The 57,671-nt window shown below is 36.1% G+C and carries 54 protein-coding genes and 1 tRNA gene (2 of these 55 running past the window's edge); 23 read left to right on the forward strand and 32 right to left on the reverse strand.

Annotation, left to right across the window (positions count from 1 at the left end; translation table 11 throughout):
* The 4 genes from BMY50_RS11175 to BMY50_RS11190 all read right to left on the reverse strand — a co-directional run.
* On the reverse strand, positions 1–323 hold the 5' portion of the coding sequence (locus tag BMY50_RS11175) for a response regulator transcription factor (protein ID WP_093324095.1). Its footprint begins 364 nt before the window's first position; only the first 323 of its 687 coding nucleotides appear in the window; its start codon is at positions 321–323; its stop codon lies beyond the left edge, outside the window.
* A gap of 103 nt (positions 324–426) precedes the next feature.
* Positions 427–1,515, reverse strand: a complete 1,089-nt coding sequence (locus BMY50_RS11180; protein WP_093324098.1) for a TlpA disulfide reductase family protein — start codon at positions 1,513–1,515, stop codon at positions 427–429.
* Positions 1,516–1,584: 69 nt separating this feature from the next.
* The gene (gene alaS / locus BMY50_RS11185; protein WP_093324101.1) at positions 1,585–4,200 is read right to left on the reverse strand and encodes an alanine--tRNA ligase; all 2,616 of its coding nucleotides are present in this window, start codon (positions 4,198–4,200) and stop codon (positions 1,585–1,587) included.
* Positions 4,201–4,331: 131 nt separating this feature from the next.
* Positions 4,332–5,705, reverse strand: coding sequence for a dipeptidase (locus BMY50_RS11190; protein WP_093324104.1), 1,374 nt, complete (start codon positions 5,703–5,705; stop codon positions 4,332–4,334).
* Between the two features lie 212 nt (positions 5,706–5,917).
* On the opposite strand from BMY50_RS11190, the gene BMY50_RS11195 reads away from it, so the two are divergent.
* Complete coding sequence (locus tag BMY50_RS11195) at positions 5,918–7,135, forward strand: MFS transporter (protein ID WP_093324108.1); 1,218 nt, start codon at positions 5,918–5,920, stop codon at positions 7,133–7,135.
* Between the two features lie 44 nt (positions 7,136–7,179).
* Here the strand turns inward: BMY50_RS11195 and trpA are convergent, their stop codons facing one another.
* The 6 genes from trpA to recR all read right to left on the reverse strand — a co-directional run bounded on the left by trpA (position 7,180) and on the right by recR (position 12,522).
* Positions 7,180–7,965, reverse strand: a complete 786-nt coding sequence (gene trpA, locus BMY50_RS11200) for a tryptophan synthase subunit alpha (protein ID WP_093324112.1) — start codon at positions 7,963–7,965, stop codon at positions 7,180–7,182.
* Positions 7,966–8,006: 41 nt separating this feature from the next.
* Positions 8,007–9,191 (reverse strand): tryptophan synthase subunit beta, encoded by a 1,185-nt coding sequence (trpB, locus tag BMY50_RS11205; RefSeq protein ID WP_093324115.1) that lies wholly within the window; start codon positions 9,189–9,191, stop codon positions 8,007–8,009.
* Positions 9,192–9,213: 22 nt separating this feature from the next.
* Positions 9,214–9,828, reverse strand: coding sequence for a phosphoribosylanthranilate isomerase (locus BMY50_RS11210; RefSeq protein WP_093324119.1), 615 nt, complete (start codon positions 9,826–9,828; stop codon positions 9,214–9,216).
* On the reverse strand, positions 9,829–10,833 hold the full coding sequence (trpD, locus tag BMY50_RS11215) for an anthranilate phosphoribosyltransferase (protein WP_093324122.1): 1,005 nt from the start codon (positions 10,831–10,833) through the stop codon (positions 9,829–9,831).
* 251 nt (positions 10,834–11,084) lie between these two features.
* A complete protein-coding gene (locus BMY50_RS11220; RefSeq protein WP_238383733.1) occupies positions 11,085–11,927 on the reverse strand; it encodes an SDR family oxidoreductase in 843 nt (280 codons plus the stop codon).
* Entirely contained in the window at positions 11,908–12,522 is a 615-nt protein-coding gene (recR, locus tag BMY50_RS11225) for a recombination mediator RecR (RefSeq protein WP_093324125.1), read from the reverse strand. The genes BMY50_RS11220 and recR overlap by 20 nt, the downstream gene beginning before the upstream one ends.
* Before the next feature lie 101 nt (positions 12,523–12,623).
* Here recR and BMY50_RS11230 point away from each other — a divergent pair, with 101 nt between their 5' ends.
* Positions 12,624–13,328, forward strand: coding sequence for an LOG family protein (locus BMY50_RS11230; protein ID WP_093325719.1), 705 nt, complete (start codon positions 12,624–12,626; stop codon positions 13,326–13,328).
* A 134-nt stretch (positions 13,329–13,462) separates the two neighbouring features.
* On the opposite strand, the gene BMY50_RS11235 is transcribed toward BMY50_RS11230, so the two are convergent.
* On the reverse strand, positions 13,463–14,689 hold the full coding sequence (locus BMY50_RS11235) for a Glu/Leu/Phe/Val dehydrogenase dimerization domain-containing protein (RefSeq protein ID WP_093324128.1): 1,227 nt from the start codon (positions 14,687–14,689) through the stop codon (positions 13,463–13,465).
* 207 nt (positions 14,690–14,896) lie between these two features.
* Between BMY50_RS11235 and lgt the strand changes: the two genes are divergently transcribed.
* The 4 genes from lgt (at position 14,897) to BMY50_RS11255 (ending at position 19,486) form a co-directional block, all read left to right on the forward strand.
* Entirely contained in the window at positions 14,897–15,733 is an 837-nt protein-coding gene (lgt, locus tag BMY50_RS11240; RefSeq protein WP_093324131.1) for a prolipoprotein diacylglyceryl transferase, read from the forward strand.
* Between the two features lie 24 nt (positions 15,734–15,757).
* Entirely contained in the window at positions 15,758–16,210 is a 453-nt protein-coding gene (locus BMY50_RS11245) for a Fur family transcriptional regulator (RefSeq protein WP_093324134.1), read from the forward strand.
* Between the two features lie 121 nt (positions 16,211–16,331).
* The gene (gene rnr, locus BMY50_RS11250; protein ID WP_093324137.1) at positions 16,332–18,467 is read left to right on the forward strand and encodes a ribonuclease R; all 2,136 of its coding nucleotides are present in this window, start codon (positions 16,332–16,334) and stop codon (positions 18,465–18,467) included.
* A gap of 38 nt (positions 18,468–18,505) precedes the next feature.
* The gene (locus BMY50_RS11255) at positions 18,506–19,486 is read left to right on the forward strand and encodes a polyprenyl synthetase family protein (protein WP_093324140.1); all 981 of its coding nucleotides are present in this window, start codon (positions 18,506–18,508) and stop codon (positions 19,484–19,486) included.
* 30 nt (positions 19,487–19,516) lie between these two features.
* Here the strand turns inward: BMY50_RS11255 and BMY50_RS11260 are convergent, their stop codons facing one another.
* Positions 19,517–20,041, reverse strand: coding sequence for a cupin domain-containing protein (locus tag BMY50_RS11260; RefSeq protein WP_093324143.1), 525 nt, complete (start codon positions 20,039–20,041; stop codon positions 19,517–19,519).
* A gap of 364 nt (positions 20,042–20,405) precedes the next feature.
* On the opposite strand from BMY50_RS11260, the gene BMY50_RS11265 reads away from it, so the two are divergent.
* Complete coding sequence (locus BMY50_RS11265) at positions 20,406–21,671, forward strand: condensation domain-containing protein (RefSeq protein WP_093324146.1); 1,266 nt, start codon at positions 20,406–20,408, stop codon at positions 21,669–21,671.
* Between the two features lie 242 nt (positions 21,672–21,913).
* Here the strand turns inward: BMY50_RS11265 and BMY50_RS11270 are convergent.
* From BMY50_RS11270 to BMY50_RS11300, 7 genes are all read right to left on the reverse strand, one after another.
* Positions 21,914–22,001 (reverse strand) — tRNA-Ser (locus tag BMY50_RS11270).
* A 438-nt stretch (positions 22,002–22,439) separates the two neighbouring features.
* Complete coding sequence (locus BMY50_RS11275) at positions 22,440–23,387, reverse strand: D-2-hydroxyacid dehydrogenase (RefSeq protein ID WP_093324148.1); 948 nt, start codon at positions 23,385–23,387, stop codon at positions 22,440–22,442.
* Positions 23,388–23,433: 46 nt separating this feature from the next.
* Entirely contained in the window at positions 23,434–24,501 is a 1,068-nt protein-coding gene (gene serC / locus BMY50_RS11280; RefSeq protein ID WP_093324151.1) for a 3-phosphoserine/phosphohydroxythreonine transaminase, read from the reverse strand.
* Positions 24,502–24,771: 270 nt separating this feature from the next.
* Positions 24,772–25,443 carry a ribulose-phosphate 3-epimerase gene (gene rpe / locus BMY50_RS11285; protein ID WP_093324154.1) on the reverse strand — a complete coding sequence of 224 codons (672 nt, stop codon included), beginning with the start codon at positions 25,441–25,443 and terminating at the stop codon, positions 24,772–24,774.
* A gap of 149 nt (positions 25,444–25,592) precedes the next feature.
* The gene (pnp, locus tag BMY50_RS11290; RefSeq protein ID WP_093325722.1) at positions 25,593–27,737 is read right to left on the reverse strand and encodes a polyribonucleotide nucleotidyltransferase; all 2,145 of its coding nucleotides are present in this window, start codon (positions 27,735–27,737) and stop codon (positions 25,593–25,595) included.
* Between the two features lie 133 nt (positions 27,738–27,870).
* Entirely contained in the window at positions 27,871–28,149 is a 279-nt protein-coding gene (gene rpsO, locus BMY50_RS11295) for a 30S ribosomal protein S15 (RefSeq protein WP_093324157.1), read from the reverse strand.
* An 80-nt stretch (positions 28,150–28,229) separates the two neighbouring features.
* Positions 28,230–29,234 carry a D-alanine--D-alanine ligase gene (locus BMY50_RS11300; RefSeq protein ID WP_093324159.1) on the reverse strand — a complete coding sequence of 335 codons (1,005 nt, stop codon included), beginning with the start codon at positions 29,232–29,234 and terminating at the stop codon, positions 28,230–28,232.
* A 124-nt stretch (positions 29,235–29,358) separates the two neighbouring features.
* On the opposite strand from BMY50_RS11300, the gene BMY50_RS11305 reads away from it, so the two are divergent.
* The 4 genes from BMY50_RS11305 to BMY50_RS11320 are packed head-to-tail and all read left to right on the forward strand — an operon-like array spanning position 29,359 to position 32,632.
* Positions 29,359–30,123 (forward strand): PASTA domain-containing protein, encoded by a 765-nt coding sequence (locus BMY50_RS11305; protein ID WP_093324162.1) that lies wholly within the window; start codon positions 29,359–29,361, stop codon positions 30,121–30,123.
* A gap of 31 nt (positions 30,124–30,154) precedes the next feature.
* Positions 30,155–31,210: an endolytic transglycosylase MltG gene (gene mltG, locus BMY50_RS11310; protein WP_093324165.1), complete on the forward strand. Its 1,056-nt coding sequence runs from the start codon at positions 30,155–30,157 to the stop codon at positions 31,208–31,210.
* 1 nt (position 31,211) lies between these two features.
* Entirely contained in the window at positions 31,212–31,628 is a 417-nt protein-coding gene (locus BMY50_RS11315; protein ID WP_093324168.1) for an acyl-CoA thioesterase, read from the forward strand.
* A complete protein-coding gene (locus tag BMY50_RS11320) occupies positions 31,625–32,632 on the forward strand; it encodes a YihY/virulence factor BrkB family protein (RefSeq protein WP_093324171.1) in 1,008 nt (335 codons plus the stop codon). Before BMY50_RS11315 ends, BMY50_RS11320 begins: the two co-directional genes overlap by 4 nt.
* A gap of 27 nt (positions 32,633–32,659) precedes the next feature.
* Here BMY50_RS11320 and BMY50_RS11325 read toward each other — a convergent pair whose 3' ends face one another.
* The 3 genes from BMY50_RS11325 to BMY50_RS11335 are packed head-to-tail and all read right to left on the reverse strand — an operon-like array spanning position 32,660 to position 35,231.
* Positions 32,660–33,685, reverse strand: coding sequence for an MlaD family protein (locus BMY50_RS11325; RefSeq protein ID WP_093324174.1), 1,026 nt, complete (start codon positions 33,683–33,685; stop codon positions 32,660–32,662).
* Between the two features lie 5 nt (positions 33,686–33,690).
* Positions 33,691–34,464 carry an ABC transporter ATP-binding protein gene (locus BMY50_RS11330; RefSeq protein WP_093324177.1) on the reverse strand — a complete coding sequence of 258 codons (774 nt, stop codon included), beginning with the start codon at positions 34,462–34,464 and terminating at the stop codon, positions 33,691–33,693.
* Positions 34,465–34,466: 2 nt separating this feature from the next.
* Positions 34,467–35,231 (reverse strand): MlaE family ABC transporter permease, encoded by a 765-nt coding sequence (locus tag BMY50_RS11335; RefSeq protein WP_093324180.1) that lies wholly within the window; start codon positions 35,229–35,231, stop codon positions 34,467–34,469.
* 343 nt (positions 35,232–35,574) lie between these two features.
* Between BMY50_RS11335 and BMY50_RS11340 the strand changes: the two genes are divergently transcribed.
* From BMY50_RS11340 to BMY50_RS11350, 3 genes are all read left to right on the forward strand, one after another.
* Positions 35,575–36,330: an SGNH/GDSL hydrolase family protein gene (locus BMY50_RS11340; protein WP_093324182.1), complete on the forward strand. Its 756-nt coding sequence runs from the start codon at positions 35,575–35,577 to the stop codon at positions 36,328–36,330.
* A 104-nt stretch (positions 36,331–36,434) separates the two neighbouring features.
* A complete protein-coding gene (gene pncB, locus BMY50_RS11345; RefSeq protein ID WP_093324185.1) occupies positions 36,435–37,619 on the forward strand; it encodes a nicotinate phosphoribosyltransferase in 1,185 nt (394 codons plus the stop codon).
* A gap of 26 nt (positions 37,620–37,645) precedes the next feature.
* Complete coding sequence (locus BMY50_RS11350) at positions 37,646–38,344, forward strand: class I SAM-dependent methyltransferase (protein WP_317040835.1); 699 nt, start codon at positions 37,646–37,648, stop codon at positions 38,342–38,344.
* On the opposite strand, the gene mutS is transcribed toward BMY50_RS11350, so the two are convergent.
* Positions 38,341–40,950: a DNA mismatch repair protein MutS gene (mutS, locus tag BMY50_RS11355; protein WP_093324190.1), complete on the reverse strand. Its 2,610-nt coding sequence runs from the start codon at positions 40,948–40,950 to the stop codon at positions 38,341–38,343. The two genes, BMY50_RS11350 and mutS, sit on opposite strands and share 4 nt — an antisense overlap.
* Positions 40,951–41,083: 133 nt before the next feature.
* Positions 41,084–41,425 (reverse strand): tetratricopeptide repeat protein, encoded by a 342-nt coding sequence (locus BMY50_RS11360; RefSeq protein WP_093324193.1) that lies wholly within the window; start codon positions 41,423–41,425, stop codon positions 41,084–41,086.
* A gap of 157 nt (positions 41,426–41,582) precedes the next feature.
* Between BMY50_RS11360 and BMY50_RS11365 the strand changes: the two genes are divergently transcribed.
* The 4 genes from BMY50_RS11365 to BMY50_RS11380 all read left to right on the forward strand — a co-directional run bounded on the left by BMY50_RS11365 (position 41,583) and on the right by BMY50_RS11380 (position 45,364).
* Positions 41,583–42,320 (forward strand): electron transfer flavoprotein subunit beta/FixA family protein, encoded by a 738-nt coding sequence (locus BMY50_RS11365; protein ID WP_093324196.1) that lies wholly within the window; start codon positions 41,583–41,585, stop codon positions 42,318–42,320.
* A 52-nt stretch (positions 42,321–42,372) separates the two neighbouring features.
* Positions 42,373–43,347: an electron transfer flavoprotein subunit alpha/FixB family protein gene (locus tag BMY50_RS11370; protein WP_093324199.1), complete on the forward strand. Its 975-nt coding sequence runs from the start codon at positions 42,373–42,375 to the stop codon at positions 43,345–43,347.
* A gap of 104 nt (positions 43,348–43,451) precedes the next feature.
* Positions 43,452–44,057 (forward strand): bifunctional nuclease family protein, encoded by a 606-nt coding sequence (locus BMY50_RS11375; protein ID WP_093324202.1) that lies wholly within the window; start codon positions 43,452–43,454, stop codon positions 44,055–44,057.
* 41 nt (positions 44,058–44,098) lie between these two features.
* Positions 44,099–45,364 carry a nucleoside permease gene (locus BMY50_RS11380; protein WP_093324205.1) on the forward strand — a complete coding sequence of 422 codons (1,266 nt, stop codon included), beginning with the start codon at positions 44,099–44,101 and terminating at the stop codon, positions 45,362–45,364.
* A 9-nt stretch (positions 45,365–45,373) separates the two neighbouring features.
* Here BMY50_RS11380 and rlmB read toward each other — a convergent pair whose 3' ends face one another.
* A complete protein-coding gene (gene rlmB / locus BMY50_RS11385; RefSeq protein ID WP_377533429.1) occupies positions 45,374–46,117 on the reverse strand; it encodes a 23S rRNA (guanosine(2251)-2'-O)-methyltransferase RlmB in 744 nt (247 codons plus the stop codon).
* A gap of 278 nt (positions 46,118–46,395) precedes the next feature.
* On the opposite strand from rlmB, the gene dnaB reads away from it, so the two are divergent.
* Complete coding sequence (gene dnaB / locus BMY50_RS11390; RefSeq protein ID WP_093324211.1) at positions 46,396–47,988, forward strand: replicative DNA helicase; 1,593 nt, start codon at positions 46,396–46,398, stop codon at positions 47,986–47,988.
* 63 nt (positions 47,989–48,051) lie between these two features.
* Here dnaB and BMY50_RS11395 read toward each other — a convergent pair whose 3' ends face one another.
* From BMY50_RS11395 to mtaB, 3 genes are all read right to left on the reverse strand, one after another.
* Complete coding sequence (locus BMY50_RS11395; protein WP_093324213.1) at positions 48,052–49,032, reverse strand: 3'-5' exonuclease; 981 nt, start codon at positions 49,030–49,032, stop codon at positions 48,052–48,054.
* 180 nt (positions 49,033–49,212) lie between these two features.
* Positions 49,213–49,821: a C40 family peptidase gene (locus tag BMY50_RS11400; RefSeq protein WP_093324216.1), complete on the reverse strand. Its 609-nt coding sequence runs from the start codon at positions 49,819–49,821 to the stop codon at positions 49,213–49,215.
* Positions 49,805–51,127 carry a tRNA (N(6)-L-threonylcarbamoyladenosine(37)-C(2))-methylthiotransferase MtaB gene (mtaB, locus tag BMY50_RS11405; protein WP_093324219.1) on the reverse strand — a complete coding sequence of 441 codons (1,323 nt, stop codon included), beginning with the start codon at positions 51,125–51,127 and terminating at the stop codon, positions 49,805–49,807. Before mtaB ends, BMY50_RS11400 begins: the two co-directional genes overlap by 17 nt.
* 337 nt (positions 51,128–51,464) lie before the next feature.
* Between mtaB and mqnC the strand changes: the two genes are divergently transcribed.
* From mqnC to BMY50_RS11425, 4 genes are all read left to right on the forward strand, one after another.
* Positions 51,465–52,589: a cyclic dehypoxanthinyl futalosine synthase gene (gene mqnC, locus BMY50_RS11410; RefSeq protein WP_093324223.1), complete on the forward strand. Its 1,125-nt coding sequence runs from the start codon at positions 51,465–51,467 to the stop codon at positions 52,587–52,589.
* Positions 52,590–52,614: 25 nt separating this feature from the next.
* Entirely contained in the window at positions 52,615–53,175 is a 561-nt protein-coding gene (gene scpB, locus BMY50_RS11415; RefSeq protein ID WP_093325725.1) for an SMC-Scp complex subunit ScpB, read from the forward strand.
* A gap of 115 nt (positions 53,176–53,290) precedes the next feature.
* Positions 53,291–53,485, forward strand: coding sequence for a hypothetical protein (locus BMY50_RS11420; protein WP_093324226.1), 195 nt, complete (start codon positions 53,291–53,293; stop codon positions 53,483–53,485).
* A gap of 80 nt (positions 53,486–53,565) precedes the next feature.
* Positions 53,566–54,678 carry an N-acetyltransferase gene (locus BMY50_RS11425; RefSeq protein WP_093324230.1) on the forward strand — a complete coding sequence of 371 codons (1,113 nt, stop codon included), beginning with the start codon at positions 53,566–53,568 and terminating at the stop codon, positions 54,676–54,678.
* Positions 54,679–54,699: 21 nt separating this feature from the next.
* Here the strand turns inward: BMY50_RS11425 and BMY50_RS11430 are convergent, their stop codons facing one another.
* The 4 genes from BMY50_RS11430 to tpiA all read right to left on the reverse strand — a co-directional run.
* On the reverse strand, positions 54,700–55,044 hold the full coding sequence (locus BMY50_RS11430) for a helix-turn-helix domain-containing protein (RefSeq protein ID WP_093324233.1): 345 nt from the start codon (positions 55,042–55,044) through the stop codon (positions 54,700–54,702).
* 80 nt (positions 55,045–55,124) lie between these two features.
* Positions 55,125–56,486, reverse strand: coding sequence for a UDP-N-acetylmuramate--L-alanine ligase (locus tag BMY50_RS11435; RefSeq protein ID WP_093324236.1), 1,362 nt, complete (start codon positions 56,484–56,486; stop codon positions 55,125–55,127).
* 3 nt (positions 56,487–56,489) lie between these two features.
* Positions 56,490–57,341, reverse strand: a complete 852-nt coding sequence (gene prmA, locus BMY50_RS11440; protein WP_093325729.1) for a 50S ribosomal protein L11 methyltransferase — start codon at positions 57,339–57,341, stop codon at positions 56,490–56,492.
* Between the two features lie 57 nt (positions 57,342–57,398).
* Positions 57,399–57,671: the 3' portion of a triose-phosphate isomerase gene (gene tpiA, locus BMY50_RS11445; protein ID WP_093324239.1), read on the reverse strand. The gene runs 492 nt beyond the window's last position; 273 of the gene's 765 nt are visible here — the last part of the coding sequence; its start codon lies off the right edge, out of view — the gene reads right to left on this strand; the stop codon is at positions 57,399–57,401.

A 57,671-nucleotide genomic window follows, 5' to 3' on the forward strand; every position in this document is an offset into this window, starting at 1 on the left:
TTAGCAATATAATCGTCGGCCCCAACATTAAAACCTGCTATTTCAGAATACTCCTCACTTCTTGCAGTCAAAAATACCATAAATGTGTTTTTAAACTCCGGCATAGCTCTCATAATCCTACATGCTTCTATACCATCCATTTTTGGCATCATAATATCCAGAATAATTAAATCTGGATTTATTTTTCGAGCTGTAGAAACAGCTTCCTGTCCATTAGAAGCCGTAAACACAGAATATCCTTCACGTTTCAAGTTATACTCTATGAGTTCTAATATATCCGGTTCATCATCAACAACTAATATCTTGTATTTTGCACTACTCATAATCAATAATTTTAGGCTAAATTATGTACTTAATTGCAAATAAAAGTTAAGCTATTATTAATAAATTGTTAATGATTGCAATTTAGTTGATAACAATTTAAAGTTATAAGTTTTTTTCCAAAAAATCCGCTAATTTATTCCCGCGGAGGTTCTTTGCGACAATAACCCCTTCGGGGCTAAGCAAGAATGATGCGGGAATACTTGAAACCTTGTATAATTCCGCTGCTTTACTATTCCAAGCCTGTAAATCAGAAACGTGGGTCCAAGTCAAATGATCATCCTTTATTGCTTTCAACCACGCTGCTTGATTATTATCTAACGATACACCAAGTACTGCAAAATTTTTGTCTTTATACTCATTATACTGCTTTACAATATTTGGATTTTCCTCTCTACACGGGACACACCATGATGCCCAAAAGTCTAACAATATGTACTTACCGCGGAAATCTGAAAGCTTTACTGTCTTTCCTTTGGTATCTAACAATTCAAAGTCCGGTGCTTTCTGTCCAATACTCAAAGGTTTAAGTTCGGCCATGTGCGTAACAAAATCTCTTACTGCTTCGTTTTTTGGAAACTTATTTTTAATTGCATCCGCATATTCCATCATCTCCCGCTCGTATTCCACTGGATCCAGCGACCCTATTGCATAAAAGCCCGCTAAATTACCTGTATTTTTACGTGCAAAAACCAACACATCTTTTGAGAATGCATCCAGGTTTGCTTTGTACTTTATAAATAACTCATCGCGTATTTCCTTTTCTCTACCAGGTTCTTTACTTAATCTCATTTGAAATTCACCTTCGATTTCTTTCGAAATATTTGAATAGTGATTATTTATTTCACTAAACTCCTTTATCTTACTCGATATTTCAGATCCTTCAAGCTCATATTTTCCAGTTGGATCCTTAAGATTCGCTTTGAATGTAACTTCCTCCCCATTCATTAAAACGAAGAAATAGTTATTATCGCCCACTTTTAGATTATAAAATTGTGGTGATGGTGCTGTTCTCCTAAATCTGAATTTATTATCTTCATTCAGAAAGGCTGAATCCACTATTTGTCCACCTTCATAAAGAAAAACCTTTTTAATGCTTTCATTATTAGCAAGCGTACCATTCAACACAAACTGATCCTTATTGCTGCATGCAGAAATCACCACAAGGCATAAAGCGACTATTAATTTCTTCATTTAATTGTTTTTTACATTATTCTTCCTATTGTAAGACATAGGTATTAATAATAGGTTTAAAAGCAAACACTAGGAGATCATGTCCCTCACTTTTTGCAATGCTATTGTTAAACCAGCTAAATCTTTTCCGCCAGCTGTAGCAAAAAATGGCTGTCCACCACCACCTCCTTTTATTTCCTTTGCTATTTCTCGTATTGTTTTGCTAGCATCAAAGCCACGTTCATCTATTAAATTTTCAGAAATCATCACAGCCAAATGCGGTTTATCATCGATATTTGCGGCCAGAACCAAAAATAAATCCTTAGGTATTAGGTTCTTTACGGTAAATGCTAAATTTTTAACAGCATCCGCATTAGGCAAATCGACCTCTTCCGCAATTAAATTCACGCCATTCAGTAAAATCACGTTATCTATTAAAGCTGTTTTTAAGAACTGTATCTTCTCTTGTACAGATTTTTCTACTTCTTTTTTAAGCTTGCTATTCTCCTGAATTAATGAAGTCAGGGCTGCTATTAAATCTTTTGGGTTTTTAAGTATCTCCTTTAATTTGTTTAATTGCTCGTTCTGCTTTCTTACATATGCTTCAGCCTGTACGCCCGTAATAGCTTCTATTCTTCTAACACCGGCAGCTACGGCACTTTCACTAATAATTTTAAAGAACCCTAAACACCCGGTACTCTTTACATGGGTTCCCCCACATAATTCTTTGGAAAAACTATCATCAAATGTAATGATCCGCACATGGTCGCCATATTTCTCTCCGAATAATGCCATTACTCCCGTAGCAAGTGCATCATTGTAAGGAATATCACGTTGTTCTTTTAACGCTATGTTTTCTCTGATTTTAGCATTCACTATTTGTTCAATAAGTATGATTTCTTCTTCAGAGACCTTAGAAAAATGAGAAAAATCAAATCTTAAAAGCTCATCATTCACCAATGATCCCTTTTGATTTACATGATCACCAAGCACTTGTTTTAAAGCAGCGTGTAAAAGGTGAGTAGCGGAGTGGTTACTTTCAATATTTGCACGTCTACTTCTATTCACCTTCGCTACAAAAGTATCTTCTATATTAGAAGGAAGTTTACTCGAAAAATGTACTATTAAGCCATTTTCTTTTTTTGTATCAGTAATATCTATTGTTTCATTAGATCCTTTATTCACTAAAACGCCGGTATCGCCTACCTGCCCACCTCCCTCAGCATAGAAAGGTGTTTGCGAAAACACCAATTGGTATTGATCTTTACCTTTACTTGAAATTTTACGGTATTTCAAAATTTTAGTTTCACTTTGGAGCTCATCATACCCTGTAAAGGTCACTTCTTCTTCATTCAAAACCGTCCAATCACCTGTATCAATAACAGTAGCTGCTCTTGAACGTTCTTTTTGTTTATTTAATGCCCCATCAAACCCAAGCATATCTACATTCCATCCCTTTTCACGTGCCATTAAACTGGTTAAATCAATGGGAAATCCATAAGTATCATATAGTTCAAAAGCAAAATCGCCGTCGACGAAGTCTTTATCCGTAGTATAGCTTTCAAAACGCTGTATACCCGTCACCAAGGTTCTTAAAAAGGATAATTCTTCTTCTAAAACTACTTTCTGCACAAAATCCTGTTGGGCATATAACTCATCAAAAACACCTTCAAACTGTTTAGCGAGCACGGGTACTAGCTTGTTTAAAAAAGGTTCTTTAAAGCCTAAAAATGTATAAGCATACCGAACAGCTCTACGGAGTATTCTTCGGATAACATATCCAGCCTTGTTATTTGATGGCAACTGACCGTCTGCAATAGCGAAAGATATAGCTCGTATATGATCAGCCATCACGCGCATAGCGATATCCTGTTGTTCATTATCGCCATAAGCCACCCGAGCCTCCTCAGCTATCACTCGGATGAGTGGTTGAAAAACATCTGTATCGTAATTAGAAGTTTTTTTTTGTAATACACGTACCAAACGTTCAAAGCCCATCCCAGTATCTACATGTTTAGCTGGTAGGGATTGCAGTGAACCATCTTTAAGTCGGTTAAACTGCATGAACACATTATTCCATATTTCAATCACCTGCGGATGATCAGCATTAACTAGGGTACTTCCATCGATCGTTCTGCGCTCTTCTTCACTTCTACAGTCAATATGTATCTCAGAACATGGTCCACAGGGCCCTGTCTCTCCCATTTCCCAAAAATTGTCTTTTTTATTACCTTTTAAAATCCTCGATGGATCAACGTACTCTTTCCAAAAATTATATGCTTCTGTATCTTCTGGTAAGCCTTCGTTAGTATCTCCTTCAAAAACAGTAACATATAGTTTATCCTTACTTATCCCATAAACGGTGGTTAATAGTTCCCAACTCCAAGCAATGGCTTCTTTTTTAAAATAGTCACCAAAACTCCAGTTTCCTAACATCTCAAACATCGTATGGTGATAAGTATCAATACCTACTTCCTCTAGATCGTTGTGCTTACCAGATACCCTCAAACAACGCTGTGTATCCACTATTCTCGGATATTTAATAGGAGCCTCTCCCAAAAAAAGCTCTTTAAACTGATTCATACCTGCGTTAGTGAACATAAGGGTTGGGTCATTTTTCACTACAATTGGTGCAGAGGGAACTATCTCATGTCCTTTACTTTTAAAAAAGTCTAAAAATGCTTGTCGTATTTCGCTGCTAGTCATTAAATGGGTATTATTTTAAATGCACAAAGTTAAGGTATTTCAGTTATGATAGGTAACGCAATCGATGCTAAATAAAAAGCTGCCCAGAATTGTTACCAGACAGCCTTTTTATTAACAAATACCTATTAAACTTATTGTTTACTCAATTCTGAGAAGTACTTATGGAACAAAGGAATTGTTTCGATTCCTTTGTAGTAGTTAGCTATATCATACTTTTCGTTAGGCGAATGCAGGTTATCACTGTCTAATCCAAATCCCATTAAAACAGTTTTTAACCCTAATTCCTTTTCAAATAGCGCTACTATAGGAATACTACCACCGCCTCTACAAGGGATTGGGGCTTTACCAAAGGATTCTTCAATTGCCTTTTCAGCAGCCTTGTAAGCTACGCTATCAGTTGGCGTAACTGCGGGCTCTCCGCCATGATGTGGTGTTACCTTTACCTTTACAGATTTAGGAGCGATACTTTCAAAATGTTTTTGAAATAACGACGTAATAGTTGCCGATTGTTGATTTGGCACTAACCGCATAGATATTTTCGCAGATGCCTTTGAAGGAAGAACAGTTTTTGCCCCTTCGCCAATATAACCACCCCAAATCCCATTTACTTCCAAGGTAGGTCTAATGCCGGTGCGTTCTATAGTTGTGTATCCTTTTTCACCCCAAAGCTCATCTATTCCCAAATCGCTTTTGTATTCCGCTTCATCAAATGGCGCCTTATTTAGAGCCTCTCTTTCTTCCTTGCTCAATTCCAATACATCGTCATAAAAACCTGGGATGGTAATATGATTATTTTCATCGTGAAGAGAGGTAATCATCTTAGCTAAGATAGTAGCAGGGTTTGCCACTGCGCCACCATACACTCCCGAATGTAGATCACGGTTCGGACCAGTTATTTCAACCTCTAAATAGGAAAGTCCACGTAGGCCTGTTTCTAAAGAAGGATGCTCTAAACTGATCATGGCAGTATCAGATATTAAAACGACGTCAGCAGCTAGCTTTTCTTTATTCGCCTTCACAAACAGACCTAAATTTTCAGATCCAACTTCTTCTTCTCCTTCTATCATAAATTTAATGTTGCAAGGCGACCCTCCTGTATTTTGCATGACCTCAAATGCTTTTACATGCATGTACATTTGCCCCTTATCATCACAGGCACCACGCGCAAATATTTTACCGTCACGTACTGTTGGCTCGAAGGGTGGTGTGTGCCATAATTCCAGTGGTTCGGGTGGCTGCACATCATAGTGTCCATAAACTAAAACGGTAGGTTGCGACGGATCAATAATCTTTTCGCCATATACAATTGGGTTCCCGGCAGTTGGACAGACTTCGACCTTATCGGCACCTGCTGAGGTTAATTTCTCAGCGATATAATCTGCCGTTTTCAATACATCTTCTTTGTATTTTGAATCAGCGCTGACGGAAGGAAAACGAAGCAATTCAAACAATTCATCTAAAAAACGTTGTTTGTTGGCTTCAACATAATCTTTAATGTGTGACATAATTATTCTGTTTGTTGCAAACCTACATAAAATCACTTAAAATTCCAGCGTCCCGTAACCCATAGATAAACATTCGTAAAAGCTCGTCTTTCTTTTCATTATTCTTTTATTTACTATACTTTTATACCATCGCTTTCCTAACTTTACCAAAAAAGTCGCAAATACCAAATCTTAAACGCTGTTTATCATAAATCGCTCTATTTACTATAATAATGAATCGCTTTTTACATGTTTACTTGGATGCCTATCGTGGTCTATCACGTCCTGCGTGGATGCTTGCATTAATAATGTTTATTAACCGAAGTGGCGCAATGGTTCTTCCTTTTTTGGGAGTATATATGACTAATCAACTTAAATTTTCTATGCAAGATGCAGGCATTATATTAAGCTGTTTTGGTATAGGGGCTGTTGGTGGCTCTTGGTTTGGTGGATGGCTAACCGACCGCTTTGGCCATTTTAAAATTCAGGCCGGTAGTTTATTTTTCACTGCACCCCTATTTTTTATATTACCGCAACTAAGATCTCTCGAATCGCTAGCTTTTGGTATTTTCTTATTAAGCCTTGTTTCAGAGTCTTTTAGACCAGCAAACTCTGTATCTATAGCCTATTATGCTAAGCCTGAAAATATAACGAAAGCTTTTTCCCTTAATAGAATGGCTATCAATTTAGGGTTCTCAATAGGCCCTGCCTTGGGCGGTTTTCTTGCTTCGGTATCATACAATCTCCTATTTTACGGAAATGGTATTACCTGTATTCTTGCTGGAATATTATTTTTCACTTACTTTAAAAACAAAAAAGGCCATCGACAAAAAAAGGACGAAATTACGCTGCAGTCATTCCCTAAACGGTCTCCATACAAAGATAAACCGTACCTCGCGTTCAGTTTCTTATGCACACTTTATGCTATCTGTTTTTTTCAGTTACTAAACACGCTGCCTCTATTTTATCGTTCAGTTTATAAATTGAGTGAATCGCAAATAGGAACTATTTTAGCATTCAGTGGCGCTGTGGTATTCTCCTTGGAAATGCTGGTTGTGCATATCGCCGAAAAAAAAATGACAACCAGCCAAGTAATTGTTTTTGGTACGCTTTTATGTGGTATTTCTTATATGTTTTTAAATTTCCAAGGTGGTATCTGGCTATTATATCTTTCCATTTTCATTCTTTGTATTTCAGAAATTATGGCTATCCCTTTTATGGCAACGGTTACCGTTACTAGAAGCGGTAGACACAACCAAGGAGCCTATATGGGTTTAAATGCTTTAGCTTTTTCAACTGCACACATTATATCTCCCTATATAGGGACACATATAGCCGCTAATTATGGTTTTTCAATTTTATGGTGGGGTACTGGCGTCACAACTATTATTACAGCAATAGGATTTGTCTTGATCATAAAACATATAAAGCTATCTAATACTAATAGATAGCTTTAAATAGACGGAATGAGAAATCAAGAAGATTTTATCGATTCCTATACAACAACATCTCCTTTAATACCTTCAATAAATGATGGGATCTGCTGAAGATAATCGGATTGACTCAATAATCTAACAAAAGCGCTGCCCACAATAGCAGCATCGGCATATTGTAACGCATGTTCAAAGCTTGCATGATCAGCTATCCCAAAACCAACCACTAAGGGATTTTTTAGATTTAGCCCCTTAGTTCGTTTAAAATAAGCAGTAGTTTCCTCGGAAACTGTCAAATTTTTACCCGTGGTGGCGTAAGATGACACCATATAAATAAATCCGGTACTTAAATCATCAATTTTTCTTATCCGTTCAACTGCAGTTTGAGGGGTAATTAAGAAGATATTACTGATGCCATATTTTTTAAATGTTTCCTGATATAGTTCTTCATATTCATACATGGGCATATCAGGTACGATAATTCCATCCACACCGACTTCTGCACATGATTGACAAAAATGTTCAACACCGTATTGTAACATGGGATTCACATATCCCATTAATAAAACAGGAATTTTTATATGCTTGCGGAGTTCCTTTAACTGAGAAAATAAATACGCTAGAGACATTCCATTTTTTAATGCCTCTTCTGAACTATATTGAATAATAGGCCCATCTGCCACGGGATCAGAATAAGGAAATCCTATTTCAAGAAAATCCACACCTGAATCTTCTAGTATTTTAGCTAATTGTAGTGTATCATCTAAATGCGGATAACCGGCTGTAAAATAAATAGAAAGTAGTTTTCTATTATTCCTATTTTCAAAAAGTTGCTTAATTCTATTCATTTCAAATATCTTTTCCCCTAAGGAGGATTATCATCCTATTACTAAAAATTAAAATATTTCATATAGTTATCTAAGTCCTTATCTCCACGGCCTGATAAGCAAACGACCACCACATCCTCACGTGCAAATGACATTTTCTCCAACTGAGCTAAAGCGTGCGCACTTTCTATCGCAGGAATTATTCCTTCTAAACGGGTAAGTAGTAGCCCTGCCTGCATCGCTTCTTCATCCGTAATACTTACATATTTGGTTCTTCCGATTTTATGAAGAAATGCATGTTGCGGACCGATGCCGGGGTAGTCTAATCCTGCTGAAATTGAATAAGGCTCTATCACTTGTCCGTCATCCGTTTGCATTAAAATAGTACGGCTTCCATGTAATACCCCTTCCTTTCCTAACACAGAAGTAGCTGCTGAATGTCCACTATCTACTCCCTTTCCCGCAGCCTCTGCAGCTATTAATTGTACGTTTTCGTCTTCTAGAAAATGGTAAAACATTCCTATAGCATTACTACCTCCCCCCACACAAGCCAAAGCGTAATCAGGCGTTTCTTTTCCAGTTTTTTCCAAGAGCTGTTTACGCGTTTCGGCAGAAATGACCGACTGAAATCTTGCCACCATATCTGGGTAAGGATGTGGTCCGACTACCGAACCAATAATATAATGGGTATCGACGGGGTTATTAATCCAATCACGCATTGCTTCGTTCGTTGCGTCTTTCAACGTTTTACTTCCAGACCTGGCTGGCCGAACCTCAGCACCCATCATTTTCATTCGAGCAACATTTGGTGCTTGTCGTTCGATGTCAATTTCCCCCATATATACTACACATTCCATCCCCATCAATGCACAAACGGTAGCTGTAGCAACGCCATGTTGTCCTGCGCCCGTTTCTGCAATAATTCTCCTCTTTCCCAAACGCTTAGCTAATAATATCTGGCCGATCGTGTTATTGATCTTGTGCGCGCCGGTATGGTTCAAATCTTCTCTTTTTAAAAAAATATTCGCACCATATTTATCAGAAAGACGCTTGGCTAAATAGAGTGGTGAAGGTCTTCCTACATAGTCTTTAAGTAGTTGTTCAAATTCCTTTTTAAAACTATTTTCGTTAATTATTTCTAAATAGCGGAGTCTTAATTCTTCAATATTAGGGTACATCATTTCCGGTATGTATGCTCCGCCAAAATCCCCGTAATATCCTTTTTCGTTAACCTGATAGTTATTCATCTGCAGATTTATATTTTAACACTTATTTTTTAAGTATTGATTTTAATAATTGTACATCTTTAAACCCTGCACTTGATTCAAATTTTGAATTCACATCAATAGCATGCAAACGTACGTCTGTTAACCCCCTCGCCTTCTCAATATTTTCGGCACTTAGACCTCCACTTAAAAAAAAGGGTACATTTAATACATATTTACTTAATAACGACCAATCAAAACTTTCTCCGCTGCCCCCATAGTCTTCACTTTTTGTATCGAAAAGATAATAGTCAACCAAATTTTCATAAGCGATTAATTGCTCCCAATCAAATTTTTGAGAGATACCAAAGGCTTTTATAACTTCTACACCTAATTTTTTCACTCTTTCTACAAATGCAGGGTTTTCGTTTCCATGTAATTGTATTAGATTTAAATCATAATCAGTAACTGCTTTTTGAATATTAGCAAATTCCTCATTTACAAAAACGCCAACCTTTTTTATGTTTTTTATCCCTTTAACGAAGTCAGGAGATAAATCATCAACATACCTCTTAGATGATTTATAAAAAATAAATCCCAAATAATCAGGTTTTAACATAGCAACATCTTCTATGTTAGCAGGGTACTTCATTCCGCAAACTTTCAGTTTAAGACTCATCTAATAGATCACTTTTTCTTTCTTAATCAGTCTGTTAAAACTATTTAACGCTCTTTTTGACAACAGTGATGCGTTCGCTTCATCGTAACAATCGGCAAAAGACTTATCTTGACAAATTGTTTGTATTGCAATAGCTGCATTACACAGAACGACATTGTTCTGTGCAGTTGTTCCAGTGCCGTTTAAAACAGCAATAAAAATCCCGGCCGCTTGCTCAATAGTTTCCCCTCCCTGTATTTCATTTGCACCTACCTTATTAAATCCAAGCTTATCCAACGGTATATAACGTTCACCTGAATTGCCGATCACTTTAAAATCACTTGTTAGCGATATTTCATCATAACCATCTAGGGCATGCAATATTGAATATTGTTTAGTTGTTTTTTGATAAAGGTAACCGTAAAGTCGAGCTAATTCTAAGCTAAACACACCTACTGATTGATAAATCGGTTCGGCAGGATTCACTAAAGGTCCCAACATATTGAAAAAAGTTTTCACACCCAATTCACGACGTATAGGTGCTACAGTTTTCATCGCTGGATGAAACAATGGTGCATGCAAAAAACATATATTTGCTTCATTTAGACTTCTAGAAACCTCATCAAGTTCATTTGTAAACTGATAACCCAAATATTCAATAACATTAGAAGACCCGCATCCGGATGAAACACCATAATTACCATGCTTTGCTACATGGTACCCTGCACCCGCAACCACAAAAGATGCCAGTGTGGATATATTAAAAGTATTTTTTCCATCACCACCAGTACCACATAAATCAATTAATTTATAGTCCTTAAAATCGACCTTTAAGCATAAGTCCAACATCGCATCACGAAAACCAGCAAGCTCTTCTACGGTAATACTCCGCATACAATAGGCTGTCATAAAGGCTGCCATCTGGGAGGTATTATATTTTCCAGAAGTTATATTGGTTAATATTTCATAAGCTTCCTCCTTAGTAAAGGTTTTGCTTTCGAATAAGTGGGATAATATTTTTTTCATTGATAATATAGTACCAAAATCTGTTATTTAAATTAAATGTAGCGCATTTATAATTCCATAAAAAAAGGCTTGCTATATGGCAAGCCTTTTTGTTAAGTTTTTATATTGATGTACTACAAAATGGTTTTGCCACAAATTATCCTTCGTGCCACCACCAATTTATATGTGCAAAAATTGTTTTCATTTTCTTCCAGCAAATATGATTAATTAGATCAATAAATGCAAAATAATTTGAAAATTAGTTGAGTCAACTAATACTTGATTAATGCATTTTTCTCTTTTGTAAACAATGTAAACACTTTTTTATCTACCCAAGCAGGGAAAAGTTTATTCATCCATACCGCAAGCTTTCCTTGACCAGTCATAATTAAAGTTCGTTTTCGCTTTTTAATACCCTCCAGTATTATTTCTGCTACTTGTTCGGCAGTCATCATCTTCTCTTCTTCCATGCTTGTTTCACCAAATTGATCGCCGTTCTTATCGAGTGCTGTATTTCGAATATTAGACGCCGTAAATCCTGGACAAGCTACCATCACATGTAATCCTGTTCTTAAATTCTCTACCCTTAGTGATTCCATAAAGCCGTTCATCGCAAATTTGGACGCCGAATAACCTGTACGACCAGGTAGACCTCTATATCCCGCAATAGACGATACACTAACCACAGAACCCTTGTTATTAAGCAAAGAAGGTAAAGCATATTTTGTACAGTAAACGGCACCCCAAAAATTTATATCCATTAGGTCTTTCAACACTAATAGATCCAAATCTTTAAACAATGCCCGCATACTCACGCCCGCATTGTTTATTAAAATATCAATTCTTTTAAATGTTAATAATGCTTGGTCAATCAACCGTTTGCAATCTTCTTCTTTAGAAACATCACATTGTACCGCAATTACCTTAACCTTGCTTTCATATTCTAATTGTTGAGCAATTTCACAAAGAGTAACGTATTTTCTTGCTCCCAAAACTAGATTCGCTCCCTCTTTTGCTAAAGATTTGGCCAAAGCAAGACCTATTCCTGATGAAGCGCCAGTTATGATAATTGTCTTGTTTTTCATGTACTTATTACTAGGCGATGCTTCTTTCATAAGGAACACGTGTTACTATGGAACGTCCAAGCGTTACTTCATCTACATACTCCAGCTCCCCACCAAAAGCAATACCTCTTGCTATTGTACTGATCTGTATATTAAAATCTTTCAATTTTTTATACAAATAAAAAATTGTTGTATCTCCTTCCATTGTAGCACTTAATGCCAAAATCACCTCTTCCACGTGACTCTCTTGCAATCTCTGCACCAATTTTTCTATATTTAAATCAGAAGGACCAACTCCATCCATAGGTGAGATTAATCCACCTAAAACGTGATAGACTCCATTGAATTGATTGGTATTCTCAATTGCCATTACATCGCGCGTATCTTCAACCACACATATTAATCCTTTATCTCTTTTAGGGGCCGTACAGATCTCACATATAACCTGATCTGAAATATTATGGCATACAGTACAGAAACAAATATCTGATTTAAGTTTCATCAAAGACTCGCTAAACCGCTGTACATCTGTCGCAGGTTGATTAAGTATGTGTAGCACTAACCGTAATGCTGTTTTTTGCCCGATTCCAGGTAGCCGGCTAAACTCATTTACCGCATTCTCTAAGAGCTTGGAAGAAAAATTCATACTGCAAAGGTAAGTGAAAAAGGTAAAAAAATTCATTACATTAGCGCAAAAACAGTTTCTGAGATACTGAAACTATCATTTAATAGAAACTTACTTATATGATAACAAGTGAAGATAAGATAAGAAAAGCGTTTGAAAACAAAACTTGGCAGGAAATAAAAGTAAAGGACTCATGGCAGATATTTAAAATCATGGCCGAGTTTGTTGAAGGTTTTGAAAAATTAGCTAAAATAGGCCCTTGTGTTTCCATATTTGGTTCTGCTCGTACAGCAAGAGATCATAGCGATTATAAAGTAGCAGAAGAATGTGCACGCTTACTTACCGAGAGAGGATATGGAGTAATATCTGGTGGTGGACCGGGAATTATGGAAGCAGCCAATAAAGGCGCTTATGAGGCAGGAGGAAAGTCCGTAGGCCTCAACATCGAATTACCTTTTGAACAATTTCACAATAGATACATCGATAGAGACAAATTGATGGAATTCAATTACTTTTTTGTGCGCAAGGTAATGTTTATGAAGTACTCACAAGGTTATATCGTTTTGCCTGGTGGTTTTGGCACTATGGACGAGTTATTTGAAGCTATTACGCTTATACAAACTGGCAAGATAGCAAGATTTCCAATTGTTCTGGTTGGCAAATCTTATTACGGTGGGCTTTTTGATTGGGTGAAAGACAGAATGTTGGAAGAAGGTAAAATAAGTACTGAAGACCTCAATTTGTATCGTTTAGTTGATACTGCAGAAGAAGCTGTAGGGCATATATTTAAATTTTACGACAAATACTTACTTAAACCTAATTTTTAATTTTACTTGTAAAGAATTCGTCGAATAAATGATCTTAGCATAATTTCCACGAACACTGCCCTACTTTACTCTTTAATAAAATAGTAATGGCTATTAGTGGTGATATAGAAAACAGAATAGAAAATTTCTGTTTTCTATATCAATTGAGCCAATGCTATTTCGTAGGCTCGAGAAGATAAATTTATTCTTTCTTTAGATAAATCAAATATAGCTTTCATCGCTTTAAATATTACGTTCGAAGTGTCTGAAAATATGGCATCATCACTTATTTCAATATTGGGTTGCATTAAATAAGCAAATACACGGGCCATTCCGCAATTGGCAATAAAATCTGGTATTAGCGAAACATTGTTATCAGTAAATTCCATTACAGGCCCATAGAATATTTCTCTATCAGCAAATGGAACGTTTGCTCCAGAAGCAATTACCTCTAAGCCATTGTTTATCAAACATGTCACATGTTTTTTAGAAACCAATCTTGAAGCTGCAGCAGGTATAAATATTTCAGCACCAATATTCCATATTTCCTCATTTATCTCGTCAAACGGGATCAGATGTTCGGTATTTATAGCATTACCTTTTCTTTCTAAAAATAAACGTTCAATTTCCAGCTTAGTAAATCCCCTGGAATTAAGCACTCCTCCTTCTTTATCAATGATGCCTACAATTTCAACACCAAGTTGTGAAAGGTAATATCCTGCAGAAGCAGCAACATTTCCCCATCCCTGGATAATGGCCTTTTTTTTCTTGCAACCGGTTCCAACCATTTCGTAATAGTATTTTACTGATTCAGAAACGCCATATCCAGTAATCATATCAGCTACTTTATATTTTCTCCTAAGATCGGGTGTGTATTTTAAATCCTCAAGAACCTTTGATACGCCATATCGGAGTTGCCCAATCTGATGGATGCGTTCATTTTCACGCACATTAAAATGGCCGTTTAGTACACCTTCTTGTGGGTGCCATAAACCATAGTTTTCTGTTATGGGTATCACTTCTACTATTTCATCGATATTTAAATCTCCACCAGTACCGTAATAATTTTTCAATAGTGGTGTAACTACTTTAAACCAACGTTCTAAAACACCCTTTTTTCGAGGATCGGTAGGATCAAAATTTATGCCTGACTTAGCACCGCCGATGGGCGGACCCGAAACAGTAAATTTTACTTCCATCGTTTTCGCTAAAGACTCCACCTCGCGTCTATCTAGGCCCTTCCTCATTCGCGTACCACCCCCGGCCGCCCCACCTCTTAAAGAGTTGATTACAATCCAACCTTCGGCTTCTGTTTGTGTGTCTTTCCATTCGAATACGATTTCTGGTTTTTTATCCTCAAATCGAGATAGTAAGTTTTTCATGGAATATTTTGTATTTTATTCAAATTGGTTTATCGGCCTATACGCAAGTAAATATAGCTACATAAACACATTAAAGCAAAATTTTAGATAACATAAAATACAATTCACAGAATAATATTTAATCTTTACAGAAGTTTACAAATTACTTCGCAACACAATTGCAGTAAAAACTTATATTTGCAGATATAATAATTAATCAATAGAATAATGCTGACCGTTTTATCAAGTATTCAATGGGGTATCGATCCGGAGCTTTTCCATATCGGAGGTTTTGGCTTGCGGTATTACACGCTGTGCTTTATGCTCGCCTTCTTTTTAAGTTATGTGATATTACTTAGCATTTTCAAGAGAGAGGGTAAATCGCAAGAATTGCTTGATAAACTCACCATTTATGTATTTATTGGCACTGTCCTTGGCGCACGCTTAGGTCACTGCTTATTTTATGAGTTTGATTATTACAAAGATCATTTACTAGAGATGATTCTTCCCATAAGAACAGTGAATGGAACCTTAACTTTCACGGGATATCAAGGCCTTGCCAGTCATGGCGGAGCCATTGGAATCATTGTCGCTTTGATACTCTATTGCAGGAAGACAAAAGTTAATTTCTGGTGGATTGCAGATAGGCTTGTCATTGTAGCAGCTCTTTCTGGTGCATTAATTAGAACAGGGAACTTTTTTAATTCCGAAATTATAGGCAAACCCAGTCAACTTCCTTGGTCGGTTGTATTTACACATGTAGATAATATTCCCCGTCATCCGGCACAGTTGTATGAATCAATGGGATATCTAGTGATATTCATTATCCTATTTAATTTATATAAAAAGAGTAAGTTTCAAAAACCAGCATTTTTGTTTGGTTTTTTCATGGTTACTGTTTTTGGATTACGATTTCTGATGGAATTTGTGAAGGAAAACCAAGAATCATTTGAAAGTGCAATGACTCTTAATATGGGACAAATACTCAGTATACCATTTATTGCTATTGGCTTTTATTTCATGTTTAAAAGCAATAATGCGTCAGGAATAGCACAAAAAAAATAGCATCTGATTTTAAAACAACTAGCGATGAAAGAAGAGAAAGTTAAAACTTTTGAAAACATTTTGCGGAAGCATAGTCTCAAGGTTACGCATCCCAGACTTAAAGTGCTTGAAAAAATATTCAATAAAGATACGGCTACATCACAACCAGAATTAGAAAAATCTATTGGCGAGGATATAGATCGGGTAACATTATATCGAGTTTTAAATATTTTCGAGGAAAAGGGTATTATACATAAAGTATTCGACCTTCATGGAACGGCTACCTACGCAATTTGTTCTACTCGATGCACCACCCACCAACATCATGACGAACATGTACATTTCACTTGCTCGACATGCAACAGTGTATATTGTTTGCAAGAAATCAAATTACCTCAAATAACTACCCCTTCAGGCTTTACCATTGACCAAATAGCCGTGAATGCAATTGGAACATGTAATAAATGTCAAAGCTTAAAGAATGCATCGTTATCTTAAAGCATTTTTTTATCTTTAAAACAATTTATTTAAAAACTGTATTTTCATTGATGTATAATGCTCTTCAAAAAAGAGAAGGACGCTTAACATCATAAAGAATATAAGACAAAAAGTTCACCGTATGTCTACAAAAAAATCAAATGCAATTAAACATGTACTTACTCAATTAATTGCTGATGCTTTTGAAAAATCTGGCAATAAAGCGCTAAATTATAAACAGGTGTCGGCCAAATTAAATATTACCGACCCTATCTCCAAAAATACCATTCTGTCAATTCTTCAAGAAGAGTCTAAGATTAAATCCGGATTATTCAAAGAAACAGAAAAGGGAAAATTTACGCTAAGAGAGCTTAAAACCTTCATTATTGGCAAAGTAGACATGACGGCAGATGGTTCAGCATTTATTGTCACTGAAGATGAATTGGAAGACGATATATATGTTGCACCTCGTAAACTTCGTAACGCTTTACACGGCGATACAGTAAAAGTGTATGCTTATGAGAAAAGTAAAGGTAGAAGAAAGGAAGGTGAAGTAGTTGAAATTATAGAAAGATTCCGAACAGATTTCACAGGCGTAGTAACTGTCTCAAAACGTTTTGCCTTTTTAATAGCAGACGACAGAAAGATGCTCCACGATATCTATGTACCATTAGAAGATTTAAATGGAGCCAAAGATCAGGATAAGGCCGTTGTAACTATTACTGATTGGCCTCAAGGAAGCAAAAACCCCGTTGGTAAGATCAAACATGTGCTGGGAAGGCAAGGTGAGAATAACACGGAGATGAATGCCATCTTAGCCGACTATGGGTTCCCTTTAGCCTTTCCAAATCAAGTTGAACAAGAGGCAGAGGCAATTCCGGAAATAATAGATGAAACAGAGATCAACAAGAGAAAAGACTTTAGAGATATTTTAACATTTACCATTGACCCGGCAGATGCAAAAGATTTCGACGATGCTATATCTTTTCGTCAGCTAGAAGATGGCACCTATGAGATCGGTATTCACATTGCAGACGTAACGCATTATGTTAAAGCTGATACGGAACTTGACAAGGAAGCTTATGAAAGGGGCACTTCTGTATATTTAGTGGATCGAGTTATTCCAATGCTACCCGAGAGATTATCGAATGATCTATGTTCTTTACGACCAAATGAAGACAAACTTTGCTTTTCTGCGGTTTTTATTCTTGACAATCAAGCGCATGTAAAAGAACAGTGGTTTGGTAAAACGATTATCCATTCTGATCGTCGTTTCTCTTATGAAGAGGCGCAAGAAATAATAGAAACAAAGGAGGGCCAATTTTGTAATGAGCTTCTAATATTAAATAAATTAGCATATATCCTAAGAGAGCACAAGTTTAAACAGGGTGCTATTAGTTTTGAATCAACGGAGGTTAAGTTTAAATTAGATGAAAACGGAAAACCCTTAGGCGTTTATACGAAAGAGAGGAAAGACGCACATAAACTCATAGAAGACTATATGCTTTTAGCCAATAGAAAAGTGGCTGAATACATTGGAAAACAGAGCAAAGGAACTAAGAAATTACCATTTGTATATCGAAATCACGATGCTCCCAATGAGCAAAGCCTTACTTCTTTCGCCCAATTCGCAGCGCGTTTTGGTTATAAGATAAATACAAAATCTGAAAAGGAAATAGCGAAATCTCTTAATGCTCTTATGCTGGACGTCGAAGGTAAAAAAGAGCAAAATGTTTTAACAACGTTAGCTATACGTTCCATGGCCAAAGCTGTTTACACGCTAAAGAAACATAGCCATTATGGTTTAGCTTTTGATTATTACACCCATTTTACTTCTCCTATTAGACGCTACCCGGATGTTATGGTACACCGACTGCTAGAACACTACTTGCAAGGTGGCAAAGCCGTAAATGAAGAGGCCTACGAAAAAATGTGTGTGCATGCTTCGCAAATGGAAAAGAAAGCTGCCGATGCTGAGCGGGCATCAATTAAATATAAACAAGCTGAATTTTTGCAAAATCAAATAGGAAATACGTATTTGGGGATAATTTCGGGGGTTACTGAATGGGGTATGTATGTTGAAATAGAGGAAAATAAATGCGAAGGAATGGTTCGCTTACGGGATATTACTGATGATTTCTATTCACTTGATGAAAAAAATTATGCAATCATTGGCCAACGTAAAAAAAAGAGCTATCAGTTAGGTGACGAGGTAAAGATAAAGGTAAAAACTGTTAATCTTGCCAAACGCCAAATAGATTTCACGCTGGTAAGTTAGCTTCTGACGAAATAAAATACTTTTTCTATCTTCGCCACATGTATTCTATAGCCGATTTACAAACAATCATTGCGCAGACGTTATTACAACGAGATTTTCCTACAGAACCTAGCAATTTATACGATCCAATTCGTTACTTTTTAAGTATAGGAGGAAAACGATTAAGACCTGTTCTAACATTATTAGCAACCGATTTATTTGGTGAAAAAATAGAGAAAAGCCTATCAGCAGCATTAGCAATAGAAGTATTTCATAATTTCACCTTAATGCACGATGATATCATGGATGAAGCACCGCTGCGAAGGGGAAAAGACACTGTTCATAAAAAGTGGGATACTAATACCGCTATATTATCTGGTGACGCCATGATGATAACATCATACCAATTGTTATCTAAAAGTCAAACAGATAATTTATCTGAAGTATTACATATCTTTAGCAAAATGGCTTTAGAGGTATGCGAAGGGCAACAACTAGATATGGATTTTGGAAATTCACCTTCTGTTACGGAAGAGGATTATTTACAAATGATACGGTTAAAAACTTCAGTGCTACTCGGTGCCGCCTTAGAAATAGGTGCTCTTATAGCCGGGGCTAATCCAAAAGACAGAAAACTCCTTTACGAATTTGGCGTAAATATGGGAATTGCATTTCAACTGCAGGACGATCTTCTAGATATTTATGGCGACCCTAAAAAATTTGGCAAGCAAATTGGTGGCGATATTATCGAAAATAAAAAGACTTTTCTTTTGATTAACGCCATTCGATTAACAAAAGGAAAAGAAGAAGAAAAAGAGCTAAAAGGATGGATAAAAAGGCACGCTAACTATAATGTAGACGAAAAAATAAACGCTATTACTTCCATTTATAATAAATATGGCATAAAAACACTTGCAGAAGAGAAAAAATCATTCTTTTCGGACCAGGCCTTTCAAGCACTAGAAAAAATAGATGTCCCCGCAAACCGTAAGCAGGTGCTGATAACATTTACTAAAGGTTTATTTGTTCGTGAGTCATAATGCATAAAAATCCTCAAAGATTATTTTCTCTTACTGATTAAACGAAAAATAATGAGGCCAAATCTTAGGAAGACCTGCCTCTTTTCCATAAATAGGATCTGTATCTGGAATTGACACGGAGCCGATATTCCTATCCACTAATGGTCTTTCTCCAGAAGTTCCGTAATTCATATCATATCCCCTACCTTCTGGATAGGCTCCTACGCATAACACTTGGTTTTCTGATCTCAAATTTTTATGGGCTACACCCGCTGGTATAACTAATACATCTCCCTGTTCTATATCTAATTTCTGTCCGTTATCTCCTCCTAGCATCAATGTAGTACCTCCCTTTATTACTCCCAGTACCTCATGCGTATTGCTGTGATAGTGATGAATAGTATGAATGCCCCCTACCCAATGATTTGTCCAATTATAACTATTAAAGAGCTTAATAAATTCTATAGAATTGTTATCTCCGTCTTTCGTGATGACTTGATTATAATAAAGTACCGGTAGTGAACTATTTGGAAATAGTCCGTCGTCAGATAAAAAAATAAGGGCAGGGCCTAACATAATACTCAATTAATAACAATAAGCTTCAATATTAAAAAACAATCGTCAAAGCAATAAGTTTTGGTCTTTATCGGATTAAGCATATTATCGGAAAGCTTGCTTAGTACAAGGAATGTCCATTTCCTTCAAATTTGAGGGCTTTTACTATAACATTATTGTGAAAATCTAAAAATTGCAATTATAATCGTAAATTTACGTGAACTAATTTATGATATTGACCAAAAAGTTAACGTAGCTTATTAACCAATTATTTTTTTATATGACGTTTTAAACTTAGATAATTCGCAGTTAGTCTATTGACTCCTAAAATCTATTTCTCTGTAACCTAGTTATTGTTGTGTTTCATAATAATGACATTTTTTGTATGAAAAGGAAGCTAACACTCATTGAAGGAACAATGTATGCTGGTGGAAAAACACCTGTTAACGTCGTTGCTAGTATTAAAATTAAAGGTATTATTTGTGAAAAAAATTTACATATTGCAGTCTCGAGAATTCAAGACCGGCATCCTCTATTAAGAGTCAATGTACTTGAAGACAAAGAAACAGGGGCTCCTTATTTTATTAAACAAGATCCAATTCGGAACATTCCTATACGTGTTTCTAAGCGAATGACAGATGATGACTGGAAGAAGGAGTCAATCACTGAATGCCTAATACCCTTCGATGTAAAGAAAGGTCCCCTAATTAGGCTCGTATGGCTTAGGTCGGCGGTCACTTCGGAACTGATATTTATTGCCCATCATTGTATTTGTGATGGTATGTCGCTTTTAAATCTGATTGATGAAACCTTACTTTTATTAGCGAGCCCCGGTATTGAGATTGGATCTTATAATTCATTTTCTTCCATCAATGAATTTATTCCGTCAGCTGTCATGAACAAGAAAATCAATATAATGAAAATTTTTCTGTTCAGTAAACTGGCAAAACTCATTTTTTTTGCTACAACTAATAAAAAGGAAATTGTACGAAAAAACCCTTACCTGATTCATTGGAAATTAGACCAAGAAAAATCTATTTCAATTCTTCAAAGGTGCAAAGCGGAGGGCGTCTCTGTTAATGCTGTATTATGCGCAGCGTTTGTACAGGCGTTTAAAAATACCGAATCAATAAAATCACGATCAAGATTATATTGTGCAGTTGACACTCGAAAATTTATCCCGCAGATCAAAAGCAATACAATGTTTGCCTTTCCTATACTAATAGGACTGCGTCCAAAAAGCAATAAAGTGACAAACTTATGGGATCAATCATATTGGTTAAAAAGGCAACTATTGACAAAAATAAATAAGTTCAATATTCATAACTTGCTTATGTTCAGTGAGTGCCTCCTGCCATTTTTGCCAAAAATGACAAAATATGCTAAAAATGATAAAGGAAATCACGATTTCACGTTATCTAATATGGGTAATGTTAAATTAAAGGAAAATTATGGTCTCCTCGAAGTGGAGTCCTTGCACTCACCGGCAACAATATTTCCGTTTGGCAATCCATCTACGTTATCTATAACCACTTTTAGAAGCCAAATTGATTTTATATTTACATCAGATGAGCACTTTATCAAATATGACAATGCCCTCTCTCTAAAAGATAATGCGATGAAATTTCTGAAAGATGCTATCGATTCATAAGCAAACATGATATTTTGAACGCCTAATACATTCGAAAAGTCCTCAAGCAATAGGCAACCCGACTGTCGTCAGGTTTCCCTATTGCTTGACAGAAAGCGAGGTGATCCCTGAAGAGGGGGCTTCAAAGCAACATCAACCACTCACTACGTTCGTTATTTTTGTTGTTTTTGATCTTTTGTTCGAACAAGCTCGCAAAAGGCTAAAAACAACAAAACCCGGCTGTTGCCGGGTTGATGTTGCTCTGGCGGAAAGTGAGGGATTCGAACCCCCGGTCCTGTTACAGACAACGGTTTTCAAGACCGCCGCATTCGACCACTCTGCCAACTTTCCGGCACAAAAGTACGAACTCCATCCGTTTTAACAAACATAAACTCCTTTTTTTTTACACATCAGAAGTAACTCCTTCATTTCGTGTAAATTATTTTTTCATGAAGTTTAAAAGCATGACTTTTTCTAAAATTCACATCAAAATTCCTTAGCTTTTCACTGCTAGTCAAACAATCTTTTTTAGACAATATTATAAACCAGATTCGATTATTATTTTGGTTCAGAACGCTTTGAAATGATTAGATTCAATTGAAAAGAATGAAGAAATAGCGGGCTATTTCAAGGCGTTTTCAGGAAGAAAATGGCCGATTCAAAGTAAAAAAACTGGAGAACCTATTGAATTTTGAAGTTATAAGGGATAATCGAATTCAGGTTATAACGCCACAAAAAAGGGTATCCAATAGATACCCTTTTTTGTGAATTCAGAAGAAAGCTTATTTATTATTTTTTGAAATAAGAAATAATAATGTTTGCCAGTTCTTCTCCTATTCTCTCTTGAGCCTCATTTGTTGCAGCTCCGATATGAGGAGTTAATGAAACTCTTGGATGCACTAATAATTCCTTTCTTGGAGTAGGTTCGTTCTCGAAAACATCAAGACCAACGAAAGATACTTTGCCAGAGTTTAAGGCTTCAAGTAAGGCCAACTCGTCAATTGTTCCTCCTCTTGAAGCATTTACGATACCCACCCCGTCTTTCATCAAATCAAATTCTTCTTTTCCTAATACCGCTTTATCTAAAAACGGAACATGTAAACTTATAAAGTCGGCAGTTCTTATTAATTCTTCTGTATCAACCTGTTTCACAGGCACTTCAACCGAAGCACCGCCAGAAAGGTTCAACGTAAGCGATGCAGGAACACTTACGAAATCACTCGCAATGACATCCATTCCGACACCTAAAGCAACTTTAGCCGTTTCTTGTCCAATACGCCCAAAGCCAATAACTCCTAAGGTTTTACCCTTCAGCTCTACTCCTTTTGCATAAGCTTTTTTTAACCCAGCAAAATTGCTATCCCCTTCATGGGGCATTTTTCTGTTAGAATCATATAGAAATCGAACACCATTATAAAGATGAGCAAATACCAATTCTGCCACAGATTGTGAGGAAGCTGCCGGTGTATTCACTACAGCAATTCCTTTATTGCGTGCATATTCTACGTCAATATTATCCATGCCAACACCACCTCGGCCGATTAATTTAAGATTAGGGCATGCATTTATAAGGTCTTCCCTTACTTTAGTTGCACTTCTTACCGTTATGGCATCGTACGCTTGTAATCTTTCTTTTAATTCTTCTTGTGGAATGTGATTTGTATCAACGGTAAATCCAGCTTTCTCCAATAGTTCTTTTCCTAAAGGATCAATACCGTCATTTGCTAATAATTTCATATAATACGCAGTATGGATTTAAAATAAATGTTTCAATTAAGGATAATTATGCATTCTTCTCTGCAAATTCCTGCATAAGATCAACAAGCGCGTTAATACTTGTTATTGTTAATGCATTATAAATTGATGCTCTAAAGCCTCCAACGCTTCGATGACCTTTTAATCCGATCATACCTCTTTCTTCCGTTAAAGCTAAAAAGGTTTTTTCTAATTCAGGATTATTCATCACAAAAGTCACGTTCATTCTTGAGCGATCTTCAGCCTGTGCCGCGCCTTTAAATAAAGGGTTACGATCAATCTCGTCATATAACGTCCTTGCCTTAATAATATTCTCACGTTCTATCTCTTCTATACCGCCTTTTGCTTTTAACCAACGTAAATTTAAAAGAGATACATAAATGGCAAATACTGCAGGGGTATTATATAAAGATCCCGCCTCAATATGCTTACGATAGTCAAAAATCGCAGGAATATCTCTTCCAGTTTTGCCTAGCAAGTCGTCTTTAACTATAACAAGTGTTACGCCCGCCGGCCCCATATTTTTCTGTGCTCCCGCGTAAATTAAGCCAAAGTCAGCCACATTAATTTTGCGGCTTAAAATATCAGAAGACATATCGCACACCAAAGGAATTGAGGATTTAGGTGTTTCGAATAATTCAGTTCCATAAATAGTATTATTAGACGTATAATGAAAATAAGAAGCGTCAGTAGGTACATCATATTCCTTTGGAATATAGGTATAGTTAGCTTCTTTTGATGATGCAACAACCTGCACTGTACCAAATTTTTGTGCTTCTTTTAATGCCTTCGAAGCCCAAGTGCCCGAATCCAAATATGCAGCCTTACCCGTCTGCGGCAATAAATTCATTGGTACCATAGCAAACTGTTGACTCGCCCCACCCTGTAAAAACAATATGGAATAGCCATTAGGTACTGCCAATAAATCACGAACCAACGACTCTGCCTCTTCTATTACTGCCTCAAACGCTTTTGAGCGGTGGGAAATCTCTAATATTGACAGCCCTGAATTATTAAAATCAATTACTGCTTGCGACGCTTCCTTAAATACTTCTTGCGGGAGAATACACGGTCCGGCACCAAAATTATGTTTCATTATTGAGTTAAATATAGATTTGAATATAAGTTTGTATACAAATTCTCACATGTTTTATCTAAAAGACAAAGCAGTATACGAATTATTTGTATTAGACAAATGTAAAGTTTTTATAAAAATAATTCAAAAAATTAGTGATTTTATTAAAAAAATATTGGTAATATTTTTGTAAACTTAAACATATTACAATTAACAATCATTCGATTTTTCATAATGACCTTTAAATATAAAGGGAGGCACAAGTGCCTCCCTTTATATTATTCCTTTCAGTTAAACACTTTTCGTAAACGGAGAGACGTCTTTTAATAGCCGTATAGATGCTATTGGATCCTTTGCTGAAAATACCGTATTGCCGGCAACGAGAACATTTGCCCCTGCTTTCAATAGATCAATTGAGTTCTCATGATTTACGCCGCCATCAATTTCTATTAGCAGTTTATCGTTTCTCCCCTGAGCTAGAATACGAAGCTCACGAATTCTTCTGTATGTATTTTCAATGAATTTCTGTCCTCCAAAACCTGGGTTTACAGACATTATACATACCAGATCGATGTCATCAACAATATCATACAAATGGTTTATAGGAGTATGTGGGTTAATAGCAACACCAGCTTTACATCCCAATTCTTTTATTTGTTGAATAGTTCTATGTAAATGCGTACATGCCTCAAAATGGACTGTAATATTGGAGGCTCCTGCATCTTTAAATTGTGCAAGATACCTATCTGGTTCAACAATCATTAAATGTACATCCAAGGGTTTTTCCGTATGACGCTTAACAGCAGATAGTACAGGAAAACCAAAAGAGATATTTGGAACAAATAGACCATCCATAATATCTACATGCACCCAATCTGCCTCACTTCTATTAATCATCTCAATATCTTGTTGGAGATTAGCAAAATCAGCAGATAAAATAGAAGGAGCTACTAAATGTTTCATTCGTAATAAGGTTGTTTTTCAAAAAATTAAAATATCGGAAAACTCAGTCTGAAGCCACATTTCCTATTGATAACATCACTAAATAAAAATTACCGCCCTAAATAGACTCTTAAAATTATCTATCCAAGACGGCAATTGCTTTAAATTTATTATTTATTTTCTGTCTCCGTCTTTTTTTCCGGGCGAGGTAATAGCGCTTTACGAGAAAGTTTTAATTTTCCTTGTTTATCAATATCTAACAATTTTACTTTTACAATCTCGCCAACTTCGAAAACTCCATCCATCGTCTCATACCGCTTCCAATCGATCTCCGATATATGTAATAGACCGTCTTTTCCAGGCATAATTTCAACAAACGCACCAAAAGGCATGATAGATTTTACTTTTCCTTCATAAATCTCACCTACTTCTGGTTTAGCTGCTATTGCTTTAATTCTACCAACAGCAGCATCAATTGCTGCCTTATTGTCGGCAAAAACCTGTACGATCCCTTTACCGCCCACTTCTTCAATTGCAATGGTGGCGCCTGTTTCCCTTTGCATTTCCTGAATGATTTTTCCACCAGGGCCAATAATAGCACCGATAAACTCTTTATCAATACTAAGGCTTACAATACGTGGCGCATGGGCCTTGTAATCTTCGCGAGGAGTTGCAATGGTTTTAAGCATCTCATTAAGAATATGTAAACGAGCTTCTTTGGCTTGCGACAATGCCTCCTTTAATACTTCCCATTTTAAACCATTAATTTTCAAGTCCATTTGACAGGCTACAATTCCATTACTGGTACCTGTAACTTTAAAGTCCATATCACCCAAATGATCTTCATCGCCCAAGATATCACTTAGCACAGCATACTTTCCTGTTTTTTCGTCGGTGATTAATCCCATAGCTATTCCTGAAACAGGGGATGTAATCTTCACACCTGCATCCATCAAAGCGAGCGTACCGGCACATACTGTAGCCATAGAGGAAGAACCATTAGATTCTAATATATCAGAGACTACACGTATGGTATATGGATTTTCTTCCTGGCCCGGTAATACCTGTTTCAATGATCTCATTGCAAGATTTCCATGCCCAACCTCCCTACGGCCAGGGCCTCGATTAGGTCTAACCTCTCCAGTAGAGAAACCAGGGAAATTATAGTGCAAAATAAACCTGCTATATCCATTAATAAATGCACCATCAATCATTTGCTCATCATCTTTCGCTCCTAGCGTAACCGAAGTAAGTGATTGTGTTTCTCCCCGCGTAAAAATTGCAGAACCGTGTGCAGCAGGTAAGTAATCTACTTCACTCCAAATAGGTCTAACAGTACGCACATCACGACCATCTAAACGAATTCCTTCATTTAATATTAAATTACGAACAGCATCATATTGAACATCGTGAAAATATTTTTTCGCCAGGAATACCGTTTCATCATCCACATCCTCTCCAAGAGTAAGAGCAAAAGCTTCGGCTATATCTGCAAACTTTTCAGAGCGTTCTTTTTTTGAAGAGCCCGATTTAGCAACTTCATAAACACTATCATAAGTTGCTGCATATACTCTTTCTTTTAGCTCTGGGTTGTTTGATTCATGATTGTACACACGTTTTTCAGTGCGGCCCACCAATTGTGCAAGCTCAATCTGTGCCTGTACCTGTATTTTAATCGCTTGGTGAGCAAAAGCTATCGCTTCGATCATCTCTTCCTCAGATATTTCCTTACTTTCTCCCTCCACCATCACAATATCATTGGCCGAACCGGCGACGATAAATTCTAGCGTGGCTCTCTCCAATTCACTTAATAAAGGATTAATAATCAACTTATCATCAATCTTTGCCACACGAACCTCAGATATTGGACCATTAAAAGGTATATCCGAAACTGCTATTGCAGCCGAAGCTGCTAGGCCAGCTAGCGCATCAGGCATTATATCTTTATCTGCAGAGATTAAGGAAATCATTACCTGCGTATCTGCATGATAATCGTCAGGGAATAACGGACGTAATGCCCGATCAACTAAACGAGATATCAAGATCTCATAATCGGATAAACGTGCTTCCCTACGCAAAAAGCCACCAGGAATACGGCCGGTAGCAGCATATTTTTCTTGATAATCTACAGATAAGGGCAGAAAATCTGTTCCCGGTTTAGCCTCTTGAGCTGACACTACTGTTGCTAAGAGCATTGTTCCGCCCATCTTCACAACAACAGAACCATCTGCTTGTTTAGCTAGTTTACCTGTTTCGATTTCGATGAGGCGGCCATCGCCAATATCGAATGTTTTCTTAATTGCATTGTAACTCATGTTGTTTTCTCTAATGCGTTGGTCGTCTTTAAAACGCATCGTTTTTTTATTTATAGACTTTTTAACTTGACACAAAGGTAAATAAAAAAAGCCATCACTTTTTAAGGATGGCTTCTTGTTTTTCTACTAAAAGTTATTTTATAATATCTCTTAGTTGCAAAGCTTTGATAACTGCACGGTATCTTTCAATATCTTTCTTATATAGATAAGCTAATAAAGATCTACGTTTACCTACTAATTTTTGCAAGGATAACTGAGTAGAAAAATCTTTGCGATTTTTCTTTAAATGTTCAGTTAAATGTGCAATACGTTTAGTAAATAGTGCTACCTGTCCTTCGGTAGACCCTGTGTTTTTTGCGTCACCAGCAAATTCAGCGAAAATGTCTGATTTGTACTCTTTACTTAAATACATTACTTGAATAATATTAAAGCGTTAAAAAATTTTATTAATTGCGTGCAAATATACATCTTTTTTTATTGATATCAAACAGCTCACTTATTATCAATCAATGCTTGCGTTATAAGTTCGCTATAAAAATCAGTTTCATTCATCCCGGTGGCCCTCACTTGCTGTGGAATGAAACTTTGCTCAGTTTGTCCAGGAATGGTATTAATTTCAATAAAATAGAACTTATTACTATCTTTTTCTAAAAAGAAATCAATTCTCACTAAGCCTTTACAGTTTAGTGTTACATATACATCTTTCACAATTCCTTTTATTCGTTCTTGCTCTTCTGAAGTTAAATCTGCTGGTGTTATCTCTTCGGTTAAACCGGGAGTATATTTTGCCTCAAAATCAAAAAATTCGCGTGAAGTGATAACTTCCGTTGCTGGCAACACCTCTAACCCTTTAGAGGAACGGTAGACACCTATAGAGAATTCTCTTCCAGTTACAAACTCTTCAATAAGCACCTGTTTATTGGCATTTTCTGTATTGAAAGCCCGTTCTAGGGCAGTTACCAGTTCTTCTCTTTTATTCACTTTTGTCATCCCAATACTACTTCCACCACCATTTGGTTTGACGAAATAAGGTAATTTAAGTTGCGCGAATATGGCGAATTGCCCCTCTTTGTTATTGTCTAACAAACAAATAGATTTAGCTAAATGAAGGTTCTTAACATCTTGAAGCAATAGTTTGGTATATGCTTTATTCATTGTTAAAGCCGAAGTAAGCGTATCACATGAAGTGTATTTGAGTCCGACCATATCTAAATATCCTTGTAATTTACCATCTTCGCCAGGCGACCCATGTAACATTATAAATGCAAGGTCAAATGCTATTACTTTATCTGGTAACGATAAAGTAAAGTTCTTTCTGTCTATCTCATGTTCTATACCTGATTCATCTATATAATGCCAACTATGCTTTGTTAAGATAATTTTGTATACATCAAAACGTTTAGTATCTAGCTTTTGCGCTACAAATGCAGCACTTTTTAATGAAACTTCGGCTTCTCCTGTAAATCCACCGGTAATTAATGCTATTTTTGCGTTCATAAAAAGAGAATATGGAGAACAAAGATAATTGAATATCTATATCTTTATTAAATTATTTTAGCGAATTGGCATGCTTTTTAAAGGTTAAAGTTGAACTTAAAAAAATCCAAATACGAGATCATAAATGAATAAGTTATTTCAATATTTAAGAACACAAACATTCAGAAAGAATCTAATTATTGCCCTTATATCCGGAATAGTATTTCTACTTCTTCTTTTTTACAGTTTAAGATTTTACACACGCCATGGAGAAGCTCTTGAGGTGCCAGTTCTTAAGGGAATTTCCATAGAAGGGGCTATAAATAAATTGGAAAACCAAGGATTTAGATATCAGGTTGATTCAGTTTATCAGGCAGATAAAAAACCAGGATTAGTTATTGAGCAAGATCCAGATGCGGGAACAAAAGTAAAAAGAAATCGAACCTTATACCTAACAATTATCACGAAGAATGCACCTGAAGTTCAGTTACCAAATTTAACAGAAATGGCTTTATTAGAAGCGGTTTCCACTTTGAACAACTACGGATTAAAGTTAGGCGACACCATTTATATACCAGACATAGCACGAGATCGTGTGTTAGATGTAAAATATGGGGGACAAAAAATCACTACCGGTCAGCCCATACCTAAGGGTAGTAAAATAGATTTAGTCTTAGGTAATGGTATGGGGGAAAGTGAAGTGACTGTACCAAATTTAGTAGGATACACCTTAGACGAAGCGATATTTTCATTAAAGGGGGCCTCACTAACACTGGGCACCGTAAAATATATGGGCCCCGTAGCAGATAGTTCAAGTGTTAGGGTTATCAGTCAAACACCAGAGGCTGACCCTAGCGGAGAAAAGAAAGTAAGCATTGGTACTCCTGTTAATTTAGCATTAAGCAATTAGCCACAATGGCCGCTCATAAAGTTTAAGAAAGATGGACACCCAACCGAAGAAAAAAAAATCACTTACTAAAAAGATTGTTTTCACAATAATACTCCTATTGGTTGTTGCGGGCGCAATATTAGCGTATACGTACTATAAGCGATATTTTGCTCCAAATGTAACGGATACTGAAGACTATCTATATGTAAGAACAGGCGCCCAATTTGAAGACCTTATGTTAGATTTAGGCGAAAAGAATCTTCTAAAAGATACAGCAAGTTTTAGATGGGCAGCAGTAAATATGGAATATCCATCTAGAATGAAGCCTGGAAAATATAAACTTAATAAAGGCATGAATAACCGAACCCTAATAAACATGTTGGGTGGTGGATTTCAAGAACCTGTAAAATTACGTTTTCAAAATATTAGGCTAAAAGAACAATTTGCCGGATTTCTAGCTACGCAAATTGAACCGGATTCCACGTCCTTAATTAATCTGATAAATAGTGATACATTAGCAACAAACTACGGATTTAATACGGATAACTTCTTCACTATGTTCATTCCGAACACCTACGAATTATACTGGAATATTTCGACAAATGATTTTTTTACCCGGATGCATGAGGAGTATGAAAAATTTTGGACAGCCGAACGTAAAGAAAAAGCACAAGCACTAAACCTGAGCCCTATCCAGGTTAGCATTCTGGCTTCTATTGTTAAGGGTGAAGCATTACATATTGACGAGATGCCCAAAATAGCTGGATTATATATAAATAGGCTTCAAAAGGGAATTCTTTTACAAGCCGACCCTACAGTAATTTTTGCTACAAACGATTTTACTATTCGAAGAGTTTTAAATAAGCATCTTCTAACCAACTCGCCATATAACACATATATCTATAAAGGACTCCCCCCTGGCCCTATTATGATGCCCAGTATCGCTTCAATAGATGCCGTTTTAAACTATCAAAAACATAATTACATTTATATGTGTGCGAAAGAAGATTTTTCTGGCTATCATAATTTTTCATCAAGTGTAGCCGAACACTTGGTTAATGCGCGTAAATTCCAACAAGCTCTTAACGAGCGAAATATCAAAAAATAAAATGTTTATATTCGAAACCCAAATCAGAGTAAGATATAGTGAAACCGATCAGATGGGTTATGTGTACTACGGAAACTATGCGGCCTACTATGAGGTTGCTCGCGTGGAAATGCTACGTACTTTGGGCACATCGTACAAAGAGATGGAAGCAGGAAGAATAATGATGCCTGTATTGGAACTTAAATGCAAATATATCAAACCTGCTCTTTACGACGAATTACTTACCATAAAGGTAAGTATTCCTGCGCAGCCATCATTACGCATTAAGTTTAACTATGAGTTGTTTAACGAAAAGAAAGAACTAATAAATATAGGTGAAACAACGCTTGTTTTTATTAATATGGATAAGAACAAACCTTGTTTACCACCAAAAGATTTTATGAATCGTTTGGCACCTTATTTTGAGGAGAGAGCATGAACTGGTTACATAGAAAGTTATTAGCGTTAAAACCTTACTATCTATTTATTGAATGGACGAAAATAATTGTGCTGCCTGGTTTTGGAAAGCTCCCTCTTTACACGGTAGCACTTTTTTTCTTTCAAGAAATTGCGCGAGAATCGCTTTTAAATAAAGCATCTTCTTTAGCCTATTCATTCATGTTAGCAATCTTTCCGGGCATTATTTTTTTGTTTACACTAATACCATATATTAAAGTATTTGTAGATGATTTTCAAGAACAGTTGTTAAATTTTATGCAAATGATTCTTCCTGAAAATGCCTATACCACCATCGAATCCACGCTATTGGATATTGTTACCAATCAAAATAGCAGATTGCTCTCATTTGGTTTTTTCATGGCCATGATTTTTGCGACCAATGGCATCCACAGTTTAATGCGTGCATTTAATAAATCCTCATTAGTGTTAGAAAGTAGAACTTTTATAAAGCAACGCTTAGTAGCTTTAGCCCTAGCAATCATGATTATCATTGCATTAACCGTAGGAATGGGCATCATCACTTTTACATCTTTTATAATTAATCACATTAAAAACAACCTGGCAATAACTAATAGCTTTTGGACCTGGCTTATTGACGTTACACGATGGGTAATTATGCTTGGAATTTATTTTATCACGCTTAGCATGTTGTACAAATACGGTCCTTCGTCATCCAAAAAGTGGAGTTTTTTTAGTCCTGGTTCTACCTTGGCCACTGTATTGGCAGCACTAACATTTTGGGGATTCGCTTTTTATATCAACAACTTTAATACTTATAATAAGTTATATGGATCTATAGGCACACTCATTGTTATCATGATTTGGCTATATTTAAACTCCTTAATTTTATTAATAGGATTCGAATTAAACGCCAGTATTGCCCTCTCTAAACAAAGTATAAAGATTGTTAAACCGAGGTTCAATAGTTTTAAGAATAATACGCTCAAAGAAGATGTCTTCCAAAACAAGGCTAATCCGAAATAAAATCAAAAAGATTTCTTAACGAATCAACTATTTATTCTCCTCGGCAGCAGCTTCTGCTTCTTTGGCTTTCTGTTCTGCCTCTTTGGCTTTCTGCTTTGCTTGCTTCTTAAAAAAGCCTCTAAACAGAAAATTATGCTGTAAGGCTTCCATATTTTGATTCAGCTTATCTGTACTTTCTTCCAAGTTGAACATCGTTTGTTTCATTTTAGAAGCCATTTCTTGGTCATTTAACAAGGCTCCCAACGTGTTATCGTTACTGTTCATCTTAAGCGTCGCTTTATTAAGATTTTCGGTTAAAGCAGAGGCCGTTTGAGTAATGCCCTGTAGCTGGGCGGCAGAATTCCTTAAACTGTTATACACCGTTGTATCCGTCAAAATTTCATTCGCTAAAGAACCTTCTGTATTTAATTTATTTGTGAAAGCATTTAACGCACTTGATACCCTTGAAGTATTTGCTGCTGTTTGTGTTAGACTGGACATAATAGATTTAACCTGTACAGCCATTAAAGAATCTGTTAAAACGGCTCCAATTGTTCCTTCTCCATTAGCAATCTTCTCACTCAACTTCTTAACATCATTGGTTATTGCTACTAAGTTTTGATTGTTCACTTGTAACGTAGCCATCATCTCCTCTGTATCAACACTTTTTACCGATTGTAACAAATCGCCTGCTTCTACTACTGCCACTCCGCTACTTCCTCCTTGAATAACGATAATCTTGCTACCGATAAATCCTTCAGAACTTATACGAACTTCAGCATCTTTTCTAATATAATCCCTAGACTTTTCTTCTACATTAAAATCAATCTCCACATGCGAGTTCTCAATAAGCTTTATATTCTTGATTGTTCCAATTTTTACTCCCGAAAAAAACACATTATTACCGGCTTTCAGTCCGCCTGCATTATCGAAAATTGTTTTGAGACCTATTGTTTTAGTAAAACGTTTTTGATTTCCTCCTAAAACGAAAATTGCAACAACAAGAACAGTGATCCCAATTAATGTAAATAAACCTACTATAACTGCCTTTTTATTATCTGAGTTTTTAGCCATATAAATTATGCAATAAAGTTGTAATCATAAAATGCTTTGACGCGATCATCTTCTGAGTCGAATATATCATTAAATCTGCCCTGACGTTCGAACTTACCATCTAATAGCATGACAATACGATCCCCCACCTCCTTCGCACACGTTAAATCATGTGTAATGATAATAGATGATGTTTTATATTCTTCCTGAACATCATTAATTAAATTATTTATCTCTGTACAGGTAATGGGATCCAGCCCCGCAGTTGGTTCATCATAGAGCATAATATCGGGTCTTAATATAAGGGTTCTTGCGATTCCGATACGCTTACGCTGCCCGCCCGAAAGCTCTGAGGGCATTTGATTGATAGCTTGTGAAAGACCAACAGATGCTAGCACTTGCTCGACTTCTTTATCGATTTCAACTCTTGTCAAGGACCTTTTATTTCGCACTAGAGGAAACTCCAAATTCTCTCTCACGGTCATACTATCATACAAAGCGCTATTCTGAAAAGAAAATCCTATTCGGAGCCGTAAGGCCATCAGTTGTTTTTCATCTAGTTCATCAACGTCTTTTCCTAAAACATTTACACTTCCCTCATCTGGATATAAAAGACCTGAAATAACTTTTATTAATACAGACTTTCCTGTTCCAGATCGACCTAGTACCACCAGATTTTCTCCTTCAAACAACTGTAGATCAACACCTTTTAACACATGAAGATCCCCAAAAGATTTATATAAACTCTTTATATTGATAACTGAGTTCTGATAGTTTATGTGCGACAATTTTTTTTCCATAGCTATCCGCGCAAACTTTGAACAACCATTACGACTAATTGTTCTTCAATAAAAATCAAGAACATCGAAGCTACAACAGCTGCATTTGCCGCTTTACCTACTCCCTCCGTTCCTTTAGAAGAATTGTACCCCTCAAAGCAGCCAACAATACCAATAGTAAAACCAAAAAAACCTGCCTTGATGACGGCTTGAAATATATCCAGAAAGGTTACCGTATCAAATACCTGATCAAAAAAGCTGACAAAGCTCACCGATTCATGTTGATAAACATTTAAAAAGGATCCCATAAGTGCTATAAAACCAGTATAACAACTTAAAATAGGTATCATGATCGTAGTAGCTAACACGCGACTTACCACTAAAAATTTAAATGGATTTGTGCCTGAAACCTCCATCGCATCAATTTGTTCAGTAACCTTCATTGAGCCTAGCTCTGCCCCAATATTTGATCCAACCTTTCCGGCTGCAATGAGTGCCGTAACCAATGGTGCCAAAGCTCTTACGATTGCTATGGCAATGAGAGAGGGCAGCATAGCGGTAGCTCCAAACTCTTCTAAGGAAGGACGAGATTGATTTGTAAATACTAGTCCAGTAATAAATCCTGTTAACGAAATCAAGGGTAAAGATTTTACACCCACTTCATAACATTGATTTATTATTTCTTTAAATTCATACGGTGGTGTAACAAGCTCCTTGAAAAAACGCATGACAAATCGGTGTACATTACCTAGTTGAATTAGCTTCTGGTCAATTTTTTTGGAAATCATTTTTGTTAATCAGCGAAAGCGCCACTCTGTTAAGACGCCGTATTTTTTTGCAAAAGTATAGTTTTATTGATTAAAATCCCGCTTTAATAACATAAAAGTTAGCACTTCAAGATATTTATCACGAATATGATACTTATGTGAGTTTTAATTCTCTACTTCACATGTCTAGCACTTAAAGCCACACACACGAATGAAACACCAATATTTATATTTTGTTTTCTATCTTTATCGTAAAAACATTTACATTTAACCCTTCATTTGATCTAATTTCATAAAGACTGTTACAAAATAATTTGCTTATTGCCTTTTTTTAACATCAAAAAATAACTAAAAATTTAAATGTATGACCAATAGAAGAAATTTCATTCAATCGCTCGCATTAACAGGCACCTTGGCAATTAGCCTACCGGATATTGTAAACGCTGCAAACATAAGGAACAATACAACAGTTAAATTCAACAAAAACGATGTCATTCTATTTCAAGGAGATTCTATTACAGATGCGGGAAGGGATAAAAAGGAAGAGGAAGCGAACAGCACACACGTACTTGGTAATGGTTATGCTTTATTAACCGCATCCCAACTATTGTTAAAACAGGCGTCATTAAATTTAAAAATCTATAATAAAGGGATCAGCGGAAATAAAGTATATCAACTAAAAGAACGTTGGCAAGAAGATTGTCTCCGCTTAAAACCAAACATTTTAAGTATTTTAATAGGCGTGAATGATTTCTGGCATACATTAGCGAAGGATAATCCTTACAAAGGTACCGTTGAGACTTACAGAGCTGATTTGAGGGCTTTATTGGAAAACACTTTAAAACAACTTCCTAACACGAAGTTAATTATTGGTGAACCCTTTGCTGTTAGGAATGTTAAAGCTGTTACTAACGAATGGTTTCCTGCCTTTGACGAGTATAGAAATGCTGCCAAAGAAATAGCAAGTGAATTTAAAGCAACCTTTATTCCCTATCAACAAGTGTTCGATGAAGCAGTGAAATATGCACCGGCAAATTACTGGACGGGCGACGGCGTGCATCCCTCATTAGCCGGAGCTGCTTTGATGGCTCAAGCTTGGATAAAGGCTGTAGGTAATTAATCATCATACCACACTTGTACTGTATATCAATTTTTCTTAGCATTTTAACAGATTTTTCTAGTTAGAAAATTACTATAATACCTTTATTAATAGAGCACAAAAGAATGGTATCTCACGACGCATCTCTAAATTCAATGCTGGATAATGATTTTTATAAATTTACCATGCAGCATGCGGTGATTAAATTATTCCCAAAAGCGAAAGCTCGCTATGAATTCATAAACCGCGGACAGCATTCTTTTCCGCCAGGATTTGCAGATGCTCTTCGTAATGCTATTAATAAATTAGCTAGTCTACAACTGACCCGAGAAGAAAAAAGATATCTAAAAGAAACCTGTTCTTATCTAGACCCAACTTATTTAGATTTTTTGCAAGGTTATAGATATGATCCGGAAGAAGTTACAATTACACAGAATGGTGAGCATTTACAGGTAAATATCGAAGGATATTGGTATCGAACAATATTATGGGAAGTTCCCATCATGTCGTTGATTTCAGAGCTATATTACAAATTACATCACTTAGAAGCAGAGAATGACCAAAATATTATCTTAACAGCTCAGAACAAAATTGAAAAATATAATAGACTTGGCGTAACGATTGCTGAATTCGGTACAAGAAGAAGGCATTCTTACCATACCCATCGCTTGATAGTGCAAACACTTAAACAATTCGGAAATAGCAGCTTTATTGGCACTAGTAATGTGCATATGGCTATGCTCAACCGAACAAAACCAATCGGCACGCATGCACACGAATGGTTTATGTTCCACGCGGCGAAGTACGGTTTTAAAATGGCAAATAGCCTTGGCTTAGAACACTGGGCAAATGTTTATCGTGGCGACTTAGGTATTGCGCTATCAGATACTTATACTACTGATGTCTTTTTTTCACAGTTTGATAAAATGTTCACTAAGCTTTTTGATGGTGTTCGCCATGACAGCGGTGACCCTCTTATCTTTGCTGATAAAACCATCAACCACTATAAAAGTAAGGGTATTAATCCCTTGTCGAAAACGATCATTTTCTCGGACGGACTTGATTATGAAAAAGTTGAACGTATTGCTAATTACTGCAAAGGAAAAATTGGCATATCATTTGGAATAGGGACAAATTTCACCAATGACGTAGGCTTGACACCAATGAATATAGTTATTAAAATGACCGAGGCACATCCTGATGAGGCATATTGGATTCCTGTGATTAAATTATCAGATGTCAAAGGAAAATACACAGGGGATTACCAAATGATAGCCCTTGGAAAAACGATTCTGGGCATCATTGATTAATCGCATACAAATAACACCCTTGAAATATGATGAAAACAGACATTTTTGGTGAAGCATTACAAGATTATTTTGAGAAGAGGTTTCAATCATCATTAATACTGCATAATAGCTATGGAGCCGATGAAGAGATGCCGCTCGACATTTTCTTTCGAGATCCAGAAGATTTCCCTGAATTGGAGTTTATAGCGCTGGCGCTCTGTGATGGAAAAGTGTTAGATGTCGGTGCGGGAGCAGGAAGTCATACGTTATATCTCCAAGAGAAAGGGTTTGATGTTACAGCGCTTGAACTATCACCCCAAGCATGTCATATTATGAAAAAAAGAGGTGTCAAAAAGGTGTTAAATTGTAATATATTTAACTATGTTGGAGGTAAATACGACACACTTCTCTTTCTAATGAATGGTATTGGCTTAGCTGAAAATATAGAAGGGTTAAAAAAACTGCTTGTTCAATGTAAAAAACTCTTAAAAAAAGGAGGTCAGCTGATTTTTGACTCCTCCAATGTTGCTTATCTGTACGAAGAAGATTTATTACGACCAGATCATTATTATGGTGAGGTGACCTTTCAATACGAATACAAAGAAGAGCAGGGAACGCAATTCGGCTGGCTTTATATCGACCAGGAATCACTTATTAAAATTGCACAACAAAGCGGCTGGGTGGTTCAAATATTATATGAAGATGAAAATGATCAATATCTAACGCGGCTATCGTTAAAACATTAATGCTTTAATAACCGTTGAATTTCATCTAATTTCATTAATGCCTCTACTGGTGTCAGCGCATTAACATCAAGATTATTAAGCATATCTCTTATTTTAACCAAAACGGGATCATCTATAGAAAACATTTGAAGCTGATAGGCTTGTTTTTGTATTTTCTTCATACTATCTTTTATATGTTCTCCTCCCGTACGCTCTTGTTCCAAGCGCTTTAATATATCGTTTGCTCTTGAAATTAGCTTAGATGGCATACCCGCCATCTTTGCAACATGTATCCCAAAACTGTGCTCACTACCGCCAGGCACTAGCTTTCTGAGGAAAATAATTTTATTATTTGCCTCTTTTACAGATACGTTATAATTTTTTATCCGATTAAAAGTATTAGTTAGTTCATTTAACTCATGATAGTGTGTGGCAAACAGTGTTTTTGCTTTGGCACTTGAATGATTGTGTAAATATTCTGCTATTGCCCAGGCAATTGAGATACCATCATAAGTACTCGTTCCTCTACCAATTTCATCCAGAAGAATCAAACTTCTATCTGATAGATTATTTAATATACTGGCTGTTTCATTCATTTCAACCATAAAGGTAGATTCGCCTGATGAGAGATTATCTGAGGCCCCCACCCGCGTAAATATTTTATCTACTAGTCCAATTTCGGCATGCTTTGCTGGCACAAAACATCCCATCTGTGCCATTAAGACAATAAGTCCAGTTTGTCGCAATAGAGCAGATTTACCTGCCATATTCGGCCCAGTAATAATAATAATTTGCTGTCCCTCACTATCTAAATAGACGTCATTCGTAATGTATTCCTCTCCTACCGGTAAAGTTTTTTCAATTACAGGATGTCTTCCACCCTTTATATCAATCACTTTATTCTCATTAATTATAGGTCTGGTATAATGATTTTTTTTTGCTACAGTAGCGAAATTTAAAAGCACATCCAGTTGCGCCACTAAATTAGCATTTAATTGTATGGGCTTTATATAGTTTAATAATCCAGCCAATAACTCATTATAGATACGATTCTCAATTACCTGAATTTTATCTTCAGCCCCTAGGATTTGCTCTTCATATTCCTTAAGTTCTGCAGTTATATAGCGTTCCGCATTTACGAGCGTTTGTTTTCTAATCCATTCTGTTGGTACTTTATCTTTATGGATATTGGTTACTTCCAAATAATAACCAAAAACATTATTAAATGAAATTTTCAGTGAAGGTATCCCGGTAATTTCCGATTCGCGTTTCTGAATTTCCAGTAAGTAGTCTTTACCACCGAAAGCCACCTTTCTTAATCGATCCAACTCATCGTCCACACCATTAGCTATTACATTACCCTTATTCAATAAAACCGGTGGTTCTGAATGTATTTCTTTTTGTATACGCTCGTAAATAGATTTACACGGATTTAGTTGTTCAGAAATAATTTTTAGCGCTATAGAATCTGCCCCTTCTGTTAATATTTTTAGTTTTTCTATTGCCAAAAGGGCTCGTTTTAGCTGAACGAGCTCTCTAGGATTAGCTTTTTGTAGACCAATCTTGCTAATGAGCCGTTCCAGATCTCCTATTTGGCGGATCTCCTCGATCAGCCGCTGACTTAATTCTGTATCGTCCAGTAAAAACCCAACAACATCTAAGCGTTCAGTAATTGGTTTTAGGTCTTTAAGCGGCATCACCATCCAACGCTTTAGCAAACGAGCGCCCATTGGCGTTGATGTGTGATCAAGAACATCCGCCAGTGTTATCGCATTTTCATTAGTAGAACCAATAAGTTCAAGGTTTCTAACGGTAAACCGGTCTAACCACATGTATCGGTCTTCTTCAATACGAGATATCTGTGATATGTGTTGAAGATTGCGATGCTCCGTTTCATTGAGGTAATGCAAAGCCACGCCCGCCGCCGTGATAGCTAACATCATCTTTTCAATTCCGAAGCCTTTCAAAGAATTAACATCAAAATGCTTAAGAAGCATATCTTTGGCATAGTCTCCACTATAAGGCCAGTCGTCAAGTGTGTATGTATAAAATTTATCCCCAAAATTTGTTATAAATTCATTATAGCTACGCTTAGAAAAGATAACTTCACTTGGTTTAAAACCTTGTAAAAGTTTATCTATATAATCGGCATTTCCCTGAGCTACTAAAAACTCACCAGTAGAAATGTCCAAAAAAGAAATACCTATAAAATTTTTGTCAAAAAAAAGAGACGCTAGGTAATTATTTGATTTTTGCTGAACTATGTTATCATTGTAAGACACACCAGGCGTAACTAACTCAGTTACCCCCCTTTTTACAATCGTTTTAACTGACTTAGGATCTTCTAACTGATCACAGATCGCTACTCGTTGGCCAGCCCTTACGAGTTTAGGGAGATAGGTTTCTAACGAATGATGGGGAAAGCCAGCAAGCTCGGTCTCAGAGGCGCTGCCATTACCTCTTTTTGTTAGAACGATTCCCAAAATCTCAGATGCTTTTACAGCATCCGACCCAAAAGTTTCGTAAAAATCGCCTACTCTAAACAACAATAAAGTGCCAGGATATTTGGCCTTTATTCCGTTATATTGTTGCATTAATGGAGTTTCCTTCTTTGCTGTCTTTGCCAAAATCTACTTTCTTTAGGGGCGTAAAAATAAGATAAAAAAATTTATTCCCTGTTAGCTATTAATAATTTGCTTTTTTTGATTCGCAATATTCTTGCTGAATTTAATTTATGACCTTGTATAGCCAAAGGAAAACCTAATACTCATCCTCATCTATGTCGTCTCCTAAAATAGCGTTGTAAACAACCTGAAGTTCTGAAAGTGCATGTAAATCATGTATTTCTTTAGCAACAGCTATCCCCTTTTCATAGGTTATGGTAGCCTTTTCTTTTTCGCCAATCGTTTCATATAGTTTTCCAAAATGGTAGTAGGTTCCTACATAATTTGGATGTTGATCAACAAGTTGTTGATAAAATTCCATCGCATTTTTTACATCATTTTGCTTAACATACTCGGTTGCAATTGCATAAAGTATAAAAGGATCATTTGAGTTAGTATGCAAAAAGTTGAAGAGCTTTTCCAATCGTTCAGTGGACATATATAATAGGGCTAAAAAATTTAATAATTATGTGAATTTTTCTATCTTTAGAATCTTTATAGGCCAAAGATAAAAAAGTAAGTTTTTAGATTAAAAAACGAGCCGATTTATATTAAGTTTTATAATAACAGCTACATAAAGTTAATTGATAGAAGACATGAAAATATTAGTTTGTATTAGTAACGTTCCGGACACCACATCAAAAATTACTTTCTCTAACGATAACACCATATTTAATACTACAGGCGTACAATTCATAGTGAATCCGTATGATGAAATCGCTTTATCAAAAGCGATAGCGTTAACTGAAGGTGGAAAAGGTTCGATAACAGTTATTAATGTTGGTGAAGCTACAACAGAACCGACTATAAGAAAAGCTTTAGCTACTGGTGCCGATAACGCCGTTAGAGTGAACGCTTTTCCAAGAGACTCCTGGTTTGTTGCTAAACAAATCGCACATTTTGCAGACGGCAAAGATTTTGATCTCATCCTATTAGGAAGAGAATCAATTGATTACAATGGAAACCAAGTTGCCAGCTTGGTAGGTGAATTATTAAATATTCCTTCTATTTCAATAGCAAAGAAAATAGATATAACCGAAAATACGGCTATAGTTGAACGAGAAATTGAAGGCGGAAAGGAAATAATTAATGTTTCTTTGCCCATAATTGTTGGAACCGCAGAAGGAGTGGCAGAACCACGTATACCTAATATGAGAGGCATAATGTCCGCACGTACCAAACCTTTAGAAGTTGTTGAACCAATTGACGTGCCGCTTTTGGTAAAAGTGGTACAATATGAAATCCCACCCTCCAGAGGTGCTGTTACCTTAGTAGATGCATCTTCACCGGAAAAATTGGTAGAATTGCTCCATACGCAGGCGCGTGTTATTTAACATTGGGAATTTTAAACACATGTAAAATAATTATTGATTAAATTGATAAAAAATGTCAGTATTAGTATTTGTAGAAAATATAGAAGGAAAATTTAAGAAATCTGCATTTGAAGTAGTCTCTTATGCGAAGACAATTGCTAACACATTAAATCAAAAATTAACAGCTATCTCGATCGGAGATGTAAGTGATACGGCTCTTGAATCTCTTGGTAAATATGGTGCCAATAAAATATTAAACGTCAATTCTGAAAAATTAAAATCATTTATTAACCAAGCTTATGCTTCAATTATTACACAAGCAGCTAAACAGGAAGAAGCAACTATAATTGTTTTATCCAATTCCTTTAGCGGTAAAGGTTTGGCTCCTAGAATAGCAGCCAAGATGGAAGCAGGATTGGCGGACGGTGCTGTGGGGCTACCAGAAATAAACGAAAATAATTTTCGAATAAAAAAAACGGCCTTTTCAGGTAAAGCCTTTGCCTTAACTGAATTAACTTCAGTCATAAAGGTGATTGCACTGAATCCTAACTCCTTTGAATTGAGAGACGAAATAACAACACCAGAAATCACTACATTTGAGGCAGATCTTCATTCTCAAGATTTTAATACTATTGTAAAGGAAATCGTGCGGACTACCGATAAAATATCACTACCTGATGCAGAAATTGTAGTATCGGGAGGTAGAGGCTTAAAGGGGCCAGAGAATTGGGGAATTATTGAAGATCTAGCAAATGCCTTAGGCGCCGCAACCGCTTGTTCTAAACCTGTTTCTGATGCGGGATGGAGACCGCATGAAGAACATGTCGGGCAAACAGGAATCGCTGTAAGCCCGAATCTTTACATTGCTATCGGCATTTCGGGAGCGATACAACACTTAGCGGGTGTAAGTTCTTCTAAAACGATCGTAGTAATAAATAAAGATCCAGAAGCTCCCTTTTTTAAAGTGGCAGATTATGGAATTGTAGGAGATGCTTTTGAAATTGTGCCAAAAATCACTTCTGCAATAAAAGCTTTAAAAGAAAGTTAACCTTCTTTAATTATTATATCAGAAAATTATAAAGGAAATATGGCGCTATTGTAAAATAAATAGCGCCTCTATAAAATGCTTTTTGCATATTTGCCTCCATAAAAATGAATAAGATCAAATTAGAAATAGTTGGATTATCTTATAGCCAGACGCAGTCGGGTGCCTACGCGCTGGTTTTAGGGGAGATCAATGGCCGTAGAAGGCTTCCAATCATTATAGGAGGTTTTGAAGCACAGGCAATAGCTATAGAGATTGAAAAATTAACGCCAAGTAGACCCCTTACCCACGATCTATTTAAAACTTTTGCATCCACATTTAGTATTACTATCAATGAAGTAATCATATATAATTTAGTTGATGGTATCTTTTATGCTAAACTGATTTGCAATAATGGAAAAAAGGATATAGAAATTGATGCAAGAACTTCAGATGCTATTGCTTTAGCGATTCGTTTTGAATGCCCGATTTATACGTATGAGTTTATATTAGCTTCAGCCGGTATCGTTATAGAAGGGAACGATTTTGTGTTTTTAGAAAATCTAGATGCCTCAAAAGATGAACCACCTACCTCAGGAGAAACATCTAAAACTACTTATGCTTCTTTTACTGATGACGAGCTAAAGTCAGCTCTTCAGCAAGCCCTCAATGAAGAGGCATATGAAAAAGCAGCCAAAATACGTGATGAAATATCCAGAAGAAAGTCATCATAAATTCTATTAAAAAATGTAACCAAAACGAATAGTTGCATCATATGTCTATAAAGGTTAGATTAACACTCATGAGCTTTCTGCAATTCTTTGTTTGGGGTGCATGGATGATTACAATAGGGGTATATTGGTTTCAAAACAAACAATGGTCTGGAAGTGAGTTTGGTGCGATATTTTCTACATTAGGGATCTCTTCTCTATTTATGCCGGCATTGACAGGCATTATCGCGGACAAATGGATCAATGTAGAATTTCTCTACGGTATCCTGCACTTGCTTTTCGGATGTACTTTTCTCTATCTACCACATGTACAGGATCCGCAAACTTTTTTTTGGGTTATTTTATTGGCTATGCTTTTTTATATGCCTACTATAGCGTTATCCAATTCAATTGCATACACCTTACTAAAAAAACATCAGTATAATATTATCAAAGACTTTCCCCCTATCCGTGTTTGGGGAACAGTGGGCTTTATAGCTGCCATGTGGTTAACAGATCTTACAGGTAACAAGGCATTAGAGGGGCAATTTTATATTGCGGCTATAGCTTCTATTGGACTAGGTCTTTACTCCTTTTCTTTACCACCGTGTCCCCCACTAAAATCAAAATTGGAAAATGCATCGCTTGGAGGTCGTTTAGGACTAAATGCTTTCAAATTGTTTCGCAATCCAAAAATGGCGTTATTCTTTGCTTTTTCAATTTTTTTAGGCGGTGCTCTTCAGCTCACCAATATGTATGGTGATGCATATCTTTCAGACTTCGGCAATATACCAGCATATGCTAATTCATTTGTTGTTAGGCACTCAACAATTATCTTATCCATTTCCCAGATATCAGAAACGGTATTTATACTTACAATCCCTTTCTTTCTACGACGTTTTGGCATCAAACAAGTAATGTTAATTAGTATGTTAGCATGGGTACTTCGTTTTGGGTTATTGGCATATGCCGATCCAATCAGCGGATTATGGATGATTATTATTTCGTGTATCGTATATGGTATGGCTTTCGATTTTTTTAATATATCCGGTTCTCTCTTTGTAGAAACAAGTACAGATGCAAATATCCGTTCATCCGCGCAGGGACTGTTTATGATGATGACCAATGGCTTCGGAGCCATACTCGGCAGCTCCATTAGCGGCTATGTCATAGAACATTATTTCACAAATACTGAAGGGCAAATGATGTGGCAAGAGATATGGATTTGCTTTGCAGCTTATGCGCTGGTCATTGCGTTTCTATTTTCATTTCTCTTTAAACACAAGCATGACCCCTCGGCTTTGGAAGATATTGTTGAAGCAAAAAATTAATCTAGCGTTTTATTTAAATCGTTGCCTGATGGCTTCATAAATAATTACCCCTGCACTTACAGAAACATTGAGCGATTCAATCTCGCCAAACATCGGTATCCTTGTTAATAAATCTGCATTTCTGATAATATTATCTGATATGCCTATATCCTCGGCGCCCATAACAATTGCAGTAGGTGCAGTGAAATCGGGAGTATAAATAGATTCTTTAGTCTTTTCTGTACAAGCAACAATCTGTAAGCCAGATTCCTGCATAAATTTAACTACACTTAAGAGATGCTCATGCCTGCAAATAGGAATTTTATAAAGTGCTCCAGCTGATGTTTTTATAGCATCTGGATTTATTTCCGCCGACCCTTTTGACGGTACTACTATCGCATGTACACCCGCGCATGCTGCGGTTCGGGCAATAGCTCCAAAATTACGCACATCAGTTATACCATCGAGAATTAAAATTAAAGGTACTTGTCCTATTTCATATACATGGGGTATAACATCTTCTATTTTGTGATAAGTGATTGGTGAAATAACACCGATTACCCCTTGGTGGTTTTTTTTTGTAATGCGGTCAAGCTTCTCAACAGGAACTTGTTGATAAGTGATGCCTTGATCTTTAATCAATACTTTTAGTTCCTTAAGCAATTCTCCACTCAAACCTCTTTGGATAAATAACGACTCTAATTCCTTACCACTATGGATGGCTTCAATCACAGCTCGAATACCAAAAATCATTTGATTAGTCTCTCGCTTCATGGGTTTTGAAAAATGATACATACCTTAAAATTTGCGGTGCAAGTTACCAAATAATATGTGATAACCATTAAGCTTAACTAACAAAAGAAAAGTTATTAACACTATACGCAATCTACTATAAATCAAGAATACACTGTTTTTATAAACATTTTTTCCACATAAGATGTGGATTTTTAAATAGGCTAACAACGACTATTTCAATGCTTAACATTTTTCATTATACACTATTGTGAGAAACTCGAAATCACGAAGGATAATAAATTCATTACATTTGTTGCATGAACTCCGAAAACGAAAATTATCAACCAAGAAATACTGCCAAAAAAGGATCATTTGCAGAAAGAAAAAGCAGGTTAGGTAATACGCTGAGCGGATTGGGCAAATTACCTCCTCAAGCAGTGGATTTGGAAGAGGCCGTTTTAGGAGCATTAATGGTTGAGAAAGATGCTTTATCCACCGTTATTGATATACTTAAAACAGATACATTTTATAAAGACGCCCATCAAAAGATTTTTGAAGCTATTTTTAACTTGTTTCAAAAATCTTCACCAATAGATTTACTAACCGTCACAGCAGAGCTTCGAAAAATGGGGGCATTGGAGATGGTTGGAGGGGCATATTACATTACGCAACTCACAGATCGGGTTGTATCTGCCGCAAACATAGAATATCATGCACGCATCATATCACAAAAGTATATTCAACGTGAATTAATAAAGATTTCGACTGAAATTATTAACAATGCTTATGAAGACACGGCTGATATATTTGATTTATTAGATACCGCTGAAAAAAGTTTATTTGATATTGCTCAAAATAATCTTAGACGGGATACAAGAAAAATGGATGATATTATGCGTGAAGCGGTGAACAATTTAGAGCAATTAAGAGACCGAACCGATTCATTAACAGGAGTTCCCTCCGGATTTACCGCTTTAGATCGTATAACATCTGGATGGCAGCCTTCAGATCTGGTCATCATTGCAGCACGTCCTGCAATGGGAAAAACAGCGTTTGTTTTAACATGTGCAAGAAATGCTGCAGTACTTCATGACAAACCTGTTGCCGTTTTCTCCTTAGAAATGTCGTCTGTACAACTTGTTAATCGTCTGATATCCGGCGAAACGGAAATAGAACAGGAAAAACTTAAAAAGGGAACTTTAGCCGACCATGAATGGACACAACTGCATTCAAGAATAGGAAAGCTCACAGAAGCGCCCCTTTTAATTGATGATACACCGGCACTTAACGTGTTTGAATTTCGAGCAAAATGTAGAAGATTAAAAGCGCAATATGATATACAAATGGTTATTGTAGATTACCTACAGTTGATGCATGGTAAGGCGGAAGGGAAAGGTGGTGGAAATAGGGAGCAGGAAATTGGTAGTATATCAAGGGCGCTAAAATCAGTAGCAAAAGAACTTAGTATACCGGTTTTAGCACTTTCGCAATTAAGCAGAGCAGTTGAAAGCCGACCTGGGGCATCCAAAAGACCTATGCTTTCAGATCTCCGTGAATCGGGCTCTATTGAGCAAGATGCTGACATGGTTCTCTTCCTCTATAGGCCAGAATATTATGGTATGACAGAAGATGAAGAAGGACGTCCTACTGCAGGTGTTGGAGAAGTAATTATAGCAAAAAATAGACATGGTGAAACAACCATTGTTCCTTTAAAGTTTGTGGGAAAATATGTAAAGTTTCAAGATCTCGAAGAAGACTTTAGTTCTGGGTCATTCGGTAAAAACCCTGCGATGAACGAAGAAAATCCTTTCTCAGCAGGAATGATGCCTTCTTCCGAATTTGGCAATATGGGAGGAATTATAACGCGTTCGTCACGTATGAATGATATGGATGATGAAGCTCCTTTTTAATTTTTAAATGGTTGAGTAGGTCAATATACGCTATTTTCTTCCTCAACCACTCTTTTAATCTAACTATCTCTTAAACTTCTCTTTTAAGTCTTTCAACATATCGTTCGTTATTGGCCCGCCTTTCTTCTCTGATTTAAAATTCCTAGCCTGCTGATGATTTTTCCTCACTTGCTGTTGTTGGAGCGCTAAATCATTTACGTTAGAAGGCTTAGGCTTCATGTCTTTTACATCTTGAGGGTTACTGTTACGGCATTTATTCCATATACGTTCAATGCAACGCTTCGTATATAAGGGAAAATCGCCCTGCATCATCCAAGAATAATAACTTGGTTCCATTTTAAATACGTCGCCTACGCTACGCCCTTTATGTTTACCAAAGCTAAATACTTCCACACCATTTTCGTCATATACAATACGTCCAGCAAAATCTACCGGTCTACTCAAATTTGTAAATTGGTGTAAGGCATCAACGTCGTTCTTAACGGGTGTTGATTTATTCCCACTTTTGTCTTCCCATTCAACCCCCTCATAACGCTCAACTTGGGCCAATAAGACTTCATATGTGGCCCTTACATCCGCCTCCGCACTATGAGCATTTTTAAGCGTTCTATCACAATAATATTTATATGCGGCTTTTAATGTCCGCTGTTCCATCTGGTGAAAAATATTTTGTACGTCGACAAACTTTCGTTTCTCAATATCAAAATCGACGCCCGCTCTTAAAAACTCCTCCATCAACACAGGAATATCAAATTTATTAGAGTTGTAACCAGCTAAGTCGGTGTCTTCTAAGAATTGAGCAATTTCATTTCCTATTTCTTTGAAAGTAGGTGCATTTTTAATATCTTCGTCATAAATGCCATGTATGAGTGAAGATGCCAAAGGGATCGGCATTTCTGGATTTACACGCATTGTTTTCACGAGCTCACTACCATCTGGCATTGCTTTAAGTATAGATATCTCTACAATCCTATCAGATGCAATATTTACACCCGTAGTTTCTAAATCAAAAAAAGCCAAAGGGCGTTTTAGGTTCAAAATCATTTCTTATTGTTTTAATAAATTGTTCTAATTCTTCTAATTGGTTACTTACTAGCTAAAAACAGCAATTCCTAGCAATATACCAATTATCATAATTGCATAAAGGAGTATTTCGTTATTTGCATACCGTTTGTACGTCCAAAACCCAAACTCATCTGTATTATTACTCCTTTTCATGATTAGCTATTTAACAGTTCCCCCTCTTCTAAAAAATTTATAATACCACGTATCTTTAAGGTCACTAATAATGACACCTTTAGATGTAGATGCGTGGGCAAATTTATTATTATGCAAATAAATACCTACATGATTAATTCTCGAACTTCCGAAACTAAAAAAAAGTAAGTCACCTTCTTTTAATTGTTTTTCATATTTTCTCTTTACAACATCTGCTTGATCTTCTGAGCTCCTAGGTAACTTTTTTCCATATACTTCGCTTATGACAATTGACGCAAAGCCGGAGCAATCAATTCCCTTTTTTGATAAGCCGCCGTAAGCATAAGGAGTTCCCATCCATTCATTTATCAATTCATATAGGTGAATATTTTCTAAGTCATTCGTTTTAACACCTAATAAATTCGCATAATCTTGTATTAAATTTCCAGATCTTTCATATCCACCAGAAAATTGTGACGCGTCTGTTAGAATAACGTTCTTCGATTTATTATTGTATTTACTATGCCTTTCTGATCGCAAAATTGGTGCTGAAGGATTTCGTTTACTCAAGCAGCTGCAGAACAGAAATAGAGTTAAAAGGGGTAGAAAAGAGACAATTTTAATGTACCTCTTCATATTTTTCAATTAATTCAGCATCTACCTCAATGTTTGGGTTGATTTCAACTAATTTTACCGTTGTTATTTCGTTTACAAGTAAAGGGTCATACAAAACGCGTGCTTTCACATAGTTTTTAGAAAACCCGTGCATATAACCGTCCTTCACATCGCCTTCGAATAACACATCCATGGTCTTGCCAAGCTGTGTTTCGTAAAATAACCGTCTTTTCTTGTCAGATAAAATATGCAACATTTTACTTCTATCGGAACGAGAAGCGCCAGGAACGGTGCCTTCCATCTGGGCTGCAATTGTGTTATCCCTTTCAGAATAGGTAAAAACATGAAGATACGAAATGTCTAAGGCATTGAGAAACTCATAAGTTTCCAAAAAATCTTCTCTTGTTTCTCCAGGAAATCCAACAATTACATCTACGCCAATGCAGCAATTGGGCATTAAGGCCTTAATTTTTTCAACTCGCTCTGCATATAACTCCCTTTTATAGCGTCTACGCATTAGTCCTAAAATTCTATTAGATCCTGATTGTAAAGGGATATGAAAATGGGGTACAAAGCGTTTAGATGATGATACAAATTCAATTATTTCATTGCTCAATAAATTCGGTTCAATAGACGAAATTCTAAAGCGGTCTATTCCTTCGACTTTATCAAGTTCTTTAATAAGGTCCAAAAACCGACTTTCTCTCTCCCCTTCTATTATTCCATAGTCTCCAATATTAACACCGGTCAGGACTATTTCTTTAACGCCTGAGTTAGCAATCTCTTCCGCCTGACGAACTATATCTACTATAGTACCGCTTCTGCTAGCCCCTCTTGCTAAGGGAATAGTGCAGAACGTGCAGGAATAATCGCAACCATCTTGTACCTTTAAAAATGTTCTTGTTCTATCACCGTAAGAAAAAGCAGATACAAATGTATTAGTCTCATCAATTGGCGAATTCCGAATAATTGGATTTGATTGTTTTGTCAAATCATTAATATGTTCAATGATATTGAATTTTTCAGCAGCTCCCAAGACCATGTCTACTCCAGGAATTGCAACAATTTCCTGTGGTTTCAATTGCGCGTAACACCCCACAATGACAACAAAAGCTTGCGGAGAGTATTTTAATGCCTCTTTTACAATCTTTCTACATTTCTTATCTGCGTTATCCGTTACAGAGCAAGTATTAATAATATATATATCTGCTGCCTCATTAAAAGGGACCGACTGATAACCAGCCTGCTGAAATTGCCTTCCAATGGAAGACGTTTCTGAGAAATTCAGCTTGCAGCCCAATGTGTAAAATGCAACTTTCTTATCCATAAAAAACTGAAATTCCGGTTAAAACAACTCTCTTTAGCCAAAAATAAATTCTTGCAAAAATACAGTTTTCTTTATGCTTATTGTAAGATAGATTTGAGTTTTTATGTAAAAAAACTTAGTTTTTTATGTTTATGACAAAAAATTGTATTCTATTATATCTTTAAACAAATTCGGTATAGGAGTCTAAACTTTATACTTAGAATGGCGCGATTTATATTTTAACACATTCATGTGCAGTTTTACGACATTGCATTTAAATACAAAATTATCTAAGTTTGTATGGTTATAGCATATCTACTTGCGTAAAATTAATTGCACGGGTATAGATACAATTTTAATGGATATTACTAAACTACTCCAACGCGCCCTTAATTTCGATTTTTTATCGAAAGCTGAAGGAATTTTTTTATATAATAATGCATCGACTAGTGAATTAACGTTTGTTGCTAATGAATTACGAAAAATCCAGGTCCCTCACGGAAAAGTTACATGGCAAATCGATAGAAATGTAAACACGACAAACGTATGTATTGCCAATTGTAAATTTTGCAATTTCTTTAGAAGACCTGGCCATGATGAGAGTTATATCACAGATATAGAAACTTATAAAAAGAAAATTGATGAAACTATAAAATATGGTGGAGATCAACTTTTATTGCAGGGCGGGCATCATCCTGACCTAGGATTAAGCTTTTATACGAGCCTTTTCAAACAACTGAAAGAACTCTATCCTTCTATTAAACTACACTCTTTAGGACCGCCCGAAATAGCCCACATAGCAAAATTGGAAAGCATGAGTCATTTAGACGTACTTACGGCGCTAAAAGGTGCTGGATTAGACTCTCTCCCAGGAGCTGGAGCTGAAATCCTCAATGACCGTGTGAGAAGATTAATTTCGAAGGGAAAATGTGGAGGAGAAGAGTGGTTGAATGTAATGCGATCGGCTCATAAAATCAATTTACCAACTTCGGCTACCATGATGTTTGGGCATATAGAGACAATAGAAGAACGATTTGAACACTTGGTATGGATAAGAGAGGTACAGGATGAGAAACCAGCAGACGCTTATGGGTTTATTGCATTCATACCATGGCCCTTTCAGGACGATGGAACACTCCTAAAAAAAGTTCGCGGTATTACAAACAACGTTACCGGCGAAGAATATATCAGGATGATCGCGCTAAGCAGAATTATGCTACCTAACGTGAAAAATATACAGGCATCATGGTTAACTGTAGGTAAACGAGTTGCACAGCTTTGTTTACATGCTGGTGCTAATGATTTTGGATCTATTATGATAGAAGAAAATGTAGTTTCTGCAGCAGGTGCACCACATAGATTTACTTCCCGCTCAATACAGGAAGCCATTAAGGCAGCCGGCTTTGAACCACAGCTACGTACGCAGAAATATGAGTTTCGAGAGATTCCAAAGAGCATTCAAGAGCAGGTCATAGATTATTAATTTGAGTAAAGCGCGTTGCAGGATGATTGAAAACATTATACAATATATCGAAGCATTGATTTTTGCTTCAGAGCAAAGTGTTGAAATATATGATATTAAACAAGTTGTTCGAGATGCATTAGAATACGAGTTGACAAGCGACGAAATTGAAAATGCGATACAAACTATTGAGCATAAGTACAGCGACGAACTTTACGCCATTCAATTGTATCATATAAATAACGGATATCAGTTTCTTACAAAGAAAAAGTATAATAAGATTGTCAATCAATTACAGATTCATCGTTCAAAAAAGAAATTGAGTCAAGCAGCTTTGGAAACATTGGCTATAATAGCCTATAAGCAACCTATCACTAAGCTAGAGATAGAGCAAATTAGAGGTGTAAGCTGCGACTATTCTATCCAAAAATTACTCGAGAAAGATCTTATCCACATTTCCGGAAAGTCTGAAGCGGTAGGAAAACCTTTGTTGTACGGAACAAGCAAGATGTTTATGGATTATTTTGGAATAAATACGACAGCTGATTTGCCAAAATTAAAAGATATAATAAGCGAAGAACAGAGCATAGGAGAAGCTACAGCATAAAAAATAAATTTTCGATATTTATTTTTCAATAAATTTCTCGACTGTTTTAAAATCTTCGTAATTTTATCACACAAAACCAAGCAATATAAAAAAGCGTAACTATTTAAAATTGGAAATGAAAACGCCCAAAAAGACAGACAAAAAAATTGGATCAAATAATCCAGCAAAAAAGGCAGGCAGATCTGGTATCGCACCCACAGATTCAAAACCAAAGAAACGTTTTGATGATGAAGACGATGACGATTTTGATTTTAACGATTTGGATAATTTCGACAATTTTGATGATTTTGACGATGAGGAAGACTATTAGTCTTTCGATCATCGAACTATAGGATATAAAGCACTTAGTATTTATACTTAGTGCTTTTTTGTTAAAGATATAAGGGTAAAATGGTTATTCAGGTAAGTAGTAAGAAACACGAAAAGTTATTTTTAGAAGTCGCAAGAGAAATATATAAAGATGATACAAGCTGGATATGCCCTCTAGATAATGATATTAAGCAAATTTTTAATCCTAAAAAGAATAATTTTCATCAACACGGTGAATGCGAAAGATGGTTACTAATAAAAGATCAGAAGCCAGTTGGGAGGATCGCTGCTTTCATAAATTACGAAAAAGCATATGCACATCTTTACCCAACAGGTGGAATTGGGTTTTTCGAATGCATAAATGATTCTTTTGCTGCAAAAGAATTATTTGATGTGGCAAAAGATTGGCTAATTTCAAAGGGCATGAAGGCCATGGATGGCCCTATCAACTTTGGGGAAAATGACAATTTCTGGGGACTGCTCATTGAAGGCTTCACACCTCCATCTTATGGCATGAATTATCATAAGCCTTACTATAAAGATCTTTTTTTAAAATATGGGTTCACTATATTATATGAACAAATCACAAACCATCTAGATGTAAATCAACCTTTTCCCGAGCGCTTCACCAAAATAGCAAATTGGGTTATGCAGAAACCTGGTTATACTTTTAGACATTTTGAAAAGGAAAATCTCAGCCAATTTGCGAAGGACTTCATGGAAATTTACAATGATGCTTGGGAAGGTTTTGAGAATTTCCGACCAATCAAAATGGAAACCATCATGGAATCATTTCGTAAAATGAAACTCATTATGGACGAAAAACTAATATGGTTTGCCTATGTAAATGGAGAACCTACTTCTTTCATCCTGATATTGCCAGACGCCAATGAGATTATAAAAGACTTTAATGGCCGGATGGGACTACTTAATGGCATCAGATTTCTATTAAAAAGAACAAAAAAAGTAAAAAGGATGCGTGCTATCGTAATGGGCACTAAAAGAGCTTTTCAAAAACATGGACTTGAATCAGTACTCTTTATTAAATTGAAAGAATATGTTTTACCATTAGGGAAATACAAAGAATTGGAATTGTCCTGGGTGGGTGATTTTAACAAAGAAATGTTAGCAATTCATAAAGCTACAGGAGCTACCTTTGGAAAAAAACATGCTACATTACAATATAAATTCTAATGTAGCATATTATATTCGAAATTAATTCTTACCTGCGTAATTCTTTCTTAACTCTTCATAAAGTTCAATTACTTTCTTCTGCAATTCAATAACATCATTATTCCTCTCCTGTAGTTTTTTGTTTGCTTGCTCTAAGTCAGTTGTATACTTTTTCTCTTCATCTGCATCATTAAAATTTAATAATTGTACAACACTCATATCAAACAACTTGGCTATTTGTTGCAATCTTGAAAGATTAACATCAGTAATACCGGTTTCAATTTTGGAAAAAGCAGGAATTGATATATCTAATCTCTTGGCAACATCTTCTTGACTCCAACCATTTTGGTGCCTTAGTAACCTTATTTTTTTTCCTAAAGATTTCATCCTATTATAATATTTTTGATTGGTAGGTAAATTTTCAGTAAAAAGCAGTAAATCTACTATATCAAATATATAAATAAACTTTACGAATTAAAAAACTTATCCGATAAGTTAACAAGATTGATACCGCCAAAATTACCCGAACTCATAAAGAGTAAATTTTTCTCTTTATGACCTATTTCGCTAATATAGAGCTGCAAAGATTCAATATCAGTAAAATAGATTGCGTCTTCCCTATTAAATGCTTTCTTAATAGTTAACGCATTAATTGGTGAAATATTTTTTTGCCTAAAAGAATTTTGGTCAATAAATATAATTGCCTCATCAGCACCTTGCATAGTATCGCTATATTCTCGTAGAAATTCCTCATTCAAACTACTAAACGTGTGTAATTCAACAATTGCTATCAGTTTATTGTTCGGGTATTGTTCCTTTACTGCCTCAATGGAGGCTTTTACTTTTGATGGCGAATGCGCAAAATCCTTATATACAACGCTTCCATCATAATCAGCAACGTATTCTAATCTTCTCGCCGCTCCTTTAAAACTACTAATCGCCTTATAAAATTCCTCTCGACTTACACCAAGCCATTCGCAAACTGTGAACGCCCCAGCAAGGTTAGATAGGTTATGTTTTCCAAAAACCTGTAACGCAATATCACCTTTGGCTGTACTAAGATAGCTTATGCCCTTATTTATGGTAAAATCAGGGAGCTTATAACCATGTTTGTTGATACTAGAATTATTATTAGACACTAATTCCTGTACCTCTTTGTCATCTTTATTATATACTAAAGTCCCCTTAGATTCAATGCTTTCTATAAAAAGTTTAAATTGTTCTAAGTATTCTTGGTAAGTCGGAAAAACATTGATATGATCCCAAGCAATACCACTAATTAATGCGATATTCGCGTGGTATAAAAGAAATTTAGGTCGCCTATCGATAGCCGATGCCAAATACTCATCGCCTTCAATTACAATCAATGGGGCATCTTTGGTAATTTTAACCATCGTTTCAAAGCCCTCCAACTTAGCACCTACCACATAGTCAAAATCTCTTGCAAGTATCTTCAGAACATGCATTATCATAGAAGTTATAGTAGTCTTACCGTGACTTCCCCCTACTACTACTCTTATTTTTTCTTTTGATTGTTCATAAATATATGCTGGGTAAGAATAAATAGGAAGTCCGAGTTCTTGAGCTTTCAGCAACTCCGGATTATCAACCTTAGCATGCATGCCTAGTACAATGGCATTTATTTCATCTGTTATCCTCTCTGGATCCCATCCCAATTTGTCAGGTAACAAATCATTATTAGCTAAGTTGGTCCTTGAAGGTTCATAAATATAATCATCCGAACCAGTTATCAAATAACCTTTTTTTGACAAAGCTATGGCTAAATTATGCATAACGCTTCCGCCAATAGCTATAAAATGGACACGCATATCTTATATTTTTGAATTGTTTCTTTCAAATTTTGCTGCCACCCAATTGTTTTGAGTTTTTTTATCTTTATAAATGAGGCCTATAGTTTCGGAGACAGCGATAATCTGCTCCAAATCATTTCCGTCATAAAAACCACTTAAAAAAAGAAGCCCATTTGGTTTAAGGGACTCCGCATACCTTCTTAAATGATCCAGCAAGATATTTCTATTAATATTAGCTAGAATAACATCGTAAATTTCATCGGGTATTGCTTCTTTCGAGCCACAAAGAGCCTTTATATTTGACACTTGGTTTAATTCAATGTTCTCTTTAACACTTGCATAGCAAATAGGATCGTAATCAATAGCAGTTATCTCGGAAGCGCCAATTTTTGCTGCTAAAATAGCAAGGATACCAGTACCACACCCCATATCCAGCACCCTTTTTCCGTCGAGATTAGTATCTAATAGATAGGTCATCATTAACGAAGTGGTTTGATGGTGTCCTGTGCCGAACGCCATTTTAGGGTCTATAATTATTTCGTATTCGTAATTCGGTTTCTGTTCATGGAAGGTGGCTCTTACATAGCACTTATCGGATATATATATGGGCTCAAAATTACTTTCCCAGACAGCGTTCCAATTTTGTGGTTCAATCTTATTGACAACGTACGAAACAGAAAAACTTTCTGGCAATTTTAACAGAATACGTTCTACTTCTGCAAGATCTAACGTGGCACTAGCAATATATGCTTTAAAACCACTGGAAGTTTCTTCAAAGGTGTCGAATCCAATTTCAGCAAGATCATTTATTAATAAATCTTGCTGCCAGCCATCCTCACTATCAGAGGTAAAGATAAGTTCGCTATAATCCATTTGGTGAGCGTAAAAAGGTACATGATAAAGCATGTACCTTTATAAAAATGTATAAGGCTAATTAAACACTTTAATAATGTCTGTGAAATCTCTAGATTTCAAGGATGCTCCACCTATTAATCCGCCATCAATATCTGCTTGCGAAAATAAATCTGGAGCATTTTTGGGGTTACAGCTACCCCCATATAATATACTTGTATTATCAGCTATAACCGCGTTGTAATATTCTTCGATTTCTTTTCTGATAAAAGCATGGACTTCCTGCGCCTGTTCAGGGCTCGCTGTTAATCCAGTACCTATTGCCCATACAGGTTCATAAGCAATGATAAC

The sequence above is a fragment of the Olivibacter domesticus genome, assembly GCF_900109575.1.
Taxonomy (GTDB): Bacteria; Bacteroidota; Bacteroidia; order Sphingobacteriales; family Sphingobacteriaceae; genus Olivibacter; species Olivibacter domesticus.

What these genes read in the sequence shown, in the direction of transcription:
- mtaB (WP_093324219.1), bottom strand. Translation starts at nt 51,127, where the DNA reads ATGGATAAGAAAGTTGCATTTTACACATTGGGCTGCAAGCTGAATTTC.
- BMY50_RS11260 (WP_093324143.1), bottom strand. Translation starts at nt 20,041, where the DNA reads ATGTTAGGCCCTGCCCTTATTTTTTTATCTGACGACGGACTATTTCCA.
- mqnC (WP_093324223.1), top strand. Translation starts at nt 51,465, where the DNA reads ATGGATATTACTAAACTACTCCAACGCGCCCTTAATTTCGATTTTTTA.
- BMY50_RS11315 (WP_093324168.1), top strand. Translation starts at nt 31,212, where the DNA reads ATGTTTATATTCGAAACCCAAATCAGAGTAAGATATAGTGAAACCGAT.
- BMY50_RS11350 (WP_317040835.1), top strand. Translation starts at nt 37,646, where the DNA reads ATGATGAAAACAGACATTTTTGGTGAAGCATTACAAGATTATTTTGAG.
- BMY50_RS11180 (WP_093324098.1), bottom strand. Translation starts at nt 1,515, where the DNA reads ATGAAGAAATTAATAGTCGCTTTATGCCTTGTGGTGATTTCTGCATGC.
- BMY50_RS11430 (WP_093324233.1), bottom strand. Translation starts at nt 55,044, where the DNA reads ATGAAATCTTTAGGAAAAAAAATAAGGTTACTAAGGCACCAAAATGGT.
- lgt (WP_093324131.1), top strand. Translation starts at nt 14,897, where the DNA reads ATGCTGACCGTTTTATCAAGTATTCAATGGGGTATCGATCCGGAGCTT.
- mltG (WP_093324165.1), top strand. Translation starts at nt 30,155, where the DNA reads ATGGACACCCAACCGAAGAAAAAAAAATCACTTACTAAAAAGATTGTT.
- BMY50_RS11300 (WP_093324159.1), bottom strand. Translation starts at nt 29,234, where the DNA reads ATGAACGCAAAAATAGCATTAATTACCGGTGGATTTACAGGAGAAGCC.
- prmA (WP_093325729.1), bottom strand. Translation starts at nt 57,341, where the DNA reads ATGGATTATAGCGAACTTATCTTTACCTCTGATAGTGAGGATGGCTGG.
- pnp (WP_093325722.1), bottom strand. Translation starts at nt 27,737, where the DNA reads ATGAGTTACAATGCAATTAAGAAAACATTCGATATTGGCGATGGCCGC.
- BMY50_RS11255 (WP_093324140.1), top strand. Translation starts at nt 18,506, where the DNA reads ATGTATTCTATAGCCGATTTACAAACAATCATTGCGCAGACGTTATTA.
- BMY50_RS11235 (WP_093324128.1), bottom strand. Translation starts at nt 14,689, where the DNA reads ATGAAAAACTTACTATCTCGATTTGAGGATAAAAAACCAGAAATCGTA.
- BMY50_RS11190 (WP_093324104.1), bottom strand. Translation starts at nt 5,705, where the DNA reads ATGTCACACATTAAAGATTATGTTGAAGCCAACAAACAACGTTTTTTA.
- BMY50_RS11400 (WP_093324216.1), bottom strand. Translation starts at nt 49,821, where the DNA reads ATGAAGAGGTACATTAAAATTGTCTCTTTTCTACCCCTTTTAACTCTA.
- dnaB (WP_093324211.1), top strand. Translation starts at nt 46,396, where the DNA reads ATGAACTCCGAAAACGAAAATTATCAACCAAGAAATACTGCCAAAAAA.
- BMY50_RS11245 (WP_093324134.1), top strand. Translation starts at nt 15,758, where the DNA reads ATGAAAGAAGAGAAAGTTAAAACTTTTGAAAACATTTTGCGGAAGCAT.
- BMY50_RS11360 (WP_093324193.1), bottom strand. Translation starts at nt 41,425, where the DNA reads ATGTCCACTGAACGATTGGAAAAGCTCTTCAACTTTTTGCATACTAAC.
- BMY50_RS11305 (WP_093324162.1), top strand. Translation starts at nt 29,359, where the DNA reads ATGAATAAGTTATTTCAATATTTAAGAACACAAACATTCAGAAAGAAT.
- BMY50_RS11365 (WP_093324196.1), top strand. Translation starts at nt 41,583, where the DNA reads ATGAAAATATTAGTTTGTATTAGTAACGTTCCGGACACCACATCAAAA.
- recR (WP_093324125.1), bottom strand. Translation starts at nt 12,522, where the DNA reads ATGAATTTTTCTTCCAAGCTCTTAGAGAATGCGGTAAATGAGTTTAGC.
- BMY50_RS11335 (WP_093324180.1), bottom strand. Translation starts at nt 35,231, where the DNA reads ATGATTTCCAAAAAAATTGACCAGAAGCTAATTCAACTAGGTAATGTA.
- BMY50_RS11435 (WP_093324236.1), bottom strand. Translation starts at nt 56,486, where the DNA reads ATGCGTGTCCATTTTATAGCTATTGGCGGAAGCGTTATGCATAATTTA.
- BMY50_RS11275 (WP_093324148.1), bottom strand. Translation starts at nt 23,387, where the DNA reads ATGAAATTATTAGCAAATGACGGTATTGATCCTTTAGGAAAAGAACTA.
- rpsO (WP_093324157.1), bottom strand. Translation starts at nt 28,149, where the DNA reads ATGTATTTAAGTAAAGAGTACAAATCAGACATTTTCGCTGAATTTGCT.
- BMY50_RS11425 (WP_093324230.1), top strand. Translation starts at nt 53,566, where the DNA reads ATGGTTATTCAGGTAAGTAGTAAGAAACACGAAAAGTTATTTTTAGAA.
- rpe (WP_093324154.1), bottom strand. Translation starts at nt 25,443, where the DNA reads ATGAAACATTTAGTAGCTCCTTCTATTTTATCTGCTGATTTTGCTAAT.
- BMY50_RS11195 (WP_093324108.1), top strand. Translation starts at nt 5,918, where the DNA reads ATGAATCGCTTTTTACATGTTTACTTGGATGCCTATCGTGGTCTATCA.
- BMY50_RS11265 (WP_093324146.1), top strand. Translation starts at nt 20,406, where the DNA reads ATGAAAAGGAAGCTAACACTCATTGAAGGAACAATGTATGCTGGTGGA.
- trpB (WP_093324115.1), bottom strand. Translation starts at nt 9,191, where the DNA reads ATGAATAACTATCAGGTTAACGAAAAAGGATATTACGGGGATTTTGGC.
- alaS (WP_093324101.1), bottom strand. Translation starts at nt 4,200, where the DNA reads ATGACTAGCAGCGAAATACGACAAGCATTTTTAGACTTTTTTAAAAGT.
- BMY50_RS11420 (WP_093324226.1), top strand. Translation starts at nt 53,291, where the DNA reads ATGAAAACGCCCAAAAAGACAGACAAAAAAATTGGATCAAATAATCCA.
- BMY50_RS11320 (WP_093324171.1), top strand. Translation starts at nt 31,625, where the DNA reads ATGAACTGGTTACATAGAAAGTTATTAGCGTTAAAACCTTACTATCTA.
- serC (WP_093324151.1), bottom strand. Translation starts at nt 24,501, where the DNA reads ATGAAACATAATTTTGGTGCCGGACCGTGTATTCTCCCGCAAGAAGTA.
- pncB (WP_093324185.1), top strand. Translation starts at nt 36,435, where the DNA reads ATGGTATCTCACGACGCATCTCTAAATTCAATGCTGGATAATGATTTT.
- BMY50_RS11220 (WP_238383733.1), bottom strand. Translation starts at nt 11,927, where the DNA reads ATGAAAGAAGCATCGCCTAGTAATAAGTACATGAAAAACAAGACAATT.
- BMY50_RS11380 (WP_093324205.1), top strand. Translation starts at nt 44,099, where the DNA reads ATGTCTATAAAGGTTAGATTAACACTCATGAGCTTTCTGCAATTCTTT.
- BMY50_RS11370 (WP_093324199.1), top strand. Translation starts at nt 42,373, where the DNA reads ATGTCAGTATTAGTATTTGTAGAAAATATAGAAGGAAAATTTAAGAAA.
- BMY50_RS11340 (WP_093324182.1), top strand. Translation starts at nt 35,575, where the DNA reads ATGACCAATAGAAGAAATTTCATTCAATCGCTCGCATTAACAGGCACC.
- rnr (WP_093324137.1), top strand. Translation starts at nt 16,332, where the DNA reads ATGTCTACAAAAAAATCAAATGCAATTAAACATGTACTTACTCAATTA.
- BMY50_RS11210 (WP_093324119.1), bottom strand. Translation starts at nt 9,828, where the DNA reads ATGAGTCTTAAACTGAAAGTTTGCGGAATGAAGTACCCTGCTAACATA.
- BMY50_RS11330 (WP_093324177.1), bottom strand. Translation starts at nt 34,464, where the DNA reads ATGGAAAAAAAATTGTCGCACATAAACTATCAGAACTCAGTTATCAAT.
- rlmB (WP_377533429.1), bottom strand. Translation starts at nt 46,117, where the DNA reads ATGAAGCGAGAGACTAATCAAATGATTTTTGGTATTCGAGCTGTGATT.
- BMY50_RS11325 (WP_093324174.1), bottom strand. Translation starts at nt 33,685, where the DNA reads ATGGCTAAAAACTCAGATAATAAAAAGGCAGTTATAGTAGGTTTATTT.
- trpD (WP_093324122.1), bottom strand. Translation starts at nt 10,833, where the DNA reads ATGAAAAAAATATTATCCCACTTATTCGAAAGCAAAACCTTTACTAAG.
- trpA (WP_093324112.1), bottom strand. Translation starts at nt 7,965, where the DNA reads ATGAATAGAATTAAGCAACTTTTTGAAAATAGGAATAATAGAAAACTA.
- BMY50_RS11375 (WP_093324202.1), top strand. Translation starts at nt 43,452, where the DNA reads ATGAATAAGATCAAATTAGAAATAGTTGGATTATCTTATAGCCAGACG.
- BMY50_RS11395 (WP_093324213.1), bottom strand. Translation starts at nt 49,032, where the DNA reads ATGATTTTGAACCTAAAACGCCCTTTGGCTTTTTTTGATTTAGAAACT.